We start from the raw sequence: 57671 nt of genomic DNA on the forward strand, positions 1-57671 counted from the left end.
CTGCTGCATTTCGCGCGCGTGTCCGCGACCTCGCGTGAGATGAGTCCCGCCGACTGCGCCTATGCGGTCATGCCGATGTCGCACATCTTCGGCCTCGCCACGCTGCTGCTCGCCACCTTCGAGGCGGGCGCGAGCCTGCATCTGGCCGCGCGCTTTTCTGCGGAAGAAGTCGTGCGTGCGCTCACGGCCGCCGAAATTTCCATCCTTCAAGGCGTGCCGACGATGTTCACGCGCATCGTCGCCTACGTGCGCGAACACGGCGGCGCCGTGAACGCGCCGCGTCTGCGCTATCTCTACACGGGCGGCGGTCCGCTCGATCCCACGCTGAAACAGCAGGTCGAAACGCTGTTCGGCATGCCGCTGCATCACGGCTACGGCATGACGGAATATGCGGGCTCGCTGTTCATCACACGCATGGACCGGCCGCGCAAGGACGTGTCGTCGGGGCAGATCGTCGAGGGCGCGGAACTGCGCGTGGTGGGCCCCGATGGCCACGAAGTCGCGCGCGGCGAAGCGGGTGAACTGTGGGTGCGCGGACCGGGCGTGATGCGCGGCTACTATCGCGAACCGCGTTTGACCGAAGAAGCGATCGACGCCGACGGCTGGCTCAAGACCGGCGACCTCGGCCGACTCGAAGCCGACGGCGCGCTCTTTATCGTCGGCAGATCGAAGGATCTCATCATCCGCTCGGGCTTCAACGTGTATCCGATCGAAGTCGAATCGGTGATCAACACCTATGACGCGGTGCGTTTGTGCGCGGTCGTGGGCCGCACCGACGCCGAGGGCAACGAAGAGGTCGTGGCCTTCGTCGAGCCGAAAGAGGGCGCGACGCTCGATATCGACGCGCTGCAACGCTATATCGGCGAGCGGCTTTCGCCATACAAGCGGCCCGCGCAGATCGTGCCCATCGACATGATTCCCACCACGGCGAGCGGCAAGCTGCAGAAGCAGCCCTTGCGCGAGCTTGCGGCGCGGCGTCGCTGAACGCGCGCCTGTTCTGTCCAATCCATTCAAGTACGCCCACTCAGGACCGACAATAATGATTCGCGACCAGGAAACGATGAACGTTCTGCTCGATAACGTCGCGCGCTTCGTGCGCGAGCGTCTCGTGCCGAACGAGGAACGCGTGGCGGAAACCGATGAAATTCCCGCCGATATCGTCAACGACATGAAAACGATGGGCCTGTTCGGCCTGACGATTCCGGAAGTCTACGGCGGCCTTGACCTCGCGATGGAAGAGGAAGTGCTGGTGATGTTCGAACTCGGCAAGACCTCGCCCGCGTTCCGCTCGATCATCGGTACGACGGTGGGTATCGGCTCGCAGGGTATCGTGATCGACGGCACCGAGGAGCAGAAGGCCACGTGGCTGCCGAAGCTCGCCACCGGCGAAGTGATCGCGAGTTTCGCGCTCACCGAACCGGGCTCGGGTTCGGATGCGGCGTCGCTCAAGACGCGCGCCGAACGCCGCGGCGATTATTACGTGGTGAACGGCACCAAGCGTTTCATCACGAACGCGCCGCAAGCGGGCATGTTCACGCTGATGGCGCGCACCAATCCCGACGAACCGCGCGCGGGCGGCATTACGGCGTTTATCGTCGATGCAAAAACGCCGGGCATCAGCTTCGGCCGCCGCGATCGCAAGATGGGCCAGAAGGGTGCACATACTTGCGACGTGATTTTCGAAGACGTGAAAGTGCCCGCGCAAAACATCATCGGCGGCAAGGAAGGCGTGGGCTTCAAGACGGCGATGAAAGTGCTCGACAAGGGCCGCATTCATATTGCCGCGATCTGCGTGGCGGTGGCGCAGCGCATGCTCGACGACGCGCTGCGCTATGCGATGGAGCGCGAGCAGTTCGGTCAGGCGATCGGCGAATTCCAGCTCGTGCAGGCCATGCTGGCCGATAGCCAGGCCGAGCTTTACGCCGCGCGCTGCATGGTGCTCGACGCCGCGCGCCGTCGCGACGAAGGCAAGAACGTGAGCACCGAGGCGGCCTGCGCGAAACTCTTCGCTTCGGAGATGTGCGGGCGCGTGGCCGATCGCGCGGTGCAGATTTTTGGCGGCGCGGGTTATATGGCGGAATACGGCATCGAGCGTTTCTATCGCGACGTGCGCCTATTCCGCATTTATGAAGGCACGAGCCAGATTCAGCAGATCGTCATCGCGCGCAATATGATGCGCGACGCGGGTGCGCGTTAATCGTTGAATCGCTTTGAATGAAATTTGAATGAAAAGAAACGGCGGCGCAATTTCAATGCGCCGCCGTTTCTTTTTTAAAAGCGTGAATTATTCGAGCCGGCCGATGCCGTCTGCGACGAGCAGATCGACGAGTTTGCGTGCGAACAGCGGCAGCGCATCGCGATCGTTCACACAGATTTGCAGTTTGCGCACGGCCCATTCGTCGGTGAGGGGCACGATCTTGAGCGCCATGGTTTGCGCATGGCGGCGCGCGCTGCCTTCGGGCAAGACGCCAATGCCGATATTCGCTTCGATCATGCGGCAAGCGGCTTCGAAATTGCCCACTTGAATGCGCCAGCGAATGGTGCGCTGCAAATCCGACGAGGCGCGCTTCAAAAACGCGAAGATCGCGCTTTCGTCGGGCGGACCCACGAAATCGTAATCGAGCGTGCTCGCAAATGCCGTTTCGCTGGCCTGCGCGAGCGGATGCGAAAGCGCGGTCACGAGCACGAGTCGATCGCGCCGATACGGCATCGCCTGCAATCCCTCGGTGCGGATTTCGCCGGCCACGATACCGATATCGATGGTGCCGTCCTGCACCGCGCGCACGATATCCGGGCTCAGACGTTCGTGAATATCCACGTAGACATCGGGATGATTGATCAGGTAAGTGCGCAGCACCGCGGGCAGAAACTCGCTCATTGCCGTGGTGTTGGCGAAAACGCGCACGTGGCCTTTCACGCCCTGCGAATACTCCTGCAGATCGCCGCTCAATTGTTCGAGTTGCTTGAGCACGCGCCGCGCATGCGCGAGCAGCGTTTCGCCGGGCGCGGTGAGCGTCACGCCCTGACTCGTGCGCGACAGCAGCTTGACGCCGACCTGTTCTTCGAGATTCTTGATGCGCGTGCTGGCCGCCGGCAGCGACAGATGCGCGCGTTCTGCGCCGCGCGTGAGGCTGCTGGCTTCCGCGACGTGCGTAAAGAGCTTCAGGTCGACTAGATCGAAATGCATTGCTCCGCCTGGGTGGTGACTGTGCGTGCGCCGTTCGGTCTACGGTATGCCAATGCGTGAAGCATGGGCGCGCATCGACGCACATTGGCGATTATTGCGCCGCATTGCAACATGCGCCATTAGCGAAATCACGGGTTAATCGTGGACGAAACGGGCGTTCGGCATATCCAAATTGTGCGTGCGTGCGCCTTGCGTCAAGCTGGCAAGCAGACGGTGAATCAGACTGTGACACGGTGCGCGGCCAGTGACGCCGGGCCCGCGCCGGCTACGGCAATCAGTCGAATAACGCGCCGCGCAAGGCGGCCTGGAGGAAGACGAAAGATGACGACGCAACGGATGCTGGACGGCAAAGTGGTGGTGGTGACGGGCTCGGGCGGCGGCATCGGCCGCGATATCGCGCTGGCCATGGCGCGTCAAGGCGCGAAAGTCGTGGTCAACGACGTGGGCGCGTCGCTCGCGGGCGAGGGCCATAACGACGGTCCCGCGCAGGCCGTAGTCAACGAGATCGCCGCGTTCGACGGACAGGCGACGGCGAACACCGATAGCGTCGCCGACCCGCAAGGCGCCGCGCACATCGTGCAAAACGCGCTCGACGTGTTTGGCCGCATCGACTGCGTGGTGAACAACGCGGGCATTCTGCGCGACCGCTTCTTCCACAAGATGAGCGAAGAGGAATTCGACGCCGTCGTGAAGGTGCATCTGTACGGCTCGTACTATGTGTCGCGCGCGGCCGCCGATCACTTCAAGGAACAGCGCAGCGGCGCGTTCGTGCATATGACGTCGACGTCGGGCCTGATCGGCAATCTCGCGCAGGCCAATTACAGTGCGGCGAAACTCGGGATTGCGGGGCTGTCGAAATCGATTGCGCTCGATTTGCAGAAGTTCGGCGTGCGCTCGAACTGCATCGCGCCGTTTGCGTGGAGCCGCATGATCAATTCGATCAAGATCGATTCGGCCGAGCAGGAAGCGCGCGTCGAAAAGATCAAGCAGATGACGCCCGCCAAGATCGCGCCGCTCGCCGTGTTTCTCGCGAGCGAAGAGGCCGCCGATGTCACGGGGCAGATCTTCGCGGTGCGCAACAACGAAATCTTCCTGATGAGCCAGCCGCGTCCGGTGCGCTCGGTGCATCGCGGCGAAGGCTGGACGCCGCAGAGCATCGCCGAGCACGCCATGCCCGCGCTGCGCAAATCGTTCCATACGCTCGACGTTTCCGCCGACGTGTTCAGCTGGGATCCGATCTGATGACGCGCGCCGCGCGCGTGATCGACGCGGACCAGCTCGATCTCGCGCAGTATGTGCGCCCCGGCGATACGGTGGCGTGGGGCCAATGCGGCGCGGAGCCGCTGGCGCTCACGACGCGCTTGATGGCGCAGCGTCACGCGATTGCGCGTCGCGCGAAGTCGGGCGGACGTTTTCGCGTCTTCGTGGGCGCGACGTGGTCCGACGCACTCGATCCCGCCTGCGCCGATGTCGTCGATTTTGCGGGCTATGGCGGTGCGGGCGCGAATCGCGCGCTCGAACGCGCGGGCCTGCTCGACATTCTGCCGTGCCACTACTCGCAGTTTCGCGAGACGCTCACGCGCGGTCCGAACCGCGTCGACGTGCTGCTGTTGCAGGTCGCGCCCGCCGACGAAGCGGGGCGTTACAGCCTCTCGGTTGCGCACGAATATCTGGTGCCGCTGATCGACAGCGCGCGCGTGGTGATCGCCGAAGTCAATGCGGCCGCGCCGTGGACGCATGGCGAGCGCGTGCTGGTCTCGCACGACTTCGACGCGCTGATCCACACCGAACGCATGCCGCTCGAAGCGCCGCTCACCCTTGCGGGCGACGTCGAAGCGCGCATCGCCACGCACGTTGCGGGGCTGATCGAAGATGGTTCGACGCTGCAATTGGGGCTCGGCGCGCTGCCCGAAACGATCGCTGCGCGTCTGCATGATCGCCGCGATCTGGGCGTGCATACGGGCGCATTTGGCGACGCGCTCGCCGATCTCACGGAAGCGGGCGTCGTGACGAACGCACGCAAGACGCGCGACGCGGGCGTGAGCATCGCGGGCACGCTGATGGGCACACGCCGCGCGTATCGCTTCGCGCATCGCAATACGCAGGTGCAGTTTCGTTCGACCGCCTATACGCACGACATCGACGTGCTCGGCAGTCTCGACCGTTTCGTCGCGATCAATTCGGCGCTCGAAGTCGACCTGACCGGGCAGGTGAATGCCGAAGTCGCGGCGGGGCGCTACGTGGGCGCGGTCGGTGGCGCGCTCGATTTCATGCGCGGCGCGGCGCGTTCGCGTGGCGGCATGGCGATCGTCGCGCTCGCGTCGAGCACGCGGCACGGCAGCCGGATCGTTGCGCGGCTCAATGGTCCCGTGAGCACGCCGCGTAGCGACGCTGCGATCATCGTGACCGAACATGGCGTGGCCGATCTGCGCGGACTCACGCTCGCGCAGCGTGTCGCGCGCATGCTGGAGATTGCGCCGCCCGAACAGCGCGAGGCGCTGGCCGCCGCGCATCACGCGCAGCGCGAGACCGTCGCGGCCTGATACGCGAATTCATGCAACATGAAAGTCGGCAACCGAATCGAATAAAAAGGAATCCGAAATGAGACGAGCAGCAATCGTAGCGCCGGTCCGTACTCCCGTCGGCACCTTCGGCGGCAGTCTGCGCCCCATGAGTGTGGAGGCGCTGGCCGCCACGGTGCTGCGCGAGACCATCGCGCGTAGCGGCATCGACGCCGCGCGTATCGAAGACGTCGTGTTCGCGCAGTCCTATGCGAACAGCGAGACGCCGTGCATCGGCCGCTGGGCCGCGCTCGAAGCGGGACTGCCGGTGGAAGTGCCCGGCATGCAGCTCGACCGTCGTTGCGGCGGAGGCCTGCAGGCGGTCGTCACGGCCGCGATGATGGTGCAGAGCGGCGCCGCCGATGTGGTCGTGGCGGGCGGCGTCGAGAGCATGAGCAACATCGAGTACTACACCACCGATATGCGCTGGGGCGCGCGCGCCGGTTCAGTGCGCATGCACGACCGGCTCGAACGCGGCCGCGAGCGTTCGCAGCCCGAGGCGCGCTTCGGCTACATCTCGGGAATGATCGAGACGGCGGAAAACCTCGCGAAGGAATACGGCATCACGCGCGAAGAAGCCGACGCGTACGCGGTGCGCAGCCATCAACGCGCGGCGGCCGCGTGGGAATCGGGGCGCTTCGCCGATGAAGTCGTCACGGTTTCGGTGCCGCAACGCAGGGGCGATGCCGTGCAGTTCGCGCGCGACGAAGGCATCCGCGCCGACGCGAGCGAGGCGACGCTTTCGAAGCTCAAGCCGCTCATCAAGGGCGGCACCGTCACGGCGGGCAACGCGAGTCAGCAGAACGACGCGGCCGCCGCGTGCCTGATCGTCGCCGAAGATCAACTCGACAAACTCGGGCTCACGCCGCTCGGTTATCTGACCGGCTGGGCCGCGTCGGGTTGCGAGCCCGCGACGATGGGCATCGGCCCGGTGCCTGCCGTGAAAAAACTGCTGCAAAAGACGGGGCTCACGTTCGATCAGCTCGATCTCGTCGAATTGAACGAAGCGTTTGCGTGCCAGGTGCTCGCGGTGCTCAAGGGCTGGGGCTGGCACGACGAATCGCGTCTGAACGTGAACGGTTCGGGTATTTCGCTCGGTCATCCGATCGGCGCGACCGGCGTGCGCATGCTCACCACGCTGCTCTACGAATTGCAGCGCCGTAAAGGCCGTTACGGACTCGAAACGATGTGCGTGGGCGGCGGGCAGGGCATCGCAGCGATCTTCGAACGCGCGGTCTGACGCAGACGGGCGCAGCCCGATCAACAGGAGGAGACAACCATGCTGCATCGGCTCAATGCGCAGCTTGAGCGCCTGCACACGCATCCGTTCTATGCGGGGCGTTTGCCGCGCGAAGTGACGAGCACGGCGGAATTCGCGCAACGCGTGCCGCTGATGTCGCGCGCGCAACTCGTCGCCGAAATGGCGAAGCCTGGCTACGGCGCGTTCGCGCCCGCGCCCGCGCCCTCCGCGCCGCCCGTGCGCGTGCATCTCACGCCGATGGGCGCGTCGCTCGTGCCCATTCTGCACAGCGCCGCCGATCTGCGCACCATCGAAGCGGCCTGCGGGCAGCATCTCGACGCGTGCGGCATCGGTCCCGGCGACGTCTGCATGGTCACGTTCGGCTATCACCTGTTTGTCGCGGGCCTGTTCTATCAAAGCCAGATGGAGGCGCGCGGCGTGGCGTGCATTCCGCACGGCCCCGGCGAAACGGAACGCGCCGCGCAGGTCGCGCGTCAATGCGGCGTGACGGTGCTTGCGGGCAATCCTTCGCATGCGCTGAAGCTGATCGAAGCGGGCTGCCCGATTCCGCGCGTGTTCTTCGCGGGCGGCGAGGCGTTCAGCGGCAACGCTGAGCTGTATGCGCGCGTGCGGGCCGCCATGCCGCATACGCTGCTGATCGACAGTTATTCGTTATCCGAGTGTTTGCCGGTCGCGCGGACCTTCCCCGGCGGCGATTCGCCCGGCGTGCACGTATTCGACGAACTGCTTTACGCCGAAGTGATCGATCCCGATAGCGGCGAAGTGCTGCCCGACGGCGAGCGCGGCGAACTCGTGCTCACGCATCTGAAGAAGGAATTGCAGCCGCTCGTGCGCTATCGCACCGGCGATCTGACCGTGCTCGAACGCACGCCGCCCGTGCACGGACGCACGGTGGCGCTGCCGCGCGTGGTGTTCGGTCGAGTCGATTCGATGGTGAAGGTCAAGGGCGTGAAGGTCTATCCGTCCGAACTGAAAACGGTGCTGCTCGGCGTGCCGGGCGCAACGGGCGCGTATCGGCTCGTGCTCAGTCGCAAGGCGCACGGCGGCGATCATCTCACGCTGCTCGTGGAAGGCGCACCCACCGATCTGCACACCGTCGCCGAGCGCTTCAAGCGCCAGACGCTCATTCATGCCGACGCGATCGAGACCGTCGAGAAGCTCGACGGCGCCGCGCTGGTCGAAGACAACAGGAGAGAGACAGCATGAACGCAAAGACAGCAGCGTCGCCGTGGCGCTACGTGGTGGGCGGCCATAGTTACGCCGACTTTTCGACGTCGGTCTCGCCCGCCGTCGAGCGTGCGGTCGCCGAGCGTCGCGCGCCGCCCACGGTACTTCTGAACGTGTTCAACAGCGACAGCATCACGGTCGGCGTGAACGAGGATCCGAACCAGGTGCTCGACCTGCCGTTCTGCCGCGAGAACAACGTGCTGGTGCGTCGTCGCGTGAGCAGCGGCGGAGCGATTTATGCGGGCAGCGGCTCGGCGTTTCTCGCGCTGTATCTGCCGGTCGATTTGCCCGGCGTGCCGTCGACGGCCGCGCAGGCGTTTCCCACGGTGCTCGGTCACGTGGCCGAGGCGTTGCGCGAAGTGTTCGGCCTCGCGGCCGCTTATCGTCCGCTCAACGATGTCGAAATCGACGGCCGCAAGCTCGTCGCCACGTCGCTGAAAATCGAAAGCGGCGTGCTCACGTTCCGCATTCTGCTCAACGTGAAGGCCATCGATACGGCTATCGCGGCGCGTGCGATGCCGATGGCGCCGGAGAAAGTGAAGGACAAGAAGCACAAGGATCTTGGCTCGCGCTACACGTATCTGGAGCAGGAGTTGGGCCGTGCGGTGAGCGAAGCCGAATTGCGTGCGTGGGTCGAGGCGTGCGTGCGGCGCATCTTCGGCGATATCGCGCTCGAAGCGGGCGAACTGAATGCCGATGAACGCGCGTTCGCGCAGCAATACGAAAGCGAACTGATCGACGACGGCTGGTTCCATCAAAAGAGCGAAGCCACGCGCTACGGCCCGCACGCGCGCGAAGGCGACCGCGTGGTGCGCGGCCGCGAGAAAGCGCCGGCAGGACTGATCTGGTTGAGCCTGCTCGTGCGCGGCGGCGTGGTGCAGCGTGCGATCGTGAACGGCGACTGGCATCCGCGGCCGCTGCGATCGGTGGACTGGCTCGAAGACGGATTCGCGGGTCTCGCCGCCACGCGTGACGCCTGCGGCCAGCATATCGAAGCCTTTCTCGCGCGCGAGGATGTGGAGTTCGCGGGCGTCGAACCCGTGCATCTGCTTGCCGCGCTCGACAAGGCGCTGGCCGAACTGGCGGGATCGGCCGCTTCGTCCGACGACCGCGTGCACGAAGATTCGGCGGGAGCGACCGCATGAGCGCGCCTGAAGACAACAACACGCTGCTGATCACGCAACACGATGGCGTGGTCACGCTTTCTTTTAATCGCCCCGAAGCGAAGAACGCGCTGAACACGGAAATGCGCACGGCCTTGCACGACGCCATCGTGTTCATTCGCGCGGACCGTTCGATACGCGCCGTGGTGCTGCGCGGCGAGGGCGGCGACTTCTGTTCGGGCGGCGACGTGCGCGGCATGAACGTGACGAGCGCGCAAGCGGGCCGCGAGCGCATCGACGACCTGCATGGCTGGATCAGCATGCTGATCGATCTCGATCGTCCGGTGATCGCCGCCGTCGACGGTGTCTGCTACGGCGCGGGCTTCAGTCTCGCGCTGGCCGCCGACTTCGTGATCGCCAGCGAGCGCGCGCGTTTTTGCATGCCGTTCATGAAAGTGGGCCTCGTGCCCGATTGCGGCGCGTTCTACACGCTGCCGCGCGTGGTCGGTCTCGCGCGCGCCAAAGACCTCGTATTTACCGCGCGCGAGATGCGCGCGCCGGAGGCGAAGGAAGCGGGCGCGGTGCTCGAGATCGTCGAGGCGGCGCAGTTGCACGCGCGCGCCGCACAGATCGCGGCTTGTCTCGCCAACGCCTCGCCGGTCGCGTTTGGACTGGCGAAGCGCGCACTCAATCAATCGCTCGGCAGCGACTTGCGCGCGATGCTCGACATCGAAGCCGCCGCGCAGGGCATTGCGTTCACCACGGAGTTTCATCGCGAGGCCGTGCGTCGTTTTCGCGAGAAAGAAGCGCCGCTGTTTCAGTGGCCCGTAAGTCAATAAGCCGGTCTGAAAACGTGAGCGAACGCTCGCTTTCCAAAATCTCGCCATTCACTTTCATCGCACCGTTATGACGATCGACTATCACACGCTGCGCAACTGGCCGTTTCAGGACGTCGAACAGACTTACACCGCGCGCGACGCGATGTTCTACAGCCTCGCGGTGGGCTACGGCGCGAATCCCGTCGATGTCGACGATCTTGCTTTCGTCTACGAAAAAGAATTGCGCGTGCCGCCGACGTTCGCCGTCGTGCTCGGCTTTCCGGGCTTCTGGGCGCGCGACCCCAAAAGCGGCATCGACTGGGTGCGCCTGCTGCACGGCGAACAGGGCATCGAGATTCACAAGCCGCTGCCGCGCGAAGCCACGGTGATTGGCCGCTCGCGTATCACGCGCGTGGTCGATAAAGGCGAAGGCAAAGGCGCGCTGCTCGAAATCGAACGCAGCCTCACGGACAAGGCCACGGGCGAGCGCTACGCGACGCTGCGTCAGCTCACGTTCTGCCGTGGCGATGGCGGGTTTAGCGCCAACGGCGGTCCGAGCGACGAGGCACCGTCGGCGCCGCCCGCGGTGCCCGATCGCGAGGCCGATTATGTCTGCGAATTGCCGACGCGTCCCGAAACCGCGCTGCTCTATCGTTTGTGCGGCGACGACAACGCCTTGCACGCCGACCCGCAAATCGCGCACGCAGCGGGTTTCGAGCGGCCAATCCTGCACGGACTCGCCACGTGGGCCGTGGCGGCGCACGCGCTGCTCAAGACGCTGTGTGCGAGCGATCCCGCGCGTCTCGTGCGCTTTCACGCGCGCTTCACCGCGCCGGTTTATCCGGGTGAAACGATCCGCACCGAAATCTGGCGCGACGGCAATGCCGTGAGCTTTCGCGCGCGCGTGGTCGAGCGCAATATCATCGTGTTGAACAACGGCACCGCGTCGCTGCGCTGAGGTTCGGCACTACGCGTCGTTCGGCGCACATTCACTGTCAATCGAATTCGAAGGAAACGCAGTCATGGCCCGTCAACCCAAACCGCTGGTGCGTTCCGATATTGCATACAGCACGCCCGATCGTATCGTCGTGCGCGGCAAGAGCCTGCCCGACGACGTGCTCGGCCATATGAATCTCGGCGATTTCGCCTTTCTGCAACTCACCGGTCAGGCCGCCACGCCGCAGCAATCGGCGATGTTCAACGCCATCGTCATCACGCTGGTCGAGCATGGCATGACGCCGAGCGCGATCGCCGCGCGCATGACCTATGCGGGCGCGCCCGAGTCGTTGCAGGCCGCCGTCGCGGCCGGCTTGTGCGGGCTCGGGTCGGTGTTCGTTGGCAGCATGGAGGGCGCGTGCCGCATGTTGTCCGAAATCTTGCCCTATGGGACGCAATGCGACGACCTCGAAAAACTCGCCGTCGATACCGTGGCCGCCTGGCGCGCGCGCGGCACGCCGATTCCGGGCCTCGGTCATCCGCTGCACAAGCCGATCGATCCGCGCACGCCGCGACTGTTCGAACTCGCCGCGCAGAACGGTTTGTCGGGCGACTATGTGAAGCTCATGCAATTGATCGGCAAGGAAGCGGAGCGCGTGTCGGGCAAGGCGCTGCCGATCAACGCGACGGGCGCGATCGGCGCGATCTGCTGCGAGTTCGGTTTTCCGTGGCGCATCGTGCGCGGCTTCGGCGTGATGGCACGCGCGATCGGCCTCGTCGGTCATCTGCTCGAAGAGGGCGAGCGTCCGATGTCGTTCGAGTTGTGGCAGCGCGTGGAAGACGAAGCGTCGGCGCATTTGCGCGGCGAAGTTTGAAGGGCGCGCGTACGATGTTTGAACGAGGAAGTGACGAAAGCCGGCTGCAAGCATTAAGCCACGCAAAAGGGCCGATTCGGCAAAGCCAACTTCGCGAAACGCGGCGCGCGCGGCATAGTAGCCGCATCGTCGGCCGTAGCCGCAGGGAGGAGCACCGTGTCCGATTCATCCACGCCATCGCTTGACGCGTGGCTCGACAAAAGCGAAACGCTCGCTGACGACATCACGTCGTTTCCGCTACGCGCGCTCGCCGCCACGCTCGATCGCGACGCGCCCGGCGAGCATGTGCCGCCGTTGTGGCACTGGCTGTATTTCCTGCCGGTCGCGCCGCTCGCGCAAGTCGGCGCGGACGGCCATCCGCAGCGCGGCGGTTTTCTGCCGCCGGTGGCGTTGCCGCGCCGCATGTGGGCGGGCGGCCGCCTCACGTTTCATGCGCCGCTGCGTGCGGGGCAACGCGCGCAACGCACCTCGACGATTGCGAACATCGAAGACAAGACCGGCCGCAGCGGCCGTCTCGTGTTCGTGACGGTGCAGCATCGCTATGAAGCGGCGGACGAACTCTGCATCGAGGAAGAGCACGACATCGTCTATCGCGACGCGCCGCAAGCTGGCGCGAGCGCGCCGAAACCCGTGAGCGCGCCGGTCGGCGAAACATGGTCGCGCACGCTCACGGCCGACGCCGTGATGCTGTTTCGCTATTCGGCGCTGACGTTCAACGGTCATCGCATCCACTACGATTTTCCGTATGTGACGCAGGAAGAGGGCTATCCGGGACTGATCGTGCACGGTCCGCTGATCGCCACGCTGCTGCTCGATCTCGTGCATCGCGAACGGCCCGACGCAACGGTCGCGACTTTCGCGTTTCGTGCGGTGCGTCCGACCTTCGCGGGCAACGCGTTCACGCTTTGCGGGCTGCCCGCTGCGGACGGCCGCTCCGTCGAACTGTGGGCGAAAGACCACGACGGCTATCTGACGATGCAGGCTACGGCGACGTTCGCCTGAGTGCTCCATTCATCCACGCATTTTCCACGCAGACAGACTCATGACCGATCATCCCAGCCGCACGCTCGCGGCGTTCGCGGCGACGCTCGACTATCGCGCGATTCCGGCGCACGTTGTCGAACGCACCGTCAATCTTTATGTGGACTGGCTCGGCTCCGCGCTCGGCGGCAAGGGCGCGCGTCCGGTCGAAACGATCGCGCGTTTTGCGCGCGCGGCGCGCGACGCGCAAAGCGCGAGCGATGCGTGCGATGTCGTGATCGATCGCACGCGCACCACGCCGTATTTTGCGGCGATGGTCAACGGCGCGGCTTCGCATTTCGTCGAGCAGGACGACGTGCATAACGGCTCCGTACTGCATCCGGCTACCGTGGTGTTTCCGGTGACGCTCGCTCTGGCGCAATCGCTTGGTGCGTCGGGGGCGGAATTTATCACGGCGTCGGTGGCCGGTTATGAAGTCGGCATTCGCGTCGGCGAATTCATGGGGCGCTCGCACTACAAGATCTTCCACACGACGGGCACGGTCGGGACGATTGCGGCGGCCGCGGCGGCGGGACGCCTGCTCAAGCTCACGCCCGGGCAGATGCTCGACGCGTTCGGCTCGGCGGGCACGCAGGCAAGCGGGCTGTGGGAATTCCTGCGCGACGCCGCCGATTCGAAGCAACTGCACACGGCGATGGCCGCGGCCAATGGTTTGATGGCGGCGCAACTCGCGGCGGAGGGCTTTCGCGGCGCGCAGCGCATTCTCGAAGGCGCGCAAGGGATGGCGGCGGGCATGTCGAGCGACGCCGATCCTGCGAAGCTCGTCGATCGTCTCGGCGAGCGCTGGGCGACCGTCGAGACCTCGTTCAAGTACCACGCGGCGTGCCGCCACACGCATCCGGCCGCCGACGCCTTGCTCGCGGTGATGGCCGAGCATCGCCTCACGCCCGCCGATATCGCCGCCGTGACCGCGCACGTGCATCAGGGCGCCATCGACGTGCTCGGCAACGTGGTGGTGCCGAGCACGGTGCACCAGGCGAAGTTCAACATGGGCACGGTGCTGGGTCTCTGCGCGTATCGCGGCTATGCGGGCGTGAACGAGTTCGAGCACGGCTACGCCGAAGCCGATATCGCCGCGTTCCGCGAACGCGTGACGATGGCGCTCGACGAGGAAGTGGATCGCGCGTATCCGGCGCGCTGGATCGGCAAGGTGACGGTCACGACGCACGACGGCCGCACGCTGCACGGACGCGTCGACGAACCGAAGGGCGATCCCGGCAATACGCTCTCGCGCGACGAGATTGCTTCGAAGTTCGTGCGTCTCGCGGCGTTCTCGCACGCGGCGAGCGAAGCACAGGCGCGTGCGTTGCTCGACGATGCCTGGGCGATTGCGGAGTGTGCTCGCGTGGGCGCGTTATTTGAGCACGGCGAGACGAAAGCCGCCGCATAAGCACCCTCCGCCGAATCGACGAGAACGCAAAAAAACGCCGGAATTCCCGGCGTTTTTTATTGTTCAGCTTGAAAGGTTACCGCCGTTCCTCGCGCACAAAACGCAACGCGAAACGCACGAGTTTCGGCATGGTTTCAGGCCGCTGCAAACGCATGTCGTAACCCGAGAAACGCCGCGTGTTTTCCGCGAGACACAGGCGCATCAGATCCGGCACGCCGATATCGACGTCGCTGACCGACTGCGCGCCGTTCATCGTGAAGTTGTTGTCTTGCCGATGCTCGTTGCCGTCGGCGTCCATCGCGCGCGCGAGCCCCACGCGCTCCCAGCACAGAAACACCCACACGGCGGCGATGCGCAGCTCGAAGCGGATTCGTCGCCACCACGACAGCCGCGCGCGATGCCACGCCAACCAGTTCGCGAACAGCAGAATATGGCGGCACTCTTCCTGCATGACCGGTTCGAAGGTGTCGATCAGTTCGGGCGGAAAGAGGCCCGAGCGTTTGGCGACTTCGAAGAGGCCGAAGGCGAAGAAGCTGTCCACGCATTCGCTGTAGCCGGTGACGAGATAGGCCCATTCGGCGTCTTTCGGCAATACGTAGGGCGGCTCGCTCGCGAGCGCGATGCCGTAGGCCGCGACGAGTCGCGAGAGCACGTCTTTGTGTCGGCTTTCTTCCCATGCGTTGAGCGCGAGCGCCGCGCGCATGTCCGGGTCGTCGAGCGTGGCGGCATAGGCGGCCATGCGCAGGCGCGCCTTGCCCTCGGTCTGCACGGCGATGTCCCAGATCGGCAGTTCGACAATGCGCTTGAGCGCGGCCGGTTCGAGCACGGGCCATTCGAGCACGGCGGGCCGGTACGGATTGAAGGTCTCGCGGAACATGCGGCAGGTCTCGCGACGATGCAGATCCGTGCCGGGCGTGAGCGGGCCGCTTGCATCGCTGGTCCAGTGGCGCGTGGTGTAGTCCGCCGCTTCGAGCGTGCGGCGGTCCGCATGATGCAGCGGCAAGTGCGGCGCGCTGAAGCCCGGGATGAGCCGCGCGGTGTCGAAGCTGTCGATGGCCTGATCGCTCATCAGAAAACCTCTCCAGGTTGAGCACAACGCCGAAACGCCTGTAATAAAAAACGAATGAACTCACCGTGGCGGCCTGAATGGATGATTCACGCCGATTAAAGATGGCTTGAGATCGATTGCCGGTTTTTTCGATCGCTGTCTTCAATCGTTTCCGCTAATTGTGGCACCGTTCGGCATATGTCGCGCGCGAGATCGATCGATCCAGATCAGTTGAATCGGCTTGAATTCAGGCAGAAAATCGCCTAGCTCAAGGGCTTTGGAGCTTGACCCTGTTTTTCACGTCAACGCGTGCCGAGCGCGTGAGGATCGTTGCATTTGCTTGAACGATAACCGGCGTGGTTTCGATAAAAAGCATAATGAAGACGAATGTCGACATTCATCTCGTGCCAGAAAAATAAACCGAAATATCGCGGGGAATTAAATAGCGCAGATACAGCGCGTCATCGCGCTATTCGATATAGCCTGTGGCGGATGTTTGATTCGCTGCAACACGGCGAATCTTTTTCATCATCAGAAGGCAGTCGAAACAGGGGGCGTCGCAAGCGCGGTCGTCATGAAGGCGGCAGCACGCGGCGCCGGAGCCAGCCTTAACCGGAAGCTTGCCCGTGCGCATCCTGTCGATATTCGGAACGCGGCCCGAAGCCATCAAGATGGCGCCGCTCGTGAAGCGTCTTGAAGCGGAGCCCGGCGTGCAGTCGGTCGTCTGCGTGACCGGGCAGCATCAGAGCATGTTGCAGCAGGTGCTCGACCTGTTCGGCATCGTGCCCGCGCACAACCTCGCCGCCATGACCACCAACCAGACGCTGAACGGACTCGCCGCACGACTGTTTACCGGTCTCGACGATGTGCTCGCCGCCGAGCAACCCGAGCGCGTGCTCGTACACGGCGACACCACCACCAGCATGGCGGGCGCGCTCGCGGCGTTTCATCGGCGCATTCCGGTCGGCCACGTGGAAGCGGGCCTGCGCACCGGCAATCTCTTCGAGCCGTGGCCCGAGGAAATGAACCGGCGCGTGGTGGACGTGGTCAGCGATCTGCTGTTCGCGCCCACCGCAAGCTCGCAGGCGAATCTCGATGCGGAGGCGCTCACGGGCCGCGTGGTCGTCACGGGCAACACGGTGATCGACGCCCTGCGTTTAATGTGCGAGCGCCTCGACAGCGACACCGCGATGCGCGAACGCATCGATGCGCAGTTTCCGTTTCTCGAACCCGAGGGCGAGGGCAGGCCGCTGCTGCTCGTCACGGGGCATCGGCGCGAAAGTTTCGGCGCGGGCTTCGAGCACATTTGCGCGGCGCTCGCGGCGCTGGCGCAGACCGGCAAGATGCAGATCGTCTATCCCGTGCACCTGAATCCGAACGTGCGCGGCCCCGTGCTCGCCACGCTCGGCAACGCGCCCAATGTGACGCTCACCGATCCGCTCGACTATCCCGAGTTCGTGCGGCTCATGCAGCGCGCGGCGATCGTGCTGACCGATTCGGGCGGCGTGCAGGAAGAAGCGCCCGCGCTCGGCAAGCCGGTGCTCGTGATGCGCGACGTGACCGAGCGGCCCGAGGCGCTCGCGGCGGGCACGGTGAAGCTCATCGGCACCGACCGCGTGGCGATCGAGCGCGCCGTGCTCGAACTCGTCGACGACGAAGAGGAGCGTCGTGCGTTCGCGCGCCGCGTGAATCCCTATGGCGACGGTCATGCGTCGGAGCGCATCGTCGCGGCGCTGGTGGGCAAGCCGTTCACGCCTTTCGCGAGCCGCGCGTTGCCGGGTTATCTGCATCCGGTGCTCGCCGCGCGGGCGGATGCCTAGCGCATGCCTCGCGCACATCCGAAGCGCGCCGATCGCATCGTGCGGGGTTCGCGCCGCGCCGACCAACATGAGGTCCATGACGTGATATCGAATTCGACTTCGCATCCGGTGGGGACGACGAGCGCGCGCGGCCCGAAGCGCGTGCCGGTCTGGCTGAACGGCGCACTGCTGCACGCGCTGGGCGCGATGAGCGTCGCGTGGTGCGCGCCGGCGCTGGCCGCGCCCGGCGATCTCGCCGCGGCGTTCGCGCAACTCGGGGCGGGGCGCGTCGAATCGCGCACGGTGTCGCTCGCGGATCTCGGCGTGCGTGAACCCGTCGTGCTGCGCGCGCCCGACGCGGCGCAGGAACTCTATCTGCCGGTGCCCGCGAATCTGCCGATCGAGAACGCCACGCTGCAACTCGACGCGAACTATCTGCGCGGCAACGGTGGCCGCACGACCTTCGTGCTGTCGCTCGACGGCTCGCCGGTGCAGGCACGCACGCCGGGCGACGCGCAGGGCGATGGCTCGCTGAGCATCGGCGTCGACGGCGCGCCGCGCGCGTCGGGCTTCGTGCGCGTGGGGCTGCAATGGTCGTCGGTGCTCAACGACACGTTCTGCACGGACCAGACCGCGATCGCCAATCTCTGGCGCGTCGCGCCGACGACGCGTCTCACCTATCAGTTCGACACCTCCGCGATCGAGGACGTCCACACCGCCTGGAGCGCGCTGCCGGCGAAACCCGTGGTGGCGATCGGCGCGGGCAAGCTCGATCCCGCCGCGTACGACGCCGCGTGGCGGCTCGAAGCGCTGCTGGTGCGCGGCGGCGCGACGCCCGTTACGCAGATCGTGCCGGCGGTCGGCGACACCGTGCATCTGGGCAGCGTGCAGGTGCCTGCCGCGTTGCAGGCCGTGCCCGCGTTCGCGGCGCTCGCGGCGGGCGGCGATCACAAGCTCGCGAATCCCGCCGAACTCGGCGCGCTGATCGCGCTGGCGCCCGCCGGCGTGTTCGCGCCGAACGTCGTGATCGCCGATGCGGCTTTGCGCGCACGCACGGGCGAAGCGTTCGACGCGTTGCGCGCGCAGGTGCAGAGCGTGTCCGCCGATGCGGCGGGCGCGTTCGACGCCTGGCGCAAGCGCGCGGGCGGCGCGCTGCTCTCGGGCGGATCGGCGACGCCGCCCAAAGGCGAACTCGCGCTCGCGCATCTCGGTGGCCTGCCCGCCGTGGTGGTCGGCGACGACCTCGGCGTGAGCGCGCTGTCGCGCGTATGGAGCGGCATGGGCGTGTCGAACCGGCTCGTCGTGCACGAACTCGCGCCGTCGCCGAATCTGAGCGCGGGCGGGGCGAGCGACCGTCTGGCGCTCTCGCTGATCGGCGGCGCGCCCGCGACCTTGAGCGTGCTGACGAGCGCCGCGTGGGAAGCGCATTTCGATCTCGCCGCCGTGAGCGGCAACGGCAAGATTCCGCGCCGCGTGGTGCTCGATCTCGCCGCCGCGCCCGCCGCCGATCGCAACGGGCAGACCGCGTCGATCTTCTTCAACGGCGTGCTGATCGGCTCGCATCTGCTCGATACCGATGGCCGCGCGCAACGCGTGAGCGCCGATATTCCGGTCTACGCGCTCGGCACCACCAACACGCTGCGCGTGCTGTTCCAGCGTCAACCGGCGGGCGGCTGCCGGCCGCGCGAGCAGGGCTATCCGGCGGCGGTGCTCCCGAGCAGTTATCTGGTGCTGGGCAAGGGGCCGCTCGGCGACGATTTCACGGGCATGGTCGCGCGGTTCTCGCAGTCGTCGAACATCGTCGTGCCGCAGGCGTATCTGGCCGATCCGCTCGCGAGCCTGCCGCGCCTCGCGCGTCTTGCGAACGCAACCGGCGTCTCGCCGGCGCGCGCGACCTTGCAGGTGGTGGCGGACGGTCAGGCCGCGCAGCCTGCGGGACCGTTCCTCGCCGCCGACGTCGCGCTCGATCAGGATGCGAACCACGCGAGCTTCGCCGACGGCCGCATCACGCTCAAGGGACGCGGCGGTTCGACGCTCGTCGATCTCGCGGGACTGGACCGCGTGGGCGTGATCGAGGTGACGCGCGCGGGCAGCACGCCGGGCGTGCTCTACCGGAGCGTGGGCGCGCCGCCGGTGCTGCCCGCGAGCCTGCAACTGCTGCAGGGCGACGTGGCGATCGTCGACGGCTCGGGCGTGATCAAGCAGTTCGACACGCAATACGCAGGCGGCGTGCCGCCGACCGACGATCAGCGCGCGTGGCTCGCGCGTCACTGGGCGGGCTGGGGCGTGCCGACCATCGCGGTGGTGTTGCTGGTGTTGCTGCTGGTCGGCGCGGCCTGGGCGCGCAGCCGCGCCCGCAAGCGCACGGCGGCGGCAGCGGCGCAGGCCGAGAGTGCGAGCGCGCATACGGGCAGCGGTCCCGACGACGGCGGGCCGGGCGCATCCGGCGGCGGTGCGAATCCGCAGGGCTGAGCGTGAACTGGGCCTCGACCGACTGGTGGCTGAACTACGTCGCCGGCCGCTATTACCAGGGCATGGAGTACCTGGCGGCGGCCGTGGCGGTCATCATCCTGCTTTCGAGCCTGGATGATCTGTTTATCGACGCGTGGTACTGGCTGCGCCGCACGATCCGTCATTTCACGGTCGAGCGGCGCTTTCAGCCGCTGCGCGCCGAGCAGCTTTACGACCGCGAACAGCAGTGGCTCGCGATCATGGTGCCCGCGTGGCGCGAGGAGGACGTGATCGCGGCGATGGTCGAGAACGCCGTGAAGGTGCTCGATTACCGCAACTATGTGATCTTCGTCGGCACCTATCAGAACGATGCGGCGACGATCGGCGAAGTCGAGCGCATGCGGCGGCGCTACAAGCAGTTGCATCGCGTGGAGGTGCCGCACGACGGACCGACCTGCAAGGCCGATTGCCTGAACTGGATCGTGCAGGCGATCTTTCGCATGGAAGGCGAGGCGGGCATCGAGTTCGCGGGCGTGATCCTGCACGACAGCGAGGACGTGCTGCATCCGCTCGAACTGCGCTTCTTCAACTATCTGCTGCCGCGCAAGGACATGATCCAGTTGCCGGTCGCCTCGCTCGAACGCGAGTGGTACGAGCTGGTCGCGGGCACCTATATGGACGAGTTCGCCGAGTGGCACGCGAAGGATCTCGTGGTGCGCGAGAGTCTCGCGGGCGCGGTGCCGTCGGCGGGCGTGGGCACCTGTTTCTCGCGGCGCGCGCTCGCGGGACTCGCGGCGCAAACCAACAATCAGCCCTTCAATACCGAAACGCTCACCGAGGATTACGACGTGGGCGAACGGCTCGGGCGCATGGGCATGCAGTCGATTTTCGCGCGCTTTCCCGTGCAGTTCGCCACGCGCCGCAAGTCGTGGTTCGGTCTCGGGCCGATGCGCGAATTCACGCTCACCATGCCGCTGTGCGTGCGCGAGTATTTCCCCGATACGTTCCGCACTGCGTATCGTCAGCGCGCGCGCTGGACGCTCGGCATCGGCCTGCAAGGGTGGGAGCAGACCGGCTGGGTCGGCTCGTTCGCGAACCGCTATCTGCTCGCGCGCGATCGCAAAGGCATTCTCACGGCGTTCGTCGGCATCGTCGCCTATGCGCTGCTGGTGCAGTTCCTGTTGTTCACTTACGCGGATCTGCTCGGCTTGCGGCCCGATCTGATCGCCTCGCCGTTTTCGAATTCGCGGTTTCTCACCCTCGTGCTGTGGGCCAACGGCATCGCGCTGCTGCTGCGCGTGGTGCAGCGCGTGTATTTCGTCTCGCGGCTGTATGGCTGGGAGCATGGGCTGCTGTCGGTGCCGCGCATGGTGATCGGAAATTTCGTGAACTTCATGGCGGTCTCGCGCGCGTGGAAGATGTATCTGAACTATCTGGCGACCGGCAAGCGCCTCGTGTGGGACAAGACCATGCACGACTTTCCTTCGTCGGACGGGTTCAAGGACCGGCGTCAGCGCCTCGGCGAACTGCTGGTGTCGTGGCAGGCCATCGCGCCCGAGGAACTCGACAAGGCGCTCGCGCAGGAGCACGCGCAGGAAGCGCCGCTGGGCCGCGTGCTGATGGCGCATGGCTGGCTCGACGAGGAAACGCTCGCGGAAGCGATTGCGTTTCAGGCCGACCTGCCGCGCGCGCGGCTCGACCGCGCGAAGCTCATGCGTCACGCGCAGGATGTGCCGATCGAACTGGCGGTGCGCTATCGCGTGCTGCCGCAAGGCGACGATGGCGCGGGCCATTGCGTGCTGCTGTGCGCGAGTCCGCTGACGAGCGAGGCGCTGGCCACGCTGCGCGCGAAGACGGCGATGCCGGTCGTGCAGCGCATCGTGCGCGAAGGCGAGATCGCCGATGGTTTGCGGCTGTTGCGCGGCGTGCCCGTGACGCCCGAGGGCGACGGCGACGCGGCGCAAGGCGCTTCGCCGCCGAAGGCGAAGACGCCGCTCGCGGTGCCGCTGCTCGGCGATCTGCTGATCGAGCGGGGCGCCGTGCGGCGCGCGCAATTCGAGGACGCGCTGCAGCGCTATCGTCCGGCGGAGCATGGGCGGATCGGCGACTACATGGTGGAGCAGGGCGTGATTTCGCGCGACGCGCTGGCGCAGGCCATCGCCGAGCAGGAACGCCTTCGCGCCGAGGCGCAGGCTGCGTCATGAAGCGCATGCCGAACGCTTTTCCGACTCAGCCGACTCAGCCGGCTTTGCGCGCGATTGCGCTGGCCGCGCTGTGCCTGAGTCTCGGCGCGAACGTGCCGGTGCGGGCGCAAGCCGCGCCGGCGGCGGCTCACGCGCTGCCGCTCTCGGGCGCGGCCTATCGCGTCGCGCAGCAAGGCTACGACGCATTCGCGCGCCACGATTACGCCGCCGCGCAGCGCTACGCGCGCGAGGCGATACGGCAGCGGCCCGATGTGGCGTCGCTGCGTCTGCTGCTCGCCAATGCCGAGGCCGCGCAGGGCAATCTGCGCGCGGGCAGCCGCACGCTTTCGGAGGCGATTGCGCAACTGGGTCCCGAGCCGTCGCTGGTCGCGCGGCGCAAAGCGTTCGATACGCAGATCGCGGCGGCCACGGCGCGTCCGTCGGCGTCGCGCGCCACGCAGGCGTCGCGCGCGGGGCGGCCTGCGCAGGCTGCTCAGCCGGGTCACGGTTCGCCCGACAATCTCACGGGCCGCGCCTTCGTGCTCGCGCAGGATGCCTATCGCGCTTACGATGCGAAGGATTACGCGCGCGCGTTGCGCGAGGCGAACGCCGCGATCGCGTTGCGGCCCGACGTGCTGCGTCTGCGTTTGCTCGCCATCGACGCGGCCATGGCGCAAGGTCAGGACGCGGCGGCGTGGCAACTGGCGCAGGACGCCGCACCGCGCTTCGGCAACAACGCCGAGTTGCGCGCGCGGCGTTCGCAGATCGGCGCGCGTCTCGCACCGAAGTTTGCGGCGGCCGCGCAGGACGCGCAGCAACGGGGCGATCTCGCCGATGCCGCGACCCAGGCGCGCGCCGCCATCGCCTATGCGCCGGACCGGATCGGCTACCGGTTGAAATTGTTCGGCATCCTGATCGATGAAGGCGATATGCCCGCACTCGACGCAGCAGCCAGCGACGCCTTGAGCGCCAACATCACGCCGACGATGATGCTCCACGTCATGCGCGGTTACGCGCGCGCGGCGCAGGGACAAGCGGCGCAGGCCGATGCCGATTTCACGCAGGCGCTGCAAGCCGACGATGGCAGCGCGCGCGAGCGGCGCGTGGCGCGCGTGATCGTCGCGGATGTGTGGACCGCGCAAGGCGAGCCGCAGCGCGCGCTCGACCTGCTGAAGCCGCTCGGCACGCAAGGCGACGACACCGACGCGTGGATCGCGGCGCGGCGCTACACAGCGCGCGAGGCGTTGGCGCGATCGACGCCCGAAAGCGCGCAGCAGGTGGCGAGCGAGGCGCGTCCGGTGCTCGATTGTGCGGTCGATGCGAGCGGCGCGGCGTGCGATGTCTATGCCGCCGATGCGGGCTTCGCGGCACGGCGCGCGTCGATTCTGGCGGCGCAGCGCGGCGACAAGGAGGCGGCGGTGCACTACGCGCGCGCGGCGGTCGACGCCGCGCCGCGCAATCCGCAACATCGCGTCGAACTGATCGACGCGCTGGTCGCGGCGGGCGATCCGGACGGCGCACGGCGCGAAGCGCGCGCCGCGCTCGACGCCGGTCTGCTCGACGCGATGCCGCCTTTGTCCGCCGCATATCTCGCGCAGCGCGCGGGCGCGGACCGGCGCGCGTTCGAGTATTTCGTGCAAGCCGACGAAGCAGGCCAACTGCCGCCGCAAGCCGCGGGCGACGCGGGCTACAGCGCCTATCGCGCGTGGTTCGACTCGGCGGCCGCGCGCTATCTGGAACGCGCCATCGACTACGGCACCGCGCCGCCGGACGGCGTCGCGCCCGCCACGCTGCTGCAATTGCAGGACCTGCGCAACGTGCACGCCGACGTCACGCGCGACTGGGGTTTCATCGCCTCGATCAACTATCGCGGCGCGGGTTTGCAGCCCGGCGTGACGACCGGCTCGGTGCCCGGCGCGTACAACAACTGGCAGATGGGCGTCGAAGGCTACTGGCGTCCGTTCGGCTCGCTCGGCGACCGCAACTTCGAAGTCTATGCGCGCGCTTACCAGGACTTCGGCGCGAAGGGCGGCGCACCGAGCGGCGTCTCGACGGCGCTCGGCGCAATCGGCATGCGCGCGAAGCCGTTCGAATCGATCAACGCGGTGATCGCCTTCGAGCGCCTGATTCCGATTGGCTCGCATGCGCCCTCGGACTGGCTCGTGCGGCTCGCGTATTCGGGCGGCTTCGGCACCGAGCGACGCCTCGACGTGCCGTCCTGGTGGACCGTGCAGGATTACGCCGAAGTGGGCCATTACGTGAGCAACGGCTGGAACTACGCGACCGGTTATCTCGAAGCGGGGCGCACGTGGCGGCTCGATCGCATCAGCCCGAAACTGACCGTATTCCCGTATGGCGTGATCGGCATGGACTACGATTCGAGCATCAATCACAGCGTGCCGGTGGGCATGGGCGTGGGCGTGTCGACGCGCTACTGGTTCCGCGATACCTTCTACGATTCGCCGCGCTCGTATGTTGACGTGTCCGTGCAATACCGCTGGCGGCTCACGGGCGACGACCGCGCGGGCGGCGTGTTCTTCGGCGCCGTGCTGTCTTACTGAGGGAGAGGCCGATATGGCGAGGTGCATCGCACAGCCCCGCGCGTATTCAGGTGCGGTAGCGCGCACGCACGTGGCGTGTCTTGCGTGTCTCACGCAGCGCTGCACGCGCGCCGCCGTGGCGGCGCTGTGCGTGCTCGCGGCGGCGGGCTGCACGCTGCAGGTGCCTGCGCACGCCGACGCGCTCGCGCAAGGCGTGGTCTGGCAGCCCGACAACGATCATCTCGATCTGCGCGGCAACTGGGACAAGCTCGGCGTCAACGAACTGCTGGTGCAGTGGATCGCCGTCGACGACGTCGCGTACATGGCGGGCGCGGGGTTGCCCGCGCCGCGTGTGCCCGACTGGGTGCGCATCTCGAACGAGCCGTGGGCGCGCGGCGTGATCGTCGGCCTCGCGGGTTTCGCGGACGAAAGGAAAGCGCGCGCGAACATGGAAGAACTCGTCGAGCGATCGCTGCGGCTCGCGATGGTGCGCCCGCCCGTGCATATCACCGGCTGGTATTTTCCCGTGGAAGCCGATCCCACCTGGGCCGACGCCGCGCGCATGGGTCCGCTGCTCGAACGCTTGCCGAAGCCGCTCTGGATCAGCGTGTACGACACCAGCAATATCGGCGGCGAGGCGTTCGCGAAGTGGCTCGACGGCTGGTTGCCGCGCGACGTGGGCGTGCTGCTGCAGGACGGCTGCGGCGTCTATGCGCGTGGTCCGGCGGCGGCGCGCGAATATGCCGATGCGCTCGCGGCGCATCTGGGCAAGAAGCGCGTGCGCGTCATCGCGGAGGCGTTCAGGCCGAAGCAGGGTGGGGGATTTCGCGCGGCCACCGCGGCCGAGCTGGCGCCGCAACTGGAGGCGTATCGCGGCTATCGCGTGTATGTGTTCGACGGGCCGCATTATCTGTCGCCGGAACTCGTCGACGGATTGCTCGCGATACGGCATGGCGAGGGTAAAGCGCGGTAAATGCCGCGTTTGTCGCCGGGCAGCGTTCAACACGAACGCTTCAGGCAGCGCTCAACGCAGCACCGCACGCATCGAGCAACGCGCGATCGACGCGCGATCAACGCAACTGGGCGAACGCGATCAGCAGCACCATCGAGCCGATCGCGCCATCGAGCACGCGCCACGCACTCGCGCGGCGGAATAACGGCGCCATCGCCCGCGCGCCATAACCGAGTCCGACGAACCACACCGCGCTCACGCACATCGCGCCGATCGCGAAAGCGAGCCGCGCGCCTTGCGGCTCGCGCGCGCCCGCTGTGCCGATCAGCAAAAACGTGTCGAGGTAAACATGCGGATTGAGCCACGTGAAGGCGAGCGTCATCAGCATGATGGGCAGCGCGCGCTGCTCGGGCGCGTTGGCCTGCGTCGCGGCGTCGAGTACGGCATGCGTGGGCTTGACCGCGCGACGCAGCGCGCCGATGCCGAACCAGACGAGCCACGCGAGCCCCGCATAGAGCACGAGATGCACAAAGGTCGGATAGCGTTCGACGAGCGCGGACGCGCCGCCCACGCCTGCGCCGATCAGGATGAAATCGGACAGCGCGCACAGCACCACGATCTTGCCGACGTGCGAGCGCAGGATGCCCTGGCGCAGCACGAACGCGTTTTGCGCGCCAATGGTGACGATGAGCGAAGCGCACAGCGCCGCGCCGTGAGAAAAAGCGAGCCAGTTCATGATGGTCGGAAACGAAGCGGCCGGGACGATCGGTGCGGAGCGATGAATCGCGCGTTCCGGGCGTCGCGGCGTGGACAGAAGCGGAGAATGGCGTTAGTCTGCGACCGGAATCGTCTTAAGCAAAGCTGTTTTTGTTAATCCCGATTAAGGAACGCTAATGCTCGACTACGCGCTGCTCGATGCGCTCGCCGCCGTGGTGCGGCATGGTTCGTTCGACCGCGCCGCCGGCGCGCTGAACGTCACGCCTTCGGCGGTCTCGCAGCGCGTGAAGCTGCTGGAAGAACGCGTGGGGGCAGTGCTGGTGAAGCGCGGTCAGCCCTGCGTGGCGACGGCCGCGGGCGCGCTGCTGTGCCGCCACACCGAGCGCGTGCAGTTGCTCGAAGCGGAACTGGGCGGCGGCATGCCCACGGTCGTGGGCGCGATCGACGCGGCGCGGCCCACCTTGCGCGTGGCCGTCAACGACGACAGCGTGGGCACGTGGTTCATCGACGCCGTCGCGGGCTTCTGCGTGGAGCGCGGCATTCTGCTCGATCTCGTGATCGACGATCAGGATCACACGGCGCAGCGTATGCGCGACGGCAGCGTGCAGGGCGCAGTCACCACCCAGGCCGAGCCGGTACAGGGTTGCCGCTCGACGCGTCTCGGGCGCATGCGCTATCTCGCGGTGTGCTCGCCGGCATTCTTCGCGCGCTATTTCGCCGACGGCGTGGGCCGCGAGTCGCTGCGCCGCGCGCCGTGCGTCGAATTCAATCCCAAAGACCAGTTGCAAAAGCGCTTCGTGCGCCGCATTACGCGCGCGCAGGTGGACGCGCCGCTGCACTGGATTCCGCACGTCGCGGGTTTTCTGCGCTGCTGCGTGAGCGGGCTCGGCTGGGGCATGTGCCCCGAACGCATGATCGCGCCGCATCTCGAACGCGGCGAACTCGTTGAGCTCACACCAGGGCGCGGGCTCGACGTCGAACTCTACTGGCAGAGCTGGCGTCTCTCGATTGGCTGGCTCGACGATTTCGGCGCGATGTTGCGCCGCCAGTCGGCGAGCTGGCTCGATCAGGGTCGCGGTTAAGTTCGTTTCCGATTCCCTTTTTCGATTCCCCTTTCCCGACCGCCCGAACCCGCGCCGCCCGCATGTCGCGAGCGCGGCGGCGGAGGTCGTTCGCACAATCCGCCTTTCATCCGCTATTAGCCGCCATTTGAATTGTTGTTATCCGTGCGGGGAATCGCTGTGTCTATTGGATGACGGACGGCGCGCGCAATTGGTGCAATCGCCGTGGAATCGCGGCGCAATCCCGTTGCAATGCCGCTGCAATGGCCGTGCATTTCCGCATGACAAAACGGCTAAAGCCAAATTGATATTTGATTAATAATGCCTGAAATAGAGGCGTGTCTCGCAATTCAGATCTGTAAGGTTTGGGGCGTGGCGTGCGACAAATTCCTGCGCCTCACGGGCGACTTCTGCTTGCGTAATCCCACTGCGCATAAGGCTTAAGACATCCATGCGTTTCATTGATCGAACAACGATCTCAAGCATCTGCGCACATGCGGCGTCTGCTAGTGCGGATCCAATGCGCTGCCCGCTCAGGGCCGCCGGATAAGGCGTTGCGGCAGGTGCGCGAAGAAACCGTTGAATGTCTTAATAGTCTTGCTAATTGGCGGGACCGTTCCACTTTGCGCGCATGGTGCGGTTACTTTTTCCTGTTGGCAATGTTAAAAATCAACAAATCCACGAAAAAAGTTCCGAATGTAAAGAAACCACCATTGCCCGCAGATAGTCTGACTTGAAAATTCGACGTCTCGAATTTCATAATTGAGAACTATCGTGTGAAAATTCAGTTTTTCCTGTGGAGAGCGGAAATCGCACGCTATAATCCGGACGTGGCAGAGTGCTTATTCGACCGGCATATTTGAATCGTTTCCACGTGCACGAGGTGCATTATGACGAAATTAGATACCGGCAGCGCATGGCAACAAACCATTGATCTTCTGACGGCCGCTTCGGAACCCGTAAGTCCGGACGTCGAGCCAATGGGCTTCAGAAACTGCAAACCGGTACCCATCACACGCAGCGCATCGGAAGCGGCCAATCGGCGTCGCGCCACGGTGCGGTCGTGGGATGCGCAGGGCATCACCTTGATCCGGCGTCATGATCCGGACAGCATCACCGTATGCTGGAGCGACGCAACGTATGGGCGTTACTCCGACCAGTTGTGGCGGGTTTGCACCGCGCGGCGCAGTGCGGTGTGCGCGTTGACCGGCGAGAAGATTCGTCGCGGCGACGCGGTGTTCCGTCCGAGCCCGAATCGCCGTCATCGTCCGGCCAATGCCGACGCGATGATCCTCGCGAGCAAGCTCGATGCGTTCCCGAACGGCGTCGTGGCCGCGCGTCTCGACGAGGCGCTCGCCGCGTGAGCGGTGGCCGGGCCGCGGCTCGGGGCGGGGCAGGCGGCGTCGCGCGGTCGATTCCCGGCTGATAGGTGGGCGATGAGCGGCCGATAAGTTGTCGATAAGCGGCAATCGGCGCTCATGGCCGCCGTTGAGTCGCACCCGCATCATGCGTGCTACATGGTTTTCCTCAAGAGACAGGCCGGTTCGTCCGGCCTGTCTCGTCTCGTTTGTGCCTTTCGTTCATCCCTTCTGCGCTCGCGTCGGGAATCCGCGAGACGCTAACGCATCGATATCGACGTAAAAGCAGTGCGCATGTGACAAGCCCCCGCCGCATCGCTGCGACGGGGGCTTGTTTGTCACGTGTAGCGCGGCCAGCCGTACCTCACGCGCCTTACGTCTGACGATTACGGACGCGCCTTATGCGGGCGCGTCGCGCGCAGGCTCCTCGTCGAGCGTTTCGCGCGTTTCGGGCATCACGAGCCACACCAGCAGCACGGCCAGCGCGCCCGCGGCCGCGAGGCCGAGGAAGCTCACGGTATTGCCGAAGTGATCGGCGATAAAGCCCGCGAGCGCCGTCGAGAGCGTCGCGCCGATCCCCGCCGAGAGCCCGAACAGCCCGATACAGAGGTTGTAACGGCCCTTGCCGCCCGCGACGTCGGCGGCGATCAGCGGCAGCATCACGCCGAACACGGCCGCCGACAGGCCGTCGAGCATCTGCACCGGCACGAGGAAGTACGGGTTGCCCACGGCTGCGAACAGCAGCGCGCGCACGGGCAGGGCGCTGAAACCGAGAATCAGCACCGGGCGGCGTCCCCAGAGTTGCGAGGTGCGCCCGACCCACGGCGACATCATCGCGACGATCGCCTGCGGCACGATGATGCACGCCGCAATCACGAGCTGCACGTTGTCGCCCATGCCGGCCGTCACTTCGCCCGCCGCGAGGTTCAGCATCGCCGCGTTCGAGAGGTGGAACAGCACCACGCAGGCCGCGAACGTGAGCATGCGCTTGTCACGCAGCAGATCGAGAATGGTCTCGCGCTCTTCGCCGGCGGGCGCGGCATCGGCCTTGTTCGCCTTGAGCGGCTTGGGTGCGTGCGCGTGCTTGTCGTATTCGATCATCGCGAGCGCGACGAGCGCCGGCAGCGCGAGCGCGGCCGTCAGCCAGAACACGGCGCGCGGCGAGATGTACTCGCCGCACAGCCCCATCAGCCCGGCGGCCACGGCGCTGCCGATGGACGCCCAGCGCGCGTTGCGCCCCAGCCGGTCGCCGAGATTCTGACGGCCCACCAGCGCGAGCGCGAGCGCGGCCATCGCCGGCACCAGCATGCAGCTCGCGAAGCCGTGGAACACTTCGGCGGCCATCACCGGGATCACGGTCGGGCTCGACGCCAGCAGCACGGCCGAGGCGATGATCGCGATGATCGCCCAGGCCGCGGCGGCCTTCTTGTTCTTCAAGGCGTCGACGGCCGCGCCGCCCGGCACCTGGCTCACCATCGCGCTGATCGTGCCGACCGACAGCGCAAGGCCGATTTCGCCCTGCGTCCACTTGTGCGAAGCCAGATACGAAGCGATGAACGGCCCGAAGCCCGTCTGCACGTTCGCGACGAAGAAGTTGAGCCAGTCGAGCGCACGCACGCTGCGCAGACTGGGTGTGAATTGCGTGGTCTTACCGATCATTGGGCACCGCGCGCGGAAGCTGCCGGGGCGGCGCCGGTGGCCGGATTCGGACTGACGGCGCGCACCGGCTGGTCGTTCGCATACGGCGGCGAGGCGTCGACCTGCTGATCGCTCATCTCGATCTGGGCTTCGAGCGCGTTGTTCTTCGTGACGAAGTGCAGCGCCGACCAGTCGGCGGCGATCGTGTGGCGTTTCTCCAGCGTGCCGCTCACGTCGAGCACGACCGCGAGCGGGTCCGCGCCGCCATCAAGCAGCACGTCGACCACGCGGCCCACCTTGGCGCCGTTGGCGCGCTCGACGGTCGCGTCGATCAGCGGCAGACGCGTCGGGCCGGCCTCGCCGACGCCGGGCTGCGCGCCGCCCGACTTGGGCCGGTCGGTCAGCTGCAACTGCGCGGGCGTGAGCGCGAGCGTGATGGCGGGCGTCTTCGGCTGCGGATTCACGCGCACGGCGCTCCACGGGAAGCTCGCCTTGCGGTCGCCGATCCCCATGAAGCCCTGCAGATTCACGATGACCTCCTGCGGCTTGCCGCCGGGGCCCGCGACCATGTCGACGGCGCGGCCCACGACCTTGCCGTCGGTTTTCTGCACTTCGCTGTCGAGCAGCGTGCGGAAGGTGCCGCGTTCGATCACCTTCGTCTGCACGAGCGGCTGCGGCGGCGGCGCGACGGGCGCGCTGGCGGGCGCGGGCGGCGGCGGCGTGGGGCGGCGGCGGCGCACGGGTGCGGGACGCGGCTTGCGCGGCGCGGGCTTCGCTTCGGGCGTTTCGGTGTCGCTGGCGGCATCGGGCGCCGATGCGGCCTCGGGCTCGCTCGCGACATCCGGCTCGCTCGCGGCCACGGGCGCTTCCGGCTCGGGTGGCGGCGGCGAGCGGAACAGGCTACAGCCCGACAGCACGGCTACGACGAGCAGAGCAGAAAGGGTCGGAAGATTTACAACAGGACGTGCGAAACCGCCTCTCATCAACAGAAACTCCTAGGAGCGCCGGCGCGGGCTTGCGCTCAGGCGCGCCGCGCGGCGGGGTCAAACCGGGTCGTGAGAGTTTAACCCGCGCAACGCGGCAATCCGCCTAAAACGGCCCTTTTTGCGTCTTTTCAACCCGATTGACCCGCCATCTCGACGACAAAAGCACATCGGCGGCCCGGATGCCGCGCTTGTCGCGCGAGCCGGCCGGCGCGCGCCGGGTGCCGTTCGTGCCAATTCGGGCTGCCTGCGCGTTCTGTCAGGCGTGCGGCTCAGCGCAAGCCGCACGCCCGAGCGCGGCGATCCCATCCGATTCATTCATCGGACGACATCGCGCGCGGCCAGAGCGCGGAAGAAAAAAGCGCCGGGGTAAACGCGGGGGCCGCCCGCCCGCCGGGCCTTGTTCGCGGCGATATAAGGATCACGGCATGTCCTCAATGCGATTTACGCGATGGGAGCGCATGACGGGTTCGCCTAACCTTCGATCCAGCATAAAGATGTCAAAAACTGTCCACCGACATAGACAGCGCTTTCCAAGGCGCGCCCGGCTGGCGTCGACACGACAACTCAACATACGAGACGAACCTGATGACGGGGCCGCGCGCAAGCCGCCGGTCCGTTTCAGCATGCTGATAAAGGAGGCACTCATGCTCGACCCCCACGTCCGGCCCTTGGCCGACGCCGCCGAACTGACCGCGGATCTGTCCGTGGCCCGTGACGGCGACGCCCTCGACGCCGCCCGCGCGACGGGCTTGCTCGACCGCTATTTCGACATCGCCGCGCGCGGCAGCTCGGTGCGCCAGGAGGGCATCGCGGGCGTCACCACGTTCCTCGCGATGGTCTATTCCGTGTTCGTCGTGCCCGGCATGCTCGGCAAGGCGGGCTTCGACACCAGCGCCGTGTTCGTCGCCGTCTGCCTGACCACCGCATTCGGCTCGCTGCTGATGGGGCTGTGGGCGCGCCTGCCGATCGCGATCGGTTGCGCCATTTCGCTGACGGCGTTCACCGCGTTCGGCCTCGTGCTCGGCAAAGGGCTCAAGCCGGAAGTCGCGCTCGGCGCGGTATTTCTGATGGGCCTCGTCTTCACGGCGATTTCCGTCACGGGCGTGCGCTCGTGGATTCTGCGCAACCTGCCGCACGGCATCGCGCATGGCACGGGCATCGGCATCGGGCTGTTCCTGCTGCTGATCGCGGCCAACGACGTGGGCCTCGTCGTGAAAAATCCGGGCGCGGGTCTGCCGGTTTCGCTCGGTCATGTCACCTCGCTGCCGGTCATCATGTCGGTGGTCGGTCTCGCGGCGATTTTCGGCCTCGTGCGCCGCCGCGTGCCGGGCTCGATCCTGATCGTGATCGTGGCGATCTCGGCGCTCGGGCTTGCGCTTGATCCGGCCGTGGCGTTCCACGGCGTGTTCGCGTGGCCGTCGCTGTCGGCACCGGGTCATGCCTCGCTGATCGGCGCGATGGATATCAAGGGCGCGCTTTCGCTGACGGTGTTGCCGAGCGTGCTCGCGCTCGTGATGACGGCCGTGTTCGACGCCACCGGCACGATCCGCGCCGTGGCGGGGCAGGCGGGCCAGCTCGACGCCAACGGACGCATCATCAACGGCGGCCGCGCGCTGACGGCCGACTCGGTCAGCTCGATCTTCTCGGGCTTCTTCGGCGGCGCGCCGGCGGCCGCCTATATCGAATCGACCGTCGGCGTGGCGGCGGGCGCGAAGACCGGCATGGCCGCCGCCGTGGTGGGCGTGCTGTTCCTCGCGGTGATGTTCTTCGCGCCGCTCGCGGGCCTCGTGCCGTCCTACGCCACGGCGCCCGCGCTCATGTACGTGGGCCTGATGATGCTGTCGAGCGTCGCGCGCCTCGACATGAGCGACATGGTCGATTCGATGGCGGGCCTCGTTTGCGCCGTGTTTATCGTGCTGACCGCCAATATCGTCACCGGCATCATGCTCGGCTTCTCCACGCTGGTGATCGGCCGCGTGGTGAGCGGCGAGTTCAGGAAGCTCAACGTCGGCACGGTCATCATCGCCGCCGTGCTCGTGGCGTTCTACCTGGGCGGCTGGGCCATCTGACGCGCACGCGTCGCGCTGGCCCGGTCATCGGCAGGACGGTCCCACGGCGGCCCGTCCTGGCGGCTTCACGGCTCGCGTTCGCCTGACGGCGGCGCGGGCCGTGCGGCATTTGCGGCGCGATTTTTTATTGCCGAAACCGGCAAAGATCGCGCCTTGACTTCCGCGTCTCGCGTCCTATGCTAAACCGCATGGTTAAGTATGAAGACGACGCGTTGAACCGCACCTTCGCCGCGCTCGCGGACCCCACGCGGCGCGCGCTGCTCGCGCGGCTCGCCCAGCAGGACGCGCTCTCGGTGAGCGCGCTCGCACAGCCCTTCGCGATGTCCTTGCCCGCCGTGATGAAGCACCTCGACGTGCTCGCCGAGGCGGGTCTCGTCACGCGCGAGAAGACCGGGCGCACGGTCGCGTGCCGTCTCGCGGCGGGGCCGATGGAGGACGCGATGCAGTGGCTCGCGCACTATCAGCGCTTCTGGAACGCGGCGCTCGATCGCCTCGCCGCTTTCGTGGAGGAAGACGCATGTCCCGCCGACCCGAACCTGTCACCGCTGCAACCGCTCTCACCAATACAAGCGATGGCGCCGACGCCGCCGGAGGTGTCGCCGTCCTCGTCATCCGCCGTCGTCTCAACGCGAACGCCTGCAAGGTCTACGCGGCATGGACGCAAGCGGCGCAACTGATGCGCTGGATGCATCCGCTCGACACGACCTGCCTGCATGCCGAAGCGGATGTGCGTGTGGGCGGGCGCTTTCGCGTCATCATGCGTTCGCCCGACGGCGAGGAGCACGATGTGAGCGGCACGTATCTGGAGGTCGTGCCCGAGCAGAAACTGGTGTTCACGTGGGCGTGGCGCAGCACGCCCGAGCGCGAATCGCGCGTGAGCGTGCTGCTGCGTGCCGAAGGCGAAACGACCGAGCTGACGCTGCGCCACGAACGTCTCTTCGACGAAGCAACGCGCGACGCGCATCGCGAAGGCTGGTCCAGCGCATTCGACCGGCTGGGCGAACTGTTCGACTAGGCCGGACTCAAGCCGGGATCGACGATCAACCGAAGGAGGAAGACACGATGGAAGCGCATAAGATTGTTTCGGAGGCCGAATGGTTGAGGGCGCGCGAGGCGCTGCTCGAAGACGAGCGCGCATTCACGCATGCGCGCGACGCGCTGGTGGCGAAGCGCCAGGCGCTGCCGTGGGTGAAAGTCGAGAAAAACTATACCTTCGAGACGCCGCACGGCACACGCACGCTCGCCGAGCTGTTCGGTCCGCGCAGCCAGTTGCTGACGTATCACTTCATGCTCGGACCGGACTGGGAAGAGGGCTGTCCGGGCTGCTCGTTTCTCTCGGATCACGTCGACGGCATGCTGCCGCATCTGGAGCATCACGACGTGACTTACGTGGCCGTCTCGCGCGCGCCGCTCGCGAAGATCGAGGCTTTCAAGCAGCGCATGGGCTGGCGGTTTCCGTGGGTGTCGTCCTATGGCGGCGACTTCAATTTCGACTTCGAGGTGTCCTTCACCGACGCCGATAAGGCACGCGGCAAGGCGCGCTACAACTATCGCGAACAGGACTACGTGAGCGACGAATTACCGGGCATCAGCGCGTTCTATCGCGACGAGGCGGGGCAGGTGTATCACACGTATTCGGCCTACGCGCGCGGCGTCGAATTGCCGATCGCGACCTACGCGATGCTCGAATTCACCGCGAAAGGCCGCAACGAAGCGCACGACATGAACGACTGGATGCGCCATCACGATCGTTATGGCGACAGCGCGCAGACGCACGCGTGCTGCGGGCACGACAAGGCCGGGCGCTGAAGAAGGCGTGGGGCTTAAAGACAGCGCGAAACGATGCGTCTGTCAGCTTGCGCAGGGTCGCGGAAAGTGCTGCGAAACGTGAATGAAAGCACCAGGGGCGAGCGACGCAATGCGGCGTCGCGAACGCGAGAGTCGGCTTAAAGCGACATCTCGAACGCGGGGCGCAGCAGGACTTCAATCGCCATCACGATCAGACCCATGGCGGCGGCGGCGAGGGTCAGCGTGCCGTATTCGTCGTAGCGCGCATCGTAGAGACAAGCGACGACGAACAGAATGGCGAGCAGGTTGGTCAGCCAGTCGAAGTTCAGCGCGAGGAGCATCGGCATATCCGGGTGCCGATCCGAAGAAGGCGGGCCGGCGGGTAGTGCAAACCGGCGCGATTCTAGCGGATCGACCTTACGGATACGCAACAATACGGCGCATTACAACGTTATTTTTGCGCCGGTTATTTTCCGGACGCCGGCACCGGCATCTCGTCGCGAATCCAGTCCGTGACCGAGTTGCGCTTCGGCTGCCAGCCGAGCAGCGTGCGCGCGCGCTCGCCACGCACGCGGCTGTTCGAGCCGAGCCCGTACGACGCCATCTCGTAACCCCATTCGTCGATCGCGTCCTTGAGCGGCCAGTCTTGCGGCGCGCCGAGGCCCATCTTCCGCGCGAGCGCTTCGGTCATCGAGACGAAGTTGGCTTCGCCGCTGTCGACGAAATAGAACGTGCCCGCAGGGGTTTTCTCGATCGCGAGGCGATAGAGTTCGGCGACATCGTCCACGTGCACGTTCGACCAGATGTTCAGGCCGCGCCCCACGTGACGCATGACGCCGCTTTTCTGCGCCTGACGAATCAGCCGCGGCAACTGCACGCTCGCCGCGCCCGGCACCGCGCCGACGCCGTAGATCAGCGTATTGCAGAGCACGGCGCTGCGAATGCCGCGCTGCGCGCCCGCGAGCACGAGATCGTCGATGGCCACGCGCGGCGCCTTGTCGGGCGTCGGCGCGGGCAGGGCGTCTTCGTAGTAGATCTTGTCGGTCGGCTCGCCGCCCGAGGCGTCGCCGACGATGCTCGATCCGCTCGTATGCAGCAGCGGCTTGCCCGAGCCTTCGAGCGCGTCGAGCAGCGCTTCGACCGCGCCGCGATGGTCGCTGTCGGCGGCGTTGATGACGGCGTCGGCGGCGCGCGCTTCGTGCATCAGCAGGTCGCGGTCGTCGAGGCCGCCGCGCACCGGCGCGATGTTCAGCGCTTCGAGGTCGGCGAACTGTTCGGGGCGGCGCACCAGCCCGCGCACTTCGTGGCCCGCGCGCGCCAGATGCGCCGCGATCGTGCCGCCGATAAAGCCGCCTGCGCCTGTCACGAATACTTTCATTGGGACTCTCCTGGTTGGCCCGGCGCCGCCAACGGTAGCGGGGGCGAATGGTCGTGATGAATGATCTGGCGATGAGTATCGCGGCATTCGCGCTTTGCAAAAACCGTGTTAGTCTCAAATGAATCTTGACTGCGGATCAATAATGAAAACGTCGACCGACGAATTGCTCGTATTCGTCACCGTGATCGATGCTGGGTCGATCACCGCCGCCGCCGAAAAACTTCAGCAGACGGTGTCGGGCGTGAGCCGTGCGCTCACACGGCTCGAAAAGCAACTGGGCGTGGCATTGATCCTGCGCACCACGCGGCGGCTGCAACTGACCGAAGAAGGCGAGCTGTTCCTCGAACGCGCCCGCGCGATTCTGGGCGCGATGGAAGATGCCGAAGAGGCCGTCACGCGCCATCGCGAGCAGCCGTCGGGGCGGCTGCGCGTGGACGCGGCCACGCCGTTCATGCTGCACTGTATCGTTCCGCACGTGAGCGCGTTCGCGGCGCGCTTTCCCGAGATTCAGCTCGAACTGACGAGCAACGAGCGCATCGTCGACCTGCTGGAACAGCGCGTGGATATCGCGATCCGTATCGGCGCGCTGCAGGATTCCACGCTGCATGCGCGCTCGCTCGGCGTGAGCCGCCGCCGCGTGGTGGCGAGTCCCGCGTATCTCGCGGAGCACGGCACGCCGCGCTCGCTCGCGGCCTTGCGCGAGCAGCGGCTGATCGGTTTCACGGCGCCCGTGCAACTGAATCGCTGGCCGCTGCGCGAATCCAACGCCGACGCCTACGCGGACAGCGAGCATCAGGCGCCCTTGTTCGACGAAACCGCCGAGCCGGGCATCGCGATCCAGCCGACGCTGTCCGCTTCGAGCGGCGAAACCATCCGGCAACTCGCGCTCGCCGGCGCGGGCATCGCCTGTCTGTCGGACTTCATGACCGCCGACGACCGCGCGTCGGGCCGCCTCGTCACGCTCCTCGACGACGCGCTGCTCGCCGAGCGTCAGCCGATCCACGCCGTCTATTACCGCAGCGCCGCGCTGGCCGCCCGCGTGCAGTGCTTTCTCGCGTTTATCGGGGGCAGGCTGGAACTTCAGCCCTGACGGGGCCCGGTGCCGTGGCGGGGGCCGCACTCATGGATAGTCCCAGGGCGGCGTGATCCGACTAAGAGTTGTCTATACAGGCGCGCCAGGCTAGACTGCGCGACAACTTGTATAGACAGGATTCGATCATGCTTCTCACGCCCGGCCATCTGACCCTGCCCCAACTGCGCCAGATCGCGCGCGAAACGGTGAAACTCGAACTCGATCCGGCGAGCTACGCCGGCATCGACGCGGGCGCGCGCGCCGTCGCCGAGATCACCGCCAAGGGCGAGCCCGCTTACGGCATCAATACGGGTTTCGGCCGGCTCGCGAGCACGCATATCCCGACCGATCAGCTCGAACTGCTGCAACGCAACCTCGTGCTCTCGCACGCGGTGGGCGTGGGCGAGCCGATGTCGCGTCCGGTCGTGCGCCTGCTGATGGCGCTGAAGCTGTCGAGCATGGGCCGCGGCCACTCGGGCATCCGCCGCGAAGTGATGGACGCGCTGGTCACGCTGTTCAACGCCGACGTGCTGCCGCTGATTCCCGTGAAGGGTTCGGTCGGCGCTTCGGGCGACCTCGCGCCGCTCGCGCACATGTCGGCGGTGCTGCTCGGCATCGGCGAAGTGTTCATTCGCGGCGAGCGCGCCAGTGCCGAAGCGGGTCTGGCCGCCGCCGGCCTCAAGCCGCTCACGCTCCAGGCCAAGGAAGGCCTCGCGCTGCTCAACGGCACGCAGGCGTCCACGGCGCTCGCGCTCTACAACCTGTTCGCGATCGAAGACCTGTACCGCACGGCGCTGGTGTCGGGCGCGCTGAGCGTGGACGCGGCGGCGGGTTCGGTCAAGCCGTTCGACGCGCGCATCCACGAACTGCGCGGCCATCGCGGCCAGGTCGAAGCGGCCGCGTCGTATCGCGACCTGCTCGAAGGCTCGGCGATCAACCTCTCGCACCGCGATTGCGGCAAGGTGCAGGACCCGTATTCGCTGCGCTGCCAGCCGCAGGTGATGGGCGCGTGTCTCGACCAGATGCGCCACGCGGCGCACGTGCTGCTGATCGAGGCGAACGCCGTCTCCGACAATCCGCTGATCTTTCCGGAAACGCTCGAAGTGCTTTCGGGCGGCAACTTCCACGCCGAGCCGGTGGCTTTCGCCGCCGACAATCTCGCGCTGGCGGCCGCCGAAATCGGCGCGCTGGCCGAGCGCCGCATCGCGCTGCTGATCGACGCGACGCTCTCGGGTCTGCCGCCTTTCCTCGTCAAGGACGGCGGCGTGAACTCGGGCTTCATGATCGCGCACGTGACGGCGGCGGCGCTGGCCTCGGAAAACAAGACGCTCGCACATCCGGCGTCGGTCGATTCGCTGCCGACTTCGGCGAACCAGGAAGACCACGTGTCGATGGCGACCTTCGGTGCGCGCAAGCTCGCCGACATCGCCGACAACACGGCCAACATCCTCTCGATCGAACTGCTCGCCGCCGCGCAAGGCGTCGATCTGCGCGCGCCGCACCAGACCAGCCCGGCGCTGCAACGCGTGATGCAGACCGTGCGCGCCGAAGTTCCGCACTACGATCTCGACCGCTACTTCGCGCCGGATATCGCGGCCGTCACGCGTCTGGTGCAGGACGGCGTGATCGCGGCGCACAGCCCGTTCGCGTTCGAATCGCAGGCGAACTGAGCGTCGCCGGGCGACGAGCGTCGCGCATGAACGCGCCCGCGTATCAAGGCATCAAGGACTTCATCCTTGCGCGCATCGACGCGGGCGAGTGGGGCGAGGGCGACCAGGTGCCGTCGGAGAACGAGCTGGCGCGCGAGTTCAAGGTCGCTCGCATGACCGTGAACCGCGCGCTGCGCGAGCTGACTGCCGAACAGGTGCTCACGCGCGTGCAGGGCGCGGGCACCTTCGTCGCGCGGCCGAAGTACGAGTCGACGCTGGTGGCCATCCGCAGCATTTCCGATGAGATCGTCGCGCGGGGTCATCGTTATCGCGCCGAAGTGCTGGAACTCGGGCCGATGGCCGCCGACGAGGCGCTCGCGCTCGAAATGGGCCTGCGCACGCACGACGTCGTGTTTCGCTCCCGTGTGCTGCACTTCGAAAACGACAAGCCCGTGCAACTCGAAGAGCGCTGGGTCAATCCCGCGCTCGCGCCCGATTACGCCGGACAGGATTTCACGCAGACCACGCCGAATCAGTATCTCGTGCGCGTGGCGCCTTTGCAGCGTGTTGAGTACCGCATCGAGGCGCTTGCGCCCGAAGTCGACACGCGCGCGCATCTGGCGATGGGCGAGTTCGAGCCGTGTCTCGTGCTGCATCGGCGCACGTGGTCGCGCGCGCTGGTGGCGTCGGTGGCGAACCTCTGGCATCCTGGCAGCCGGTATCGATTTACCGGGCATTTCTAGGCACGTTCCGCCGTTTTTTCCAGTCGCGCTTCGTCTTTCTGTTGCGTTGCAGCGGACATGGATTCATTGGTAATCCGAAGTAATCCCTCCCTTCCTTTTGCAGCGATGCCTCCCTATGGCGCGAGCGTGCTGCTGCATCGCTCACTAGCGGGTTACGACCCCGCTTGAACGTTGCGGCCGCGCGGCACGTGTCTTGCGGCGGGTTGCATCGCACCGTGCGATGCGGCTAACCTTCAGGCATCGGCCAGGCGCATCGACGCTGATGCGGCCTTCGAGGAGGACCTCCGCAATGGAAGATTCCGGCGCAACGCTCATGCCCATGTGGCGCGCGAACCTCGCGCTGCTCACCCGCGAAGTCGGCGCGGTCACGCGGCTCGCGCGCATGATGACGTTTTCCGCCAGTCACATGAAGCTGATCGTGACCGGTCAGCGCGACTTCAGCGCGGAGTTCGTGCGCGGCGTGGAAGCCGTCACGGGCTTGCGCGAAGGCTGGATGGACGAGCCGCACGAGGCGGCCGACGTACCCGACGAAGCCCGCGAGGCCATCGCCGGCGAATCGCCGCGCGCGCGTTTTCGCGGCACGGCGCATCCGGTGCGCAAGGCGCCGGTGCTGCGCTCCGAGCCCATCTTCGGGCAGACGGGCGCAAGGCGCGAGGCGGGGCAGGACGCTCAGGCGCAGCGGAAGCTGGCGGGCACGCGCAAGATCCGCGAACTGGCGGCGCAGGACGTGCGCAAGCTCGAACGCCACCTGAGCATGCTGCCGGTCGATCCGGAAGCGCTGCGCTCGCGTATCGAGGACGTGATCGGCTACGCGGAGCCCGACGAAAGCGTGCGCGCCGATCTCGAAGGGCGGCTCGAGCAGATCGAGAAGCACCGCGAGTTACTGCTGCGGCACATCTCGCGGCTGCATGCGCTGCTGCTGCGTCTCGGCGAGGAGTGACGCCGCGCATTACGCACCGCTTTCATCGGCTAGACCCGCAGTTCCGCGAGAATCTGCTCGGCGAGAAAGTCGCACGGCGGGCGGTTTGAACTCGCGCTGCGTGCGAGCACGACTTCGAGTTCGGGCAGATCGGGCAGACCGTGCGGGCGGCCCAGCGTCGCGAAGGTCTCGGGTACGGCGCAGCGCGCAAGCGGCGCCACGGCGAGGCCCGCCGCCACCATGCTGCACAAGCCCATCAAGCTCGGGCTTTCATACGATGTGCGATAGGTGATGCGCGCACGCTCCAGCGCCTGGATCGCGTTCGCGCGCGCCACGCTGCCCGCGCTGAAGAGGGCGATGGGCAGCGGCCGTTCGCGCCAGACCTCGCGGCCGATCGCGGCCGTGGCGGCGGCGGGCGGCCCGGCCCAGACCATCGGCTCGAAGCGGATGAATTCGCCGGACAGACCGCGCGCGCTGCTGGTGCCGGTCGTGCCGGTGATGCACGCGAGATCGATCTTGTTCTCCCGCACCAGCGGCGCGAGCGCGCTGCTCGGCAGCCCGACCACCTGAATCTCCACCTTCGGCCAGTTCGCCGAGAACTTGCGCAGCACGGGCGGCAGCAGCGACGACGCGTAGTCGTCGGGCATGCCGATCGAGACGCGCCCCGTCACCTCGGGATGTGCGAGCGTCGCCCAGGCCTCGTCGCGCAGCGCCAGCATGCGCCGCGCGTAGGCGATCAGCGTATGGCCGTCGGGCGTGGGCGTGACGTTGCGCGGCGCGCGGATGAAGAGCGGCTTGCCGAGGGTCTCTTCGAGCGCGCGGATCTGCATGCTCAGCGCGGCCTGCGAGCGGTGCACCAGCGCCGCGCCGCGCACGAAGCTGCCGGCGTCGGCGACGGCCACCACCATGGCGAGCACGTCCAGATCGAGGGTCTTCATCGGTATAAGAAAAACTGATCGAAAACTTCAATATAACGCGTTTGTCTGAAGCCCGCGACGTCCGTATTCTGGGGAACGAGCCGTCCGCTTTGTCCTCGGTCCGCTCCCTTCTCACGTTCCGCTAGCGCGTTGCCGCCAACCATAACGAGATCCGCGATGTCGATGACCCCGTCTATTGATTTGAACTACGAACGATTCCGCGCGCTCGGCCTGCGCCTCGACATGTCGCGCGGCAAGCCTGCGCCCGAACAGCTCGATCTCTCGGCGGCGCTGTTCGAGGCTGCGGATACAGCCGGTTTTCGCGCGCGCGATGGCTTCGACTGCCGCAATTACGGGCTGGGCGCGGGCGTGCCCGAGGCGCGCGAACTGGGCGCGGAACTGCTGAGCGTGAGCGCCGCGCAGGTGGTGGCGGCGGGCAATTCGAGTCTCGAACTGATGCACGACGCGTTCGTGTTCGCACTGCTGCATGGCGTGCCGTCGGGCGAAGCGGGCGCGCAAGGCGCGCCGTGGCGCGCCCAGGGCGAGATCGCGTTCCTCTGTCCCGCGCCGGGCTACGACCGTCACTTCGCGATCTGCGAGGCGCTGGGCGTGCGCATGATCGCCGTGCCGATGAACGACGAAGGTCCCGACATCGACGCCGTCGAAGCGCTCGTTCGCGACGACGCCTCGATCAAGGGCATGTGGTGCGTGCCGCATTACAGCAACCCGACGGGCGCGACGTATTCCGACGACGTCGTGCGCCGACTCGCCGCGATGGCCACGGCCGCGCCCGATTTCCGCCTGTTCTGGGACGACGCCTATCGCTTCCATCATCTCGTCGAGACGCCGCGCGCCGCGCACGACATGATCGCGGCTTGCGCGGCGGCGGGCCACGCGGACCGCGTGCTGGTGTTTGCGTCGCTGTCGAAGGTGACTTACGCGGGCGGCGGGCTCGCGTGGCTGGCGGCGTCGCCGCGCAACGTGGCGTGGTGGCTGCGCCATACGGGTGTGCGCTCGATCGGCCCGGACAAGCTGAACCAGTTGCGCCACGTGCGTTTCGTGCGCGATCGCGCGACGCTCGACGCGCTGATGGCCCGGCACCGCGCCTTGCTCGCGCCGAAGTTCGACGCGGTCGATGCGGTGTTTCGCGAGCGTCTGGCGGGCGTGCCGCAGGTGAGCTGGAACGCGCCGCAGGGCGGCTATTTCATCAGCCTGTATGCGCCGCCGGGCTGCGCGCGCCGCACGGTGGAACTTGCCGCCGAGGCGGGGCTCGTGCTCACGCCCGCAGGCGCGGCGTTTCCTTATGGCGTCGATCCGCAGGACAGCCATTTGCGGATTGCGCCGTCGTTTCCTTCGCTCGACGAGGTGCGGCTCGCGGCGCATGGCATCGCGCTGGCATTGCTGCGGGCCGTCGAGGAGCAGGGCAGGCGGGCGGCCTGAAGCGGGTGGTCTGAAGCGGGTGGTCTGAAGCGGTTGTCTGAAGCGGGCGGTGCGGCAGGCGATGTGCTACAACGAAAGTCGAACGCCATCGTCTCCGCGAGGTCGCCGTGTCCGCTGCGCTTTCCCCGTCCTCTTCGTCGCTCGCCGCCGGTCTGCAACGCGCGCTCGCGCAGCTTCGGCGCGACGGCGCGGCGCGTCAGCCGGAACGCCGCCCGCTCGCCGCGGGTCCGGGCCCGCACGCCGATGATGGCGTCCGCACGCTCGGCCCCGGCGACCGGCCCTTCGAGGAACGTCACGAACGCGCGTGTCTCGCGATCGTCGTGGCGGGATCGTTCGGTGATCGCGGCGCGCGGCGCACGCGGCGTTGAGCGTGACGCGCCCCGGCGGCTTTGCGCGGATCTTCGCGCTTGCGCTTGCACTCTGCGTGGCCTCGGCGACGCGGGCGGCATCGGCGCAGCCCGTCACCACGCCGCCGCCCGATTCGTCCACCGAAGCTGACACGCCCCCGGCGACGCTGGAACGCGACGTCCACGTTTTCGTCGTGCAAAAAGACGGCTCGGTCGAGGAGCGCGACGATTCGACCTTGCGCGCGAACACGGGCGCGGGCGTCGATGCCATCGCCCAGCGCTACGTCTGGTTCAATAAGGATATCGAAACGATTACGGGCCTCGCGGCGCAGACCGTCGATCCGGACGGCAGCGCGCACGCGGTCGGCCCGGCGAATATCCGCGACGTGCAGGAGCCGCGCTCGGCGGGCGCGCCGACCTTCGAGGACGGCGTCTTGCGCACCGTGATCTTTCCGGGCGTGCAGCCCGGTTCGCGCGTGCGCCTCGCGTTTTCGAAGCGGCGCACGAAGCCCTTGCAGGCTGGCACGTTCTCGTACTTCGCGGTGCCGGAAGATCAGCCCACGCAGTTCCAGCGCCTGATTTTCGATCTGCCCGCCGACGTGCCGCTCTACGCCGACGCACGCGGCTACACCGCGCAGCCGCCCGTGACGGAGAACGGCCGCACCCGCTACGCGTTCGATTACGCGCACGGCCCGTACGCGCCGCTGGAGGCGGGCGCGATCGCGCGCGTGAACTGGGGTGCGCGCCTGATGGTGACGACGGTGCCGGGCTTCGCGGTCTTCGCGGCGCGCTACCGCGAGTCGGCGGCGGATCCGTCGGCGACGAGTCCGGCCATCGCGGCCTTCGCGCAATCGCTGACGGCGGGTGCGAGCGATCCGCGCGAGAAGGCCGCGCGCATCTACGACTGGATGCGTCTGAACATTCGCTACGTCGCGCTGTTTCTGGGCGAGACCGAGGCCGCGCCGCATCGCGCGGCGGATATCCTGCGCGACCGTTATGGCGACTGCAAGGATCACGTCGCGCTATTCACGGCGCTGCTGGCGGCGGTCGGCGTGCGCGCCGAGGCCGCGCTCATCAGCCTCGGGCCGGTCTACAGCTTGCCGGACGTGCCGGGCTATGGCGCGGAAGCGATCAACCACGTCATCGCGTATCTGCCCGATCTGAACGTGTTCGCCGATACCTCGTCGGGCGGCGTGGCGTTCGGCTTCCTGCCGGCGGGCGTGATGGACCGCCCGGCGCTGCTCGTCGACGACGGCGTGCTCGTGCGCACGCCCGCGACGCAACCGCGCGCGCGTTCGGCGCGGCTGGAGATCGACGTGAATGCCGAGGGCAACGCCGCGTTTCGCTATCACGTCGACGATGCGGGCGCGAGCGCGGAACCGGAGCGCAACACGTTTCGCCGCGCGACGCGTCAGGTCGCGCAGCAGATCGCCGCGCAGCGCGTGCGGTTGACCGGACTCGCAGGCACGGCGCGTCTGTCGACGAGCGCGCTCGACGCCACGTCGGGGCCGTTCGGCACGCGTATCGAGGGCACGCTCGACCACTTCGTCTGGCGCGACGGCACCACGGCGCTGCCCGCGCTGAGCAGCCTGTCGGGCGGCATCGCGACGCAGATCGACACCTGGCTCGCGGTGCCGCGCCGCACGCAGCCGTGGGCCTGCGTGGGCGGCGAATACGAGGAGGACGCGCAGATCGCGCTGCCCGCGTTCGCGCGCGTGACGGATCTGCCGCGCGATACCGATGTGAGCACGCAGGCCGACGCGGCGCGCATCGTCTACAGCGCGCATTACGTGTTCGATCCGCTCACGCGCACGGTGCAGATTGCGCGGCGCTTGTCGGCGCGATTCGGGCAACAGGTGTGTTCGGCGCAGCAGTTCGAGCAGATGCGCGATGCGCTCGTGCGCATCCAGCGCGACACGCATGCGCAGATCGTCGTGCGCGCGCGATGAATCGATCAGGATGGCTGATTAATTTTTTAGACGCCTGAAAACAGGCATCGAACGCGCGGTCTCAGCCGCCGCGCGTCATCACCGAAACCCACACGCCCTGTTTGACCTGATACAGCGTGGACGCGCCGTTCTTGAGCGCGCCATGTTCGTCGAAGGCGATGCGGCCGGTCACGCCGTCGAAGGCGAGCGTGCCGAGCACGGGGCGGTAGACGTCCGGTTTCGCTGACTTCGCCGCGACCATCGCGTGAATCGCGGCCCACGCGGCGTCATAGCCGAAGGGCGCGTAAGCGAGCACGTCGGCGCCAAAGCGACTGCGGTACTTCTGCGCGAAGCGCGGGCCGTCCGGCAGTTGCGCGAGCGGGCGGCCGTATTCCCATGCCATCGCGCCTTCGCCGGCCGCGCCCGCGAGCTGCACGAAGTCGGGGTTCGCCACGCCGCCGCCGCCCACGAACTGCGTGTTCATGCTGCGCGCCTTCATCTGCTTGACGAGCGACGCCGCCTGGTGCGCGAGGCCGCCGAAGTAGAGCAGGTCGGCGTCGGCGGCCTTGATCTTCGAGAGCTGCGGGCCGAAGTCGTCGGATTCCATGGCGGCGAACTCGCGCGCGACCACGTTGCCGCCGTGCTCCTTCACGGTGCGTTCGAACACGTCGGCCTCGCCCTGGCCGAAGGCGCTGCGGTCGTCGATGATCGCCACGCGTTTGGCCTTCATGACGTCGATGGCCCACGCGCCGGCAATGCCTGCGTTCTGCGCGTCGTTCGAGATCACCGTGAAGGTGTTCGCGAAGCCCTGCGCCGTGATGACGGGGTTGGTCGCGGCGGGGTCGAGCATCGGAATGCCGGCGCTCTCATAAATGCGCGAGGCGGGAATCGCCGTGCCCGAGTTGAAATGGCCGATCACGGCCGCCACGCCCTGATTCGCGAGCTGGGCCGCCGACTGCACGCCGAGGCGCGGATCGGCGCGGTCGTCGAGCGCGACGAGTTCGAAATGCGCCACCTGATCGCCGATCCGGAGACCCTGGGCGTTCGCTTCGTCGAGCGCGAGCTGCACGCCGTTTTGCAGGTCGCGGCCATAGTTCGCGTAGTCGCCCGAGATCGCCGCCACGAAACCGATGCGCACGGTCAGCGGACCCGCCGCGTAGGCCGCGCCGTCCGGCAAGGCGAGCAGCGCGCCGCCGCAGACGCCCGCGACCGTGCCGGCGAGGGCGAGGCGCGCGAGCGTGCGCAAGACGGCGCGGCGTGGCCGCGCGACGGCGGCCAGGCGGGGTGTGTGGCGCGGACTCATCGTGACTCCTGGCGCCGGGCGGGCGCGGCAGTGTGCTTTCTTGTACGTTGCGCTCGTGTCGCGCGCGGGCCGTCTACGGCCCGGCGGACTCCCTCGGGGCGCCGGCGCGGGGCCGGCGACAGGTGTTTGCAAGCAATATAACAGGCTGGCATCGGGGTCAGCCGTGGTGTGCCGGTCGCCGGCGACCGGCGGCCGGATCAGTACTCCGCCTGCAGCGCGAGCAGCGATTCGCGCAACTGCACGAGCGGCGCCATCGTGTCGTCGTTGGCCCAGCCTTCGAGGTCGTCGAGCGCGCGGTTGCAGCCGTCGAGCACCACGTCGAAGTCGACCGGCACGCCGTTGGCGAGCGCGAACCGGATCACCGACTCGAAGCGCTGGCAGTCGTCGTCGCCGTAAGCGATGTCGAGGTTGTCGGCGATCGTCTGCGCGATATCGCTGCGCGCGCGGTCTTCCGCGTCGACGAAGTCGATGATGCCGCGCGCCACGTCGGGCGCGTGGTAGAGCGCGATGTCGAGCCACTGGGCGGCGTCGAAATCGGCCTCGTGGCTTTGCTCTTCGAAGTATTCGATCGCTTCCTGCTCGTGCGTTTCGCCGCCATCGACGGCGATGCACAACTGCTCGAAATACTCTTCCTGTTCACTGCGGATGGGGTCGGACATCGGTCAATCTCTTCAAACGGTGGGCGCGGGTGGCCGCGCGCGTGCGGCCCGCATTATATGCCCGATGACTGAGGCCCGACGCTCGCGCCGTCTTTTACATTGCCGCGGACCCTGACCGCGCGAGCGCTCGAAGACGGCGCGAACGGACTCAGGCCGGCTCGACGGTCCAGGCGTCGAACCATTCGCGCGGGCGGGCGATCTGGTCCTGCGCGGCCACGATTTCCAGCTCGTAGCGACCGGCGTCGTAGGTCGTGCGCACGACCGCGTTGACCGCCGCGAGCGTGTGCTCGAAGGCGCGGCGCAGCGAGTCGCCGAGCATCAGACGCGCCACGAAAATCGCGCTCGTGATGTCGCCGACGCCGACCGGCTGCCGCGCGAACGGATAGAGCGGCCGCTGCGCGAGCCACGCTTCACGCTCGCTGACCACCAGCATGTTGAAGGTGTCGGCGGGACTGTTGCGGTCGAGCAGATGCTTCACGAGGATCAGCTTCGGGCCGCGCGCGATCAGTTCGCGGCAGGCGGCGACGGCTTCTTCGGCGGTCTCCAGCTCGCGGCCGACGAGTCGCTGCAACTCGCTGTGATTGGGCATCATCGCGTCGGCCACGGCGGGCATGTGCGTGACGAGAAACTCCTGGATGCCGGGCTCGACCTTGCAGCCGTTGCCGGTCGCGTTGAGCGTGCCCATCACCGGATCGCAGAAATAGCGCGCCTGCGGATTGGCCGCCTTCACGGCGCGCACCACGTCGATCACGGCCTGCGCCTGTTCGGGCGCGCCGAGGTAGCCGGAGAGCACGGCATCGCAGCGCGGCAGCATGCCGATCGCGCCGATGCCGTCGACGAGATCGACCATCTGCTCCGCGTCGATCGCGCTGCCGGTCCAGTGGCCGTACTGCGTGTGATTCGAAAACTGCACGGTGTTGAGCGGCCACACGTTGACGCCGAGCCGTCGCATGGGAAACACCGCCGCGCTATTGCCCGCATGGCCGAACACGACGTGCGACTGGATGCTCAGGACATTTTTCATGGCCGGTCCGTTGGGTTTCGGGCGGGTGCTTCGGTCGAGTGTGTCGGTCATAACGTGGCTGTCGGCCGGTGCGCAACGGTTCGGTCCTGCGCGTGGCGGCCTGTTTGAAGGAGGGTGTCCGTATGACGCGCAAAGCGCGGGGCACGGAGACGCCAGGCGGCGGCGCGCGATGCATGCGGTGCAGCAACGATAACCGAATTCGCTACCCCGGGTCGATCATCGCGTGCGCGCGACGGGCGCGGTGTTGCGCGCCGCCGTCGCGAGGCATCGTCGAGCGCGGCGGTTTGTCGTCAGGCTGAGTTGTCACGCGGAGTTGCCACGCTGACTCGTCAGGGCGATCGTCGTCAGACCGAGTCGGCCAGCTCGCGGTAAAGCGCCATATAGCGTTGCGCCGACGCCGCCCAGCCGAAGTCCTGATGCATGCCGCGCGCGCGCGTCTCGCGCCAGTCGCGGCTGCGTGCGTAGAGCGCGAAGGCGCGGCGGATCGCGGCGGTGAGCGCGTCCGGTTCGAAGCGCTCGAACACGAAGCCGGTGGCGAGACCGTCGGCGAGATTTTCGAGCGAGGCGTCCACGACCGTATCGGCGAGTCCGCCCACGCGATGCACGAGCGGCAGCGCGCCATAGGCGAGCGCGTAAAGCTGCGTGAGCCCGCACGGCTCGAAGCGCGACGGCACCATCATCACGTCCGCGCCCGCGACGATCTCGTGCGCGAGCGTTTCGTCGAAGCCGAGTTCGACCGCTACCGACTCCGGATGCTGACGCGCCGCGCGCGTGAAGCCCTGTTCGAGACTCGCGTCGCCGGTGCCGAGCACGACGAGCTGGCCGCCGCGCGAGACGATTTCGGGCAGCGCCGCGAGCAGCAGGTCGAGGCCCTTTTGCTCGGTGAGGCGGCTCACCACGGCGAACACGGGCGCGTCGTGCTTCGAGGCCAGACCGAAGCGCTGCTGTAGCGCCGATTTGCAGCGCAGCTTGCCGCTCATGCGCGTGGCCGAGTAACGCGCGGCGATGGCGGCGTCGCCGGCCGGACTCCACACCGCGTAATCGACGCCGTTCAGGATGCCGACGAGGTCGTGCGCGCGTCCCTTGAGCAGTGCTTCGAGGCCGCCGCCTTGCGCCACGGTCTGGATTTCGCGCGCGTAGCTCGGGCTCACGGTGGTGATCTTGTCGGCGTAATAGAGTCCGGCTTTGAGAAATGAAAGCTGACCGTAAAACTCGACGCCGTGCATGTCGAAGAAGTCGGCAGGCAGGCCCAGCGCGTCGAACTGCTGTGCCGGAAAAATGCCTTGATAGGCGAGGTTGTGGATCGTGAACACGCTGCGTGCGGGCGGCCGCGCGCCGTGGCTGCCCGCGCCTCGCTCGCGGGCGGCGGCGCGCAGATAAGCGCCTGCGAGGCCCGCATGCCAGTCGTGCGCGTGCACGATATGCGGCGTCCAGTTCGCGTCGAGATGCAGCGCGAGTTGCGCGGCGGCCCAGCCGAGCAGCGCGAAACGCTCGGCGTTGTCGCCATAGGGCACGTGTTCGGCGTCGAGATAGGGATTGCCGGGGCGCGCGTAGAACGCATCGGCGCGAATCATGTAGACGGGCACGCCGCTGCCCGGCAGACGCCCGAGTTCGAGCGAGGCCTCGGGCGCGCCGAAGCTGCGTTCGAGCCGCGCGACCGGGCGCAGGTCGGCGAGATCGGCGGCGACGCCCGGGAAGCCGGGCAACAGCACGCGCGCGTCAGCGCCTTGTTCGATCAGCGCGGCGGGCAGGGCGGCGGTCACATCGGCGAGACCGCCGGTTTTCAGGAGCGGATAGAGTTCACTGGCGACATGCAGAACACGGATCGTCATCGGGCTGAGGTCCTCGATTGAGCCTTGGGGGCGCTGCGGTTCTCGCCGCGCGGCGGCGAACCGGGGCGGCGTTCGGTGCGATACGTTCGCGAACGTGTTGCGCGGTGCTGCGTTGTGCTACGCGGTGTTGCGCGCCGCGTCACCCTCCCGCGCCAAGCTTGTCGAGCGCCTCGCGCGTGACCAGCACGATGCCGTTCTCGGTGCGGTAGAAGCGCTCGCCGTCGCGCACCGGGTCTTCGCCGATCACGAGTCCATCGGGAATCACGCAGCCGCGGTCCACCACGACCTTGCGCAGCCGGCAGCTCGCGCCCACTTCGACCTGCGGTAACAAGACTGCCTCGGCAATGTTGCAGAACGACTTCACGACCACATTCGACGACAGCACCGAGCGCGAAATCTGCGAGCCGGAGATCACGCTGCCGCCGCAGACGATCAGGTTCGTGCCCGAGCCTTGCAGCCCGTTCAGGTCGCGCACGAACTTGGCGGGCGGCAATTGCTCCTGATACGTCCAGATCGGCCAGTTGCGGTCGTAAAGGTCGAGCGCCGGGATGGTCGAGGCGAGGTCGAGGTTGGCGGACCAGTAGGCGTCCACGGTGCCGACGTCGCGCCAGTACGGCTCGGCGCTCGGGTCCGAGGTCACGCAGGACATGCTGAACGGATGCGCGATGGCGACGCCGTCGCTGACCACGCGCGGAATGATGTCCTTGCCGAAGTCGTGGTCGGTGGCGCTCGCGGAGATGTTTTCCTCGAGCAGCTTGAAGAGATAAGCGGTGTCGAACACGTAGATGCCCATGCTCGCGAGCGCGATGTCGGGGCGGCCCGGCATCGCGGGCGGATCGTCGGGTTTTTCGACGAAGCCCGTGACGCGGCGCTGTTCGTCGACGGCCATCACGCCGAACGCGCGCGCTTCCAGACGCGGCACTTCGATGCAGCCCACGGTGCAGTCCGCGCCGCTCGCGGCATGGTCCGCGACCATGCGCGTGTAATCCATCTTGTAGATGTGGTCGCCGGCCAGCACGACCACGTATTTCGGCGAGATCGAGCGGATGATGTCGAGATTCTGGTAGACGGCGTCGGCGGTGCCGCGATACCAGTGCGCGCCCTCGACGCGCTGCTGCGCGGGCCACAGATCGAGAAACTCGTTGAATTCGCCGCGCAGGAAGCCCCAGCCGCGCTGCAGATGCCGCAGCAGCGAGTGCGCCTTGTACTGCGTGACCACGGCGATGCGGCGGATGCCCGAATTCAGGCAGTTCGACAGCGCGAAATCGATGATGCGGTACTTGCCGCCGAAGTAGACGGCGGGCTTCACGCGCTTGTTCGTGAGCGGACCGAGGCGCGTGCCGCGACCGCCCGCGAGCACGATGGCGAGCGTGGTGCGTTGCAGATCGTTGAGGCTTGCCGGAGTTTCCATGGACGTCTCCTTGTTGTGCCCCCGGTTTCTCTGTGATGTGTCGCGGGCCGGTCTCGGCGAGGGTTCGCCAGGTCCGCCGGGTTCCGCGATGTCCGTTTTGTGACCGCGCATTGAATGTTCTAGCACCGAAAAGCGGGTAGTGCGAATCCGGTGTGCGCGCGCGGCCTTAGAGCGGGAAGCAAGCCGCTTGCCTGGTCGGTGGGCGTGCATGCGGGCGGGGCGCCGGACCGGCAATAAAAAACGGGCGCATCGAGCGCCCGTTTTCTCCTTTTCTCCTTAAGCGGCCAACTCGCCGCGCGACTTCGATCAGCCCGCCGCCATCTCCGCGCGCACCTCGGCGGTGATCTCGAACGAACGCAAACGCTTCGCGTGATCGTAGATCTGCGCGGTGACGATCAACTCGTCGGCCTGGGTCTGCTCGATCACCGACGCGAGTCCCGCGCGCACCGTTTCGCGATCGCCGATCACGGAGCAGGCGAGCGAATGCGCCACGCCGGCGAGTTCGTAATCGTTGGCGGCGATCTGCTCGACCGGCGGCGGCAACTGCCCCGGCGTGCCGCGCCGCAGATTCACGAACTGCTGCTGCAGCGAGGTGAACAGCAGACGCGCTTCGTCGTTGCTTTCGGCGCCGATCACGTTGACGCCGACCATCGCGTGCGGTTTCGCGAGCGTCGCCGACGGGCGGAACTGCGAGCGATACAGACGCAGCGCCGTGAGCAGATGATCGGGCGCGAAGTGCGAGGCGAACGCGAACGGCAGACCCATCGCGGCGGCGAGCTGCGCACCGAACAGGCTGGAGCCGAGGATATAGAGCGGTACGTGCAGGCCCGCGCCCGGCACCGCACGCACGCGCTGGCCTTCGACGGGCTCGCCGAACAGGCGCTGCAATTCGGCGACGTCGTCGGGGAACGCTTCGGCGCTGGCTTGCAGATCGCGGCGCAGCGCGCGCGCCGTGGTCTGGTCGGTGCCGGGCGCGCGGCCAAGACCGAGGTCGATACGGCCCGGATAGAGCGCTTCGAGCGTGCCGAACTGCTCGGCGATCAGAAGCGGCGCGTGGTTGGGCAGCATGATGCCGCCCGAACCCACGCGGATCGTCTGGGTGCCGCCCGCCACGTAGCCGATCACGACCGAGGTGGCCGCGCTGGCGATCCCGGTCATGTTGTGGTGCTCGGCGAGCCAGTAGCGGTGGTAGCCCCAGCGCTCGGCGTGCTGGGCGAGGTCGAGCGTGTTGCGCAGCGCGGCGCCGGCGTTCGAGCCGGCGGGCACCGGCGACAGGTCGAGGACGGAGAAGGGAATCATGGGGATCGTGGCGCTCCGGAATTCATGAGGCGCGGCGGCAAGGCCCGCGCAAGGTGCGGCCATTGTGCCAAAGCGCTCCGGAACCTGCTGACGGCCGCCAGGAATCCATGCGGGCGGCGTGGGTTCCATCGCTCGCCATGGTGGTTTAATTGAATCAGAATAATTCTTGTTTATTCCGACTTTACAACCTCTAATTCAATTGTGTTAAAGAAGCATTGCGATATGCTTACCGAATTTTTTCAATTACAGCAATATTGTCGGTGGAAAAGATTCGCTGTTGGAATAATCGCGGACCTTTCCGATCTTTTCATCTTTGAGAAGGATTTTTGCGAAGACTGGAAGGTTGTTTGAGGACGTTGCTGCTACAATTTTTGCGCCGAATCAGGGCGCAGATTGCGAAACTCGCGCGATGCGCATCAAGTTTTCAGGCGTCGTTTAATCAAATCATCATTTAAATTTGCGCTGGGTCACTAAAAATGACGTCGCCCGTTACGTTTATGGCGATCAATATGTAGTGCAGATACGATGCGCGTTTGTTTTTTGATGAATTTCGGGGTAGGGCAAATGGTTCCAGGCAAGACATTTGATCTGGACGGTGCGGTATGCCGGGCCGTCGTGTGCGCATTCGCGCCATGCGGCGTCCGCCTGACTGACGGGCGAGGCGCGTTCGCATGACGGGTTCGCTCTTTTCCGCATGGCCGTTCGCGTGGTGGCTGCTGGTGGCGTTGTGCTGCGCCGCCACGTTCTACGCCATCAGCGCCGCGTTGACGATGCCGCGCCACGGCTCCGCCACGCAGGTGCGCCTCGCCGCGCGTCTCGCGCGCGCCCGCGCGGCCACGCCGGTGAGCGTGCTCAAGCCGCTGTGCGGCGCCGAGCCGCGTCTCTACGAGAACCTCGCGACCTTCTGCGAGCAGCGTCATCCGCGTTATCAACTGATCTTTGGCGTGTCGTCGGCGAACGATCCGGCCATCGCCGTGGTGCAGCGGCTACAGGCCGCGTATCCGGGCCACGACATCATGCTCGTGATCGACGCGAGCGTGCACGGCAGCAACCTCAAGGTCAGCAACCTGATCAATATGGCGGCGCACGCGCGTCACGACCTGCTGATCGTGGCCGACAGCGACATCGCCGTCGAGCCGGACTATCTCGACATCGTCACCGCGCCGCTCGCCGATCCGCGCGTCGGCGTGGTGACCTGCCTCTATCGCGCACGCAGCGTCGGCGGCTTCTGGCCGCGCCTCGGCGCGCTGTTCATCAACGAATGGTTTGCGCCGTCGGTGCGCGTCGCGCACTCGACGGGCTCGCGCGCCTTCGGTTTCGGCGCCACGCTGGCGCTTTCGCGCACGACGCTCGAGCGCATCGGCGGCTTCGCGGCGCTCAAGGACTGTCTCGCCGACGACTATCTGCTGGCCCGTTTCGCGCGCGATCACGGCCTCGCGACGGTGCTCGCGCCCGTGCTCGTCGCGACCGACGTGATCGAGCCGACCTTGCGCACGCTGTGGCTGCGCGAAACGCGCTGGCTGCGCACGATCCGCTCGGTGAATCCGGCGGGCTTCGCCTCGCTGTTCATCACGTTCACGTTTCCGTGGCTCGTCGCGGGCGCGCTCGGTTATGCGCTGCTCGCGGGTCTGCTGCCGGTTCGCGGCAGCGGCGTCGCGCTGTGCGCCGGCGCGCGGGCGGCGATGGCCGCGCTGGCGACCAGCACGGTCGGCGGTATCATCGCGCGCATAGCGTTGCATGCGCGCAGCAGCGGCGGCTGGCGCGTGTTCTGGCGCGATTTGCCGCTTGTGCCGCTGCGCGACGCGTTGCTGCTCTTGCAGTGGCTCGCGGCCGTGTTCGGCTCGCATGTGGTCTGGCGCGGCGTGCGCGTGCCGGTGGCCAATCCCGAAACGGGCGAGGCGGCCGGGCCCGGACACACGCTTGTCACGCCGACCGTGTCCACTGCGCGCGAGCCGCGTGTGAGCGCGTCGCGGCGGCGCGCGGTCGTCGAGGTCACGGATGGGCGCTGATGGACACGGATGGCGCTGAACAGAACACGCATACGCACCACTCATCGCGCGCGACGCCGGCTGGAACCGGCGTTCGCGCGCGCACGCTTTCAAGCACAATTGACTCAAGGATTGCCGGAGCATTCATCTCATGAAAACGCTGTTTTTGCAGGCCCCGTCGTATGACGGCTTCGATGGCGGCGCAGGTTCGCGCTATCAGGCGAAGCGCGAGATCCGCTCGTTCTGGTATCCGACCTGGCTCGCGCAACCCGCGGCGCTGGTGCCGCAGAGCCGCGTGCTCGACGCGCCCGCCGACGGTATCGGCGTGGAGGAAACGCTCAAGATCGCGATGGATTACGACCTCGTGATCATCCATACGAGCACGCCTTCGTTTCCGACCGACGCGCTGTTCGCCGAGGACCTCAAGAAGCGCAAGCCGTCGCTGCTGGTCGGCATGGTCGGCGCGAAGGTGATGGTCGATCCGCACAACTCGCTCACGGCGTCCGACGCCATCGACTTCGTCTGCCGCGAGGAATTCGACTACACCTGCAAGGAAATCGCCGAAGGCAAGCCTTTCCCCGAGATCAAGGGCTTGAGCTGGCGCGCGAAGGACGGCTCGATCGAGCACAACGAAGCGCGCCCGATCCTCGAAAACATGGACGAGCTGCCGTTCGTCGCGCCCATTTACAAGCGCGACCTGAAGATCGACAACTACTTCATCGGCTATCTGAACTACCCGTACGTGTCGATCTACACGGGGCGCGGCTGCAAGTCGCGCTGCACGTTCTGCCTGTGGCCGCAGACGGTCAGCGGCCATCGCTATCGCACGCGCTCGGTCGAGAACGTGATCGCCGAAGCGAAGTGGATTCGCGACAACATGCCCGAAGTGAAAGAGCTGATGTTCGACGACGACACCTTCACCGACGACCTGCCGCGCGCCGAAGCCATCGCCATCGGCCTCGGCAAGCTCGGCATGACGTGGTCGTGCAACGCGAAGGCCAACGTGCCGTACAAGACGCTCAAGGTCATGAAGGAAAACGGCCTGCGCCTGCTGCTCGTGGGCTTCGAGTCGGGCGACGACCAGATTCTCGTGAACATCAAGAAGGGAGTGCGCACCGACTTCGCGCGCCGTTTCAGCGCGGACTGCAAGAGCCTCGGCATCAAGATTCACGGCACCTTCATTCTGGGTCTGCCGGGCGAGACGCAGGAGACCATCAGGAAGACCATCGAGTACGCGAAGGAAATCAATCCGCACACGATCCAGGTCTCGCTCGCCGCGCCGTATCCGGGCACGACGCTCTACAAGCAGGCCGTCGAAAACGGCTGGATGGAAGAGAACAAGACCATCAATCTGGTGAGCAAGGAAGGCGTGCAGCTCGCGGCGATCGGCTATGCGCATCTGTCGCGCGAGGAGATCTATCACCACCTCGAACAGTTCTATCGCCAGTTCTATTTCCGGCCGTCGAAGATCTGGGAAATCGTCCGCGAAATGCTGACGAGCTGGGACATGATGAAGCGCCGTCTGCGCGAAGGCGTGGAGTTCTTCCGCTTCCTGCGCGCCCACGAGGCATGATGCAGCCGCCCGCGCGCGCGCTGATTTTCACCGCCGACGACTTCGGCCTGCACGAGCGGGTCAACGCGGCGGTGGAGCGCGCGCATCGCGACGGCGTGCTCAATGCCGCGAGCCTGATGGTGGCCGCGCCCGCCGCGGCCGACGCGGTGGCGCGCGCGCAACGCCTGCCGACGCTGCGCGTGGGGCTGCATCTCGTGCTGGCCGACGGCGCGTCGATGCTGCCGCGCGCGCGCATTCCCGCGCTCGTCGACGCGCAAGGCCGGTTCGGCGACAACATGGTGCGCGACGGCTTTCGCTTCTTCTTCCTGCCGCACGTGCGTGCGCAGCTCGCGCTCGAAATCCGCGCGCAGTTCGAGGCGTTCGCGGCGACGGGCCTCGCGCTCGATCACGTGAACACGCACAAGCATTTCCATCTGCATCCCACGGTGCTTTCGCTGATCCTGTCGATCGGCCGCGAGTATGGTTTGCGCGCGGTGCGTCTGCCGCTGGAAGCGGGCGCGCCCGCCGCGCTCAAGCCGTGGCTCGCGCTCGTGCGCGCGCGCCTCGCACGGGCGGGCATCGCGCATAACGATTACGTGGTGGGCATCGCGAACACGGGCGCGATGGACGAAGCCGTGCTGCTCGATGCGATCGCGCGCCTGCCTGCGCAGGGCGTCGGCGAAATCTACTGCCACCCGGCCGAAGCGCCGGCGGTGGGCGAGGGGCCGATCACCGCGTCGATGCAACGCTATCGCCACGCCGATGAACTCGCCGCGCTGGTCTCGCCGCGCGTGGCCGCCGCGCTCGCGCGTGCGGGCGTGCGTCACGGCGGCTTCACCGACGTGTTTTTCGATGGCGGCGATGGTCGCGACGGTCATGATGTTCACGCAGCGACGCGGCCGCGCGCCGGGCTGGCGGAGGGTCGGGCGTCATCATGAAGTGGCTTCAATGGCTGGGTTTGCCGGTCGGGATCGCGATCCTGATCGGCCTCGTGGTTCACGACGGCGCGCATGACGTGATGCGCGTGATCGGCGCGGCGGGTCCGGTGCTGCTCTGGCTCGTGCCGTTCCATGCGCTGCCGCTGCTGCTCGACGCGCACGCGTGGCGTCTGCTGCTCGACCGGCGCGCGCCGCTTGCCTTCCTCTGGTGGGTCGCCACGGTGCGCGAAGCCGTCAACCGCCTGCTGCCCGTCGTGGGCGTGGGCGGCGAGCTGGTCGGCAT

48 protein-coding genes (2 of these 48 running past the window's edge) are annotated in these 57671 nt (G+C 66.9%); 34 read left to right on the plus strand and 14 right to left on the minus strand.

Going from position 1 to position 57671, the window contains the following annotated elements; genetic code table 11:
* On the plus strand, positions 1–984 hold the 3' portion of the coding sequence (locus tag SB764_RS17330; RefSeq protein ID WP_080180559.1) for a class I adenylate-forming enzyme family protein. 546 nt of this gene lie to the left of the window's left edge; only the last 984 of its 1530 coding nucleotides appear in the window; its start codon lies off the left edge, out of view; the stop codon is at positions 982–984.
* A 55-nt stretch (positions 985–1039) separates the two neighbouring features.
* Positions 1040–2197 carry an acyl-CoA dehydrogenase family protein gene (locus SB764_RS17335; protein WP_410864163.1) on the plus strand — a complete coding sequence of 386 codons (1158 nt, stop codon included), beginning with the start codon at positions 1040–1042 and terminating at the stop codon, positions 2195–2197.
* Between the two features lie 87 nt (positions 2198–2284).
* Here the strand turns inward: SB764_RS17335 and SB764_RS17340 are convergent, their stop codons facing one another.
* On the minus strand, positions 2285–3187 hold the full coding sequence (locus tag SB764_RS17340) for a LysR substrate-binding domain-containing protein (RefSeq protein ID WP_065061151.1): 903 nt from the start codon (positions 3185–3187) through the stop codon (positions 2285–2287).
* 336 nt (positions 3188–3523) lie between these two features.
* On the opposite strand from SB764_RS17340, the gene SB764_RS17345 reads away from it, so the two are divergent.
* From SB764_RS17345 to SB764_RS17390, 10 genes are all read left to right on the plus strand, one after another.
* Complete coding sequence (locus SB764_RS17345; protein WP_065061237.1) at positions 3524–4429, plus strand: SDR family NAD(P)-dependent oxidoreductase; 906 nt, start codon at positions 3524–3526, stop codon at positions 4427–4429.
* Positions 4429–5730, plus strand: coding sequence for an acetyl-CoA hydrolase/transferase family protein (locus SB764_RS17350; protein WP_321902917.1), 1302 nt, complete (start codon positions 4429–4431; stop codon positions 5728–5730). Before SB764_RS17345 ends, SB764_RS17350 begins: the two co-directional genes overlap by 1 nt.
* Positions 5731–5788: 58 nt before the next feature.
* The gene (locus SB764_RS17355) at positions 5789–6988 is read left to right on the plus strand and encodes an acetyl-CoA C-acetyltransferase (protein ID WP_336753174.1); all 1200 of its coding nucleotides are present in this window, start codon (positions 5789–5791) and stop codon (positions 6986–6988) included.
* A 39-nt stretch (positions 6989–7027) separates the two neighbouring features.
* Positions 7028–8215, plus strand: coding sequence for a phenylacetate--CoA ligase family protein (locus SB764_RS17360; RefSeq protein WP_321942707.1), 1188 nt, complete (start codon positions 7028–7030; stop codon positions 8213–8215).
* Positions 8212–9381 carry a biotin/lipoate A/B protein ligase family protein gene (locus SB764_RS17365; protein ID WP_410864165.1) on the plus strand — a complete coding sequence of 390 codons (1170 nt, stop codon included), beginning with the start codon at positions 8212–8214 and terminating at the stop codon, positions 9379–9381. The genes SB764_RS17360 and SB764_RS17365 overlap by 4 nt, the downstream gene beginning before the upstream one ends.
* Positions 9378–10178: an enoyl-CoA hydratase/isomerase family protein gene (locus tag SB764_RS17370; protein ID WP_410864167.1), complete on the plus strand. Its 801-nt coding sequence runs from the start codon at positions 9378–9380 to the stop codon at positions 10176–10178. The genes SB764_RS17365 and SB764_RS17370 overlap by 4 nt, the downstream gene beginning before the upstream one ends.
* Positions 10179–10245: 67 nt before the next feature.
* Positions 10246–11115 (plus strand): MaoC/PaaZ C-terminal domain-containing protein, encoded by an 870-nt coding sequence (locus tag SB764_RS17375; protein ID WP_065061157.1) that lies wholly within the window; start codon positions 10246–10248, stop codon positions 11113–11115.
* Between the two features lie 64 nt (positions 11116–11179).
* Positions 11180–11968 carry a citryl-CoA lyase gene (locus SB764_RS17380; RefSeq protein WP_065061158.1) on the plus strand — a complete coding sequence of 263 codons (789 nt, stop codon included), beginning with the start codon at positions 11180–11182 and terminating at the stop codon, positions 11966–11968.
* A gap of 156 nt (positions 11969–12124) precedes the next feature.
* The gene (locus tag SB764_RS17385; RefSeq protein ID WP_065061159.1) at positions 12125–12970 is read left to right on the plus strand and encodes a MaoC family dehydratase N-terminal domain-containing protein; all 846 of its coding nucleotides are present in this window, start codon (positions 12125–12127) and stop codon (positions 12968–12970) included.
* Between the two features lie 40 nt (positions 12971–13010).
* A complete protein-coding gene (locus SB764_RS17390) occupies positions 13011–14399 on the plus strand; it encodes an MmgE/PrpD family protein (RefSeq protein ID WP_410864169.1) in 1389 nt (462 codons plus the stop codon).
* 76 nt (positions 14400–14475) lie between these two features.
* On the opposite strand, the gene SB764_RS17395 is transcribed toward SB764_RS17390, so the two are convergent.
* A complete protein-coding gene (locus tag SB764_RS17395; RefSeq protein ID WP_410864171.1) occupies positions 14476–15468 on the minus strand; it encodes a ferritin-like domain-containing protein in 993 nt (330 codons plus the stop codon).
* 605 nt (positions 15469–16073) lie between these two features.
* On the opposite strand from SB764_RS17395, the gene wecB reads away from it, so the two are divergent.
* The 5 genes from wecB to SB764_RS17420 all read left to right on the plus strand — a co-directional run bounded on the left by wecB (position 16074) and on the right by SB764_RS17420 (position 25393).
* Positions 16074–17267 carry a non-hydrolyzing UDP-N-acetylglucosamine 2-epimerase gene (gene wecB, locus SB764_RS17400; RefSeq protein ID WP_082992006.1) on the plus strand — a complete coding sequence of 398 codons (1194 nt, stop codon included), beginning with the start codon at positions 16074–16076 and terminating at the stop codon, positions 17265–17267.
* Between the two features lie 81 nt (positions 17268–17348).
* Complete coding sequence (locus SB764_RS17405) at positions 17349–19718, plus strand: cellulose biosynthesis cyclic di-GMP-binding regulatory protein BcsB (protein WP_410864173.1); 2370 nt, start codon at positions 17349–17351, stop codon at positions 19716–19718.
* Between the two features lie 62 nt (positions 19719–19780).
* Complete coding sequence (locus SB764_RS17410) at positions 19781–21901, plus strand: glycosyl transferase family protein (RefSeq protein WP_221224409.1); 2121 nt, start codon at positions 19781–19783, stop codon at positions 21899–21901.
* Between the two features lie 5 nt (positions 21902–21906).
* On the plus strand, positions 21907–24441 hold the full coding sequence (locus tag SB764_RS17415; protein ID WP_410864175.1) for an NfrA family protein: 2535 nt from the start codon (positions 21907–21909) through the stop codon (positions 24439–24441).
* A gap of 13 nt (positions 24442–24454) precedes the next feature.
* Positions 24455–25393, plus strand: a complete 939-nt coding sequence (locus SB764_RS17420) for a hypothetical protein (protein ID WP_410864177.1) — start codon at positions 24455–24457, stop codon at positions 25391–25393.
* A 97-nt stretch (positions 25394–25490) separates the two neighbouring features.
* Here the strand turns inward: SB764_RS17420 and SB764_RS17425 are convergent, their stop codons facing one another.
* On the minus strand, positions 25491–26108 hold the full coding sequence (locus SB764_RS17425; protein ID WP_074986366.1) for a LysE/ArgO family amino acid transporter: 618 nt from the start codon (positions 26106–26108) through the stop codon (positions 25491–25493).
* A 157-nt stretch (positions 26109–26265) separates the two neighbouring features.
* On the opposite strand from SB764_RS17425, the gene SB764_RS17430 reads away from it, so the two are divergent.
* Entirely contained in the window at positions 26266–27171 is a 906-nt protein-coding gene (locus tag SB764_RS17430) for a LysR family transcriptional regulator ArgP (protein WP_065061164.1), read from the plus strand.
* A 1034-nt stretch (positions 27172–28205) separates the two neighbouring features.
* A complete protein-coding gene (locus SB764_RS17435; RefSeq protein WP_161495575.1) occupies positions 28206–28514 on the plus strand; it encodes a DUF3331 domain-containing protein in 309 nt (102 codons plus the stop codon).
* Positions 28515–28907: 393 nt separating this feature from the next.
* Here the strand turns inward: SB764_RS17435 and SB764_RS17440 are convergent, their stop codons facing one another.
* On the minus strand, positions 28908–30167 hold the full coding sequence (locus SB764_RS17440) for an MFS transporter (protein WP_065061165.1): 1260 nt from the start codon (positions 30165–30167) through the stop codon (positions 28908–28910).
* A complete protein-coding gene (locus tag SB764_RS17445) occupies positions 30164–31063 on the minus strand; it encodes a PRC-barrel domain-containing protein (RefSeq protein ID WP_231957612.1) in 900 nt (299 codons plus the stop codon). Before SB764_RS17445 ends, SB764_RS17440 begins: the two co-directional genes overlap by 4 nt.
* A 713-nt stretch (positions 31064–31776) precedes the next feature.
* Here SB764_RS17445 and SB764_RS17450 point away from each other — a divergent pair.
* From SB764_RS17450 to SB764_RS17465, 4 genes are all read left to right on the plus strand, one after another.
* The gene (locus tag SB764_RS17450) at positions 31777–33201 is read left to right on the plus strand and encodes an NCS2 family permease (protein WP_074986359.1); all 1425 of its coding nucleotides are present in this window, start codon (positions 31777–31779) and stop codon (positions 33199–33201) included.
* A 188-nt stretch (positions 33202–33389) separates the two neighbouring features.
* The gene (locus SB764_RS17455; protein ID WP_080180555.1) at positions 33390–33878 is read left to right on the plus strand and encodes an ArsR/SmtB family transcription factor; all 489 of its coding nucleotides are present in this window, start codon (positions 33390–33392) and stop codon (positions 33876–33878) included.
* Positions 33878–34216: an SRPBCC domain-containing protein gene (locus tag SB764_RS17460; protein ID WP_197520345.1), complete on the plus strand. Its 339-nt coding sequence runs from the start codon at positions 33878–33880 to the stop codon at positions 34214–34216. Before SB764_RS17455 ends, SB764_RS17460 begins: the two co-directional genes overlap by 1 nt.
* Before the next feature lie 47 nt (positions 34217–34263).
* The gene (locus tag SB764_RS17465) at positions 34264–35010 is read left to right on the plus strand and encodes a DUF899 domain-containing protein (RefSeq protein ID WP_410864180.1); all 747 of its coding nucleotides are present in this window, start codon (positions 34264–34266) and stop codon (positions 35008–35010) included.
* Between the two features lie 137 nt (positions 35011–35147).
* Here SB764_RS17465 and SB764_RS17470 read toward each other — a convergent pair whose 3' ends face one another.
* Together SB764_RS17470 and SB764_RS17475 are read right to left on the minus strand one after the other, a co-directional pair.
* On the minus strand, positions 35148–35330 hold the full coding sequence (locus SB764_RS17470; protein WP_027821027.1) for a hypothetical protein: 183 nt from the start codon (positions 35328–35330) through the stop codon (positions 35148–35150).
* 125 nt (positions 35331–35455) lie between these two features.
* The gene (locus SB764_RS17475) at positions 35456–36367 is read right to left on the minus strand and encodes an NAD-dependent epimerase/dehydratase family protein (RefSeq protein ID WP_110329365.1); all 912 of its coding nucleotides are present in this window, start codon (positions 36365–36367) and stop codon (positions 35456–35458) included.
* A 142-nt stretch (positions 36368–36509) separates the two neighbouring features.
* Between SB764_RS17475 and SB764_RS17480 the strand changes: the two genes are divergently transcribed.
* From SB764_RS17480 to SB764_RS17495, 4 genes are all read left to right on the plus strand, one after another.
* A complete protein-coding gene (locus SB764_RS17480; RefSeq protein ID WP_124260821.1) occupies positions 36510–37457 on the plus strand; it encodes a LysR family transcriptional regulator in 948 nt (315 codons plus the stop codon).
* A 125-nt stretch (positions 37458–37582) separates the two neighbouring features.
* Complete coding sequence (gene hutH / locus SB764_RS17485) at positions 37583–39109, plus strand: histidine ammonia-lyase (protein WP_124260897.1); 1527 nt, start codon at positions 37583–37585, stop codon at positions 39107–39109.
* 26 nt (positions 39110–39135) lie between these two features.
* Positions 39136–39831 (plus strand): histidine utilization repressor, encoded by a 696-nt coding sequence (gene hutC / locus SB764_RS17490; protein ID WP_065061173.1) that lies wholly within the window; start codon positions 39136–39138, stop codon positions 39829–39831.
* A 289-nt stretch (positions 39832–40120) separates the two neighbouring features.
* Positions 40121–40771, plus strand: coding sequence for a hypothetical protein (locus tag SB764_RS17495; RefSeq protein WP_065061174.1), 651 nt, complete (start codon positions 40121–40123; stop codon positions 40769–40771).
* 29 nt (positions 40772–40800) lie between these two features.
* On the opposite strand, the gene SB764_RS17500 is transcribed toward SB764_RS17495, so the two are convergent.
* Entirely contained in the window at positions 40801–41688 is an 888-nt protein-coding gene (locus tag SB764_RS17500) for a LysR substrate-binding domain-containing protein (RefSeq protein WP_065061175.1), read from the minus strand.
* A gap of 156 nt (positions 41689–41844) precedes the next feature.
* On the opposite strand from SB764_RS17500, the gene SB764_RS17505 reads away from it, so the two are divergent.
* The 3 genes from SB764_RS17505 (at position 41845) to SB764_RS17515 (ending at position 45403) form a co-directional block, all read left to right on the plus strand.
* The gene (locus SB764_RS17505; protein WP_410864183.1) at positions 41845–43107 is read left to right on the plus strand and encodes an aminotransferase class I/II-fold pyridoxal phosphate-dependent enzyme; all 1263 of its coding nucleotides are present in this window, start codon (positions 41845–41847) and stop codon (positions 43105–43107) included.
* A 107-nt stretch (positions 43108–43214) separates the two neighbouring features.
* Positions 43215–43475: a hypothetical protein gene (locus SB764_RS17510; RefSeq protein ID WP_074986348.1), complete on the plus strand. Its 261-nt coding sequence runs from the start codon at positions 43215–43217 to the stop codon at positions 43473–43475.
* Positions 43476–43477: 2 nt separating this feature from the next.
* Entirely contained in the window at positions 43478–45403 is a 1926-nt protein-coding gene (locus SB764_RS17515; RefSeq protein ID WP_410864185.1) for a DUF3857 domain-containing transglutaminase family protein, read from the plus strand.
* 61 nt (positions 45404–45464) lie between these two features.
* Here SB764_RS17515 and SB764_RS17520 read toward each other — a convergent pair whose 3' ends face one another.
* The 6 genes from SB764_RS17520 to SB764_RS17545 all read right to left on the minus strand — a co-directional run bounded on the left by SB764_RS17520 (position 45465) and on the right by SB764_RS17545 (position 52910).
* Positions 45465–46685, minus strand: coding sequence for a branched-chain amino acid ABC transporter substrate-binding protein (locus SB764_RS17520; protein WP_082992010.1), 1221 nt, complete (start codon positions 46683–46685; stop codon positions 45465–45467).
* 197 nt (positions 46686–46882) lie between these two features.
* Positions 46883–47344, minus strand: coding sequence for a hypothetical protein (locus tag SB764_RS17525; RefSeq protein ID WP_074986345.1), 462 nt, complete (start codon positions 47342–47344; stop codon positions 46883–46885).
* A gap of 148 nt (positions 47345–47492) precedes the next feature.
* Positions 47493–48368: a pyridoxal kinase PdxY gene (gene pdxY / locus SB764_RS17530; RefSeq protein WP_065061180.1), complete on the minus strand. Its 876-nt coding sequence runs from the start codon at positions 48366–48368 to the stop codon at positions 47493–47495.
* Positions 48369–48712: 344 nt separating this feature from the next.
* Positions 48713–50200: a glycogen synthase GlgA gene (gene glgA / locus SB764_RS17535; RefSeq protein WP_110329361.1), complete on the minus strand. Its 1488-nt coding sequence runs from the start codon at positions 50198–50200 to the stop codon at positions 48713–48715.
* A gap of 139 nt (positions 50201–50339) precedes the next feature.
* Entirely contained in the window at positions 50340–51611 is a 1272-nt protein-coding gene (gene glgC / locus SB764_RS17540) for a glucose-1-phosphate adenylyltransferase (protein WP_065061182.1), read from the minus strand.
* A 306-nt stretch (positions 51612–51917) separates the two neighbouring features.
* Entirely contained in the window at positions 51918–52910 is a 993-nt protein-coding gene (locus SB764_RS17545) for an LLM class flavin-dependent oxidoreductase (RefSeq protein WP_074986344.1), read from the minus strand.
* 671 nt (positions 52911–53581) lie between these two features.
* On the opposite strand from SB764_RS17545, the gene hpnI reads away from it, so the two are divergent.
* The 4 genes from hpnI to SB764_RS17565 form a co-directional block, all read left to right on the plus strand.
* Positions 53582–54919 carry a bacteriohopanetetrol glucosamine biosynthesis glycosyltransferase HpnI gene (hpnI, locus tag SB764_RS17550; RefSeq protein ID WP_080180552.1) on the plus strand — a complete coding sequence of 446 codons (1338 nt, stop codon included), beginning with the start codon at positions 53582–53584 and terminating at the stop codon, positions 54917–54919.
* A gap of 130 nt (positions 54920–55049) precedes the next feature.
* Positions 55050–56471: a hopanoid biosynthesis associated radical SAM protein HpnJ gene (gene hpnJ, locus SB764_RS17555; protein WP_065061184.1), complete on the plus strand. Its 1422-nt coding sequence runs from the start codon at positions 55050–55052 to the stop codon at positions 56469–56471.
* Positions 56468–57388: a hopanoid biosynthesis-associated protein HpnK gene (gene hpnK / locus SB764_RS17560; RefSeq protein WP_124260817.1), complete on the plus strand. Its 921-nt coding sequence runs from the start codon at positions 56468–56470 to the stop codon at positions 57386–57388. The genes hpnJ and hpnK overlap by 4 nt, the downstream gene beginning before the upstream one ends.
* On the plus strand, positions 57382–57671 hold the 5' end (the start) of the coding sequence (locus SB764_RS17565) for a lysylphosphatidylglycerol synthase domain-containing protein (RefSeq protein ID WP_065061186.1). It continues 790 nt past the right edge of the window; the window shows 290 of its 1080 coding nt (coding positions 1–290); the start codon lies at positions 57382–57384; the stop codon falls past the right edge of the window. The genes hpnK and SB764_RS17565 overlap by 7 nt, the downstream gene beginning before the upstream one ends.

It is taken from the genome of Paraburkholderia sp. SIMBA_027, assembly GCF_046535315.1.
In the GTDB taxonomy this organism is placed as follows: domain Bacteria; phylum Pseudomonadota; class Gammaproteobacteria; order Burkholderiales; family Burkholderiaceae; genus Paraburkholderia; species Paraburkholderia tropica.

Coding starts and splice junctions, on each gene's coding strand:
- SB764_RS17335 (WP_410864163.1), top strand. CDS start 1,040: ATGATTCGCGACCAGGAAACGATGAACGTTCTGCTCGATAACGTCGCG.
- SB764_RS17340 (WP_065061151.1), bottom strand. CDS start 3,187: ATGCATTTCGATCTAGTCGACCTGAAGCTCTTTACGCACGTCGCGGAA.
- SB764_RS17345 (WP_065061237.1), top strand. CDS start 3,524: ATGCTGGACGGCAAAGTGGTGGTGGTGACGGGCTCGGGCGGCGGCATC.
- SB764_RS17350 (WP_321902917.1), top strand. CDS start 4,429: ATGACGCGCGCCGCGCGCGTGATCGACGCGGACCAGCTCGATCTCGCG.
- SB764_RS17355 (WP_336753174.1), top strand. CDS start 5,789: ATGAGACGAGCAGCAATCGTAGCGCCGGTCCGTACTCCCGTCGGCACC.
- SB764_RS17360 (WP_321942707.1), top strand. CDS start 7,028: ATGCTGCATCGGCTCAATGCGCAGCTTGAGCGCCTGCACACGCATCCG.
- SB764_RS17365 (WP_410864165.1), top strand. CDS start 8,212: ATGAACGCAAAGACAGCAGCGTCGCCGTGGCGCTACGTGGTGGGCGGC.
- SB764_RS17370 (WP_410864167.1), top strand. CDS start 9,378: ATGAGCGCGCCTGAAGACAACAACACGCTGCTGATCACGCAACACGAT.
- SB764_RS17375 (WP_065061157.1), top strand. CDS start 10,246: ATGACGATCGACTATCACACGCTGCGCAACTGGCCGTTTCAGGACGTC.
- SB764_RS17380 (WP_065061158.1), top strand. CDS start 11,180: ATGGCCCGTCAACCCAAACCGCTGGTGCGTTCCGATATTGCATACAGC.
- SB764_RS17390 (WP_410864169.1), top strand. CDS start 13,011: ATGACCGATCATCCCAGCCGCACGCTCGCGGCGTTCGCGGCGACGCTC.
- SB764_RS17395 (WP_410864171.1), bottom strand. CDS start 15,468: ATGAGCGATCAGGCCATCGACAGCTTCGACACCGCGCGGCTCATCCCG.
- SB764_RS17410 (WP_221224409.1), top strand. CDS start 19,781: ATGGAGTACCTGGCGGCGGCCGTGGCGGTCATCATCCTGCTTTCGAGC.
- SB764_RS17415 (WP_410864175.1), top strand. CDS start 21,907: ATGCCGAACGCTTTTCCGACTCAGCCGACTCAGCCGGCTTTGCGCGCG.
- SB764_RS17420 (WP_410864177.1), top strand. CDS start 24,455: ATGGCGAGGTGCATCGCACAGCCCCGCGCGTATTCAGGTGCGGTAGCG.
- SB764_RS17425 (WP_074986366.1), bottom strand. CDS start 26,108: ATGAACTGGCTCGCTTTTTCTCACGGCGCGGCGCTGTGCGCTTCGCTC.
- SB764_RS17430 (WP_065061164.1), top strand. CDS start 26,266: ATGCTCGACTACGCGCTGCTCGATGCGCTCGCCGCCGTGGTGCGGCAT.
- SB764_RS17440 (WP_065061165.1), bottom strand. CDS start 30,167: ATGATCGGTAAGACCACGCAATTCACACCCAGTCTGCGCAGCGTGCGT.
- SB764_RS17450 (WP_074986359.1), top strand. CDS start 31,777: ATGCTCGACCCCCACGTCCGGCCCTTGGCCGACGCCGCCGAACTGACC.
- SB764_RS17455 (WP_080180555.1), top strand. CDS start 33,390: ATGGTTAAGTATGAAGACGACGCGTTGAACCGCACCTTCGCCGCGCTC.
- SB764_RS17460 (WP_197520345.1), top strand. CDS start 33,878: ATGCGCTGGATGCATCCGCTCGACACGACCTGCCTGCATGCCGAAGCG.
- SB764_RS17465 (WP_410864180.1), top strand. CDS start 34,264: ATGGAAGCGCATAAGATTGTTTCGGAGGCCGAATGGTTGAGGGCGCGC.
- SB764_RS17470 (WP_027821027.1), bottom strand. CDS start 35,330: ATGCTCCTCGCGCTGAACTTCGACTGGCTGACCAACCTGCTCGCCATT.
- SB764_RS17475 (WP_110329365.1), bottom strand. CDS start 36,367: ATGAAAGTATTCGTGACAGGCGCAGGCGGCTTTATCGGCGGCACGATC.
- SB764_RS17480 (WP_124260821.1), top strand. CDS start 36,510: ATGAAAACGTCGACCGACGAATTGCTCGTATTCGTCACCGTGATCGAT.
- hutC (WP_065061173.1), top strand. CDS start 39,136: ATGAACGCGCCCGCGTATCAAGGCATCAAGGACTTCATCCTTGCGCGC.
- SB764_RS17495 (WP_065061174.1), top strand. CDS start 40,121: ATGGAAGATTCCGGCGCAACGCTCATGCCCATGTGGCGCGCGAACCTC.
- SB764_RS17500 (WP_065061175.1), bottom strand. CDS start 41,688: ATGAAGACCCTCGATCTGGACGTGCTCGCCATGGTGGTGGCCGTCGCC.
- SB764_RS17505 (WP_410864183.1), top strand. CDS start 41,845: ATGTCGATGACCCCGTCTATTGATTTGAACTACGAACGATTCCGCGCG.
- SB764_RS17520 (WP_082992010.1), bottom strand. CDS start 46,685: ATGAGTCCGCGCCACACACCCCGCCTGGCCGCCGTCGCGCGGCCACGC.
- SB764_RS17525 (WP_074986345.1), bottom strand. CDS start 47,344: ATGTCCGACCCCATCCGCAGTGAACAGGAAGAGTATTTCGAGCAGTTG.
- pdxY (WP_065061180.1), bottom strand. CDS start 48,368: ATGAAAAATGTCCTGAGCATCCAGTCGCACGTCGTGTTCGGCCATGCG.
- glgA (WP_110329361.1), bottom strand. CDS start 50,200: ATGACGATCCGTGTTCTGCATGTCGCCAGTGAACTCTATCCGCTCCTG.
- glgC (WP_065061182.1), bottom strand. CDS start 51,611: ATGGAAACTCCGGCAAGCCTCAACGATCTGCAACGCACCACGCTCGCC.
- SB764_RS17545 (WP_074986344.1), bottom strand. CDS start 52,910: ATGATTCCCTTCTCCGTCCTCGACCTGTCGCCGGTGCCCGCCGGCTCG.
- hpnI (WP_080180552.1), top strand. CDS start 53,582: ATGACGGGTTCGCTCTTTTCCGCATGGCCGTTCGCGTGGTGGCTGCTG.
- hpnJ (WP_065061184.1), top strand. CDS start 55,050: ATGAAAACGCTGTTTTTGCAGGCCCCGTCGTATGACGGCTTCGATGGC.
- hpnK (WP_124260817.1), top strand. CDS start 56,468: ATGATGCAGCCGCCCGCGCGCGCGCTGATTTTCACCGCCGACGACTTC.